56 protein-coding genes (2 of these 56 cut by a window edge) are annotated in these 55353 nt (G+C 70.2%); 14 read left to right on the top strand and 42 right to left on the bottom strand.

The window, feature by feature from the left end:
• From EFK50_RS09220 to EFK50_RS09205, 4 genes are all read right to left on the bottom strand, one after another.
• Window positions 1-584: the beginning of an outer membrane protein assembly factor BamB family protein gene (locus EFK50_RS09220; RefSeq protein WP_123227293.1), read on the bottom strand. It extends 739 nt beyond the left edge of the window; the window shows 584 of its 1323 coding nt (coding positions 1-584); the start codon lies at window positions 582-584; its stop codon lies off the left edge, out of view.
• Between the two features lie 3 nt (window positions 585-587).
• Window positions 588-2540, bottom strand: a complete 1953-nt coding sequence (locus tag EFK50_RS09215; RefSeq protein ID WP_123227292.1) for a M13 family metallopeptidase — start codon at window positions 2538-2540, stop codon at window positions 588-590.
• A gap of 67 nt (window positions 2541-2607) precedes the next feature.
• The gene (locus EFK50_RS09210; protein WP_123227291.1) at window positions 2608-3069 is read right to left on the bottom strand and encodes a hypothetical protein; all 462 of its coding nucleotides are present in this window, start codon (window positions 3067-3069) and stop codon (window positions 2608-2610) included.
• 38 nt (window positions 3070-3107) lie between these two features.
• Window positions 3108-4085 carry an NADPH:quinone oxidoreductase family protein gene (locus EFK50_RS09205; RefSeq protein WP_123227290.1) on the bottom strand — a complete coding sequence of 326 codons (978 nt, stop codon included), beginning with the start codon at window positions 4083-4085 and terminating at the stop codon, window positions 3108-3110.
• A gap of 186 nt (window positions 4086-4271) precedes the next feature.
• On the opposite strand from EFK50_RS09205, the gene EFK50_RS09200 reads away from it, so the two are divergent.
• A complete protein-coding gene (locus tag EFK50_RS09200) occupies window positions 4272-5030 on the top strand; it encodes an ABC transporter permease (protein WP_123227289.1) in 759 nt (252 codons plus the stop codon).
• Window positions 5031-5037: 7 nt separating this feature from the next.
• On the opposite strand, the gene EFK50_RS09195 is transcribed toward EFK50_RS09200, so the two are convergent.
• The 9 genes from EFK50_RS09195 to EFK50_RS09155 form a co-directional block, all read right to left on the bottom strand.
• On the bottom strand, window positions 5038-6222 hold the full coding sequence (locus EFK50_RS09195; protein WP_123227288.1) for a M15 family metallopeptidase: 1185 nt from the start codon (window positions 6220-6222) through the stop codon (window positions 5038-5040).
• 73 nt (window positions 6223-6295) lie between these two features.
• Window positions 6296-7051 (bottom strand): ABC transporter permease, encoded by a 756-nt coding sequence (locus EFK50_RS09190; RefSeq protein WP_123227287.1) that lies wholly within the window; start codon window positions 7049-7051, stop codon window positions 6296-6298.
• A complete protein-coding gene (locus EFK50_RS09185) occupies window positions 7048-8067 on the bottom strand; it encodes an ATP-binding cassette domain-containing protein (protein WP_425454380.1) in 1020 nt (339 codons plus the stop codon). Before EFK50_RS09185 ends, EFK50_RS09190 begins: the two co-directional genes overlap by 4 nt.
• A gap of 124 nt (window positions 8068-8191) precedes the next feature.
• Window positions 8192-8827 carry a TetR/AcrR family transcriptional regulator gene (locus tag EFK50_RS09180; RefSeq protein WP_123227285.1) on the bottom strand — a complete coding sequence of 212 codons (636 nt, stop codon included), beginning with the start codon at window positions 8825-8827 and terminating at the stop codon, window positions 8192-8194.
• 4 nt (window positions 8828-8831) lie between these two features.
• Entirely contained in the window at window positions 8832-9023 is a 192-nt protein-coding gene (locus EFK50_RS09175) for a ferredoxin (RefSeq protein ID WP_123228595.1), read from the bottom strand.
• A 5-nt stretch (window positions 9024-9028) separates the two neighbouring features.
• Window positions 9029-10570 (bottom strand): fatty acid desaturase, encoded by a 1542-nt coding sequence (locus EFK50_RS22915; RefSeq protein WP_123227284.1) that lies wholly within the window; start codon window positions 10568-10570, stop codon window positions 9029-9031.
• Window positions 10571-10686: 116 nt separating this feature from the next.
• Window positions 10687-11121, bottom strand: a complete 435-nt coding sequence (locus tag EFK50_RS09165) for a hypothetical protein (RefSeq protein WP_123227283.1) — start codon at window positions 11119-11121, stop codon at window positions 10687-10689.
• 4 nt (window positions 11122-11125) lie between these two features.
• Window positions 11126-11734 carry a nitroreductase family protein gene (locus EFK50_RS09160; protein ID WP_246004103.1) on the bottom strand — a complete coding sequence of 203 codons (609 nt, stop codon included), beginning with the start codon at window positions 11732-11734 and terminating at the stop codon, window positions 11126-11128.
• 35 nt (window positions 11735-11769) lie between these two features.
• Entirely contained in the window at window positions 11770-16764 is a 4995-nt protein-coding gene (locus EFK50_RS09155) for an ExeM/NucH family extracellular endonuclease (RefSeq protein WP_123227281.1), read from the bottom strand.
• A gap of 147 nt (window positions 16765-16911) precedes the next feature.
• Here EFK50_RS09155 and EFK50_RS09150 point away from each other — a divergent pair, with 147 nt between their 5' ends.
• The 3 genes from EFK50_RS09150 (at window position 16912) to EFK50_RS09140 (ending at window position 19490) form a co-directional block, all read left to right on the top strand.
• Window positions 16912-17211, top strand: a complete 300-nt coding sequence (locus tag EFK50_RS09150) for a GNAT family N-acetyltransferase (RefSeq protein ID WP_123227280.1) — start codon at window positions 16912-16914, stop codon at window positions 17209-17211.
• Complete coding sequence (locus tag EFK50_RS09145; protein ID WP_123227279.1) at window positions 17208-18104, top strand: SDR family NAD(P)-dependent oxidoreductase; 897 nt, start codon at window positions 17208-17210, stop codon at window positions 18102-18104. The genes EFK50_RS09150 and EFK50_RS09145 overlap by 4 nt, the downstream gene beginning before the upstream one ends.
• A 72-nt stretch (window positions 18105-18176) precedes the next feature.
• On the top strand, window positions 18177-19490 hold the full coding sequence (locus EFK50_RS09140) for an MFS transporter (RefSeq protein ID WP_123227278.1): 1314 nt from the start codon (window positions 18177-18179) through the stop codon (window positions 19488-19490).
• Here EFK50_RS09140 and EFK50_RS09135 read toward each other — a convergent pair.
• Entirely contained in the window at window positions 19487-20449 is a 963-nt protein-coding gene (locus EFK50_RS09135; protein WP_123227277.1) for an NAD(P)-dependent alcohol dehydrogenase, read from the bottom strand. The two genes, EFK50_RS09140 and EFK50_RS09135, sit on opposite strands and share 4 nt — an antisense overlap.
• A 73-nt stretch (window positions 20450-20522) precedes the next feature.
• Here EFK50_RS09135 and EFK50_RS09130 point away from each other — a divergent pair, with 73 nt between their 5' ends.
• Entirely contained in the window at window positions 20523-21170 is a 648-nt protein-coding gene (locus EFK50_RS09130) for a TetR/AcrR family transcriptional regulator C-terminal domain-containing protein (RefSeq protein WP_123227276.1), read from the top strand.
• Window positions 21171-21224: 54 nt separating this feature from the next.
• Here EFK50_RS09130 and EFK50_RS09125 read toward each other — a convergent pair whose 3' ends face one another.
• The 5 genes from EFK50_RS09125 to EFK50_RS09105 all read right to left on the bottom strand — a co-directional run bounded on the left by EFK50_RS09125 (window position 21225) and on the right by EFK50_RS09105 (window position 25252).
• Complete coding sequence (locus tag EFK50_RS09125; protein WP_123227275.1) at window positions 21225-21848, bottom strand: maleylpyruvate isomerase family mycothiol-dependent enzyme; 624 nt, start codon at window positions 21846-21848, stop codon at window positions 21225-21227.
• 54 nt (window positions 21849-21902) lie between these two features.
• Window positions 21903-22217 carry a type II toxin-antitoxin system PemK/MazF family toxin gene (locus EFK50_RS09120; protein WP_123227274.1) on the bottom strand — a complete coding sequence of 105 codons (315 nt, stop codon included), beginning with the start codon at window positions 22215-22217 and terminating at the stop codon, window positions 21903-21905.
• On the bottom strand, window positions 22217-22450 hold the full coding sequence (locus EFK50_RS09115; RefSeq protein ID WP_123227273.1) for a ribbon-helix-helix domain-containing protein: 234 nt from the start codon (window positions 22448-22450) through the stop codon (window positions 22217-22219). The genes EFK50_RS09120 and EFK50_RS09115 overlap by 1 nt, the downstream gene beginning before the upstream one ends.
• Before the next feature lie 151 nt (window positions 22451-22601).
• Window positions 22602-24437, bottom strand: a complete 1836-nt coding sequence (locus EFK50_RS09110) for a phosphoenolpyruvate carboxykinase (GTP) (protein WP_246004102.1) — start codon at window positions 24435-24437, stop codon at window positions 22602-22604.
• Window positions 24438-24562: 125 nt separating this feature from the next.
• The gene (locus EFK50_RS09105) at window positions 24563-25252 is read right to left on the bottom strand and encodes a helix-turn-helix transcriptional regulator (RefSeq protein WP_123227272.1); all 690 of its coding nucleotides are present in this window, start codon (window positions 25250-25252) and stop codon (window positions 24563-24565) included.
• 84 nt (window positions 25253-25336) lie between these two features.
• Between EFK50_RS09105 and EFK50_RS09100 the strand changes: the two genes are divergently transcribed.
• The 6 genes from EFK50_RS09100 to EFK50_RS09075 all read left to right on the top strand — a co-directional run bounded on the left by EFK50_RS09100 (window position 25337) and on the right by EFK50_RS09075 (window position 29721).
• Window positions 25337-25747 carry a hypothetical protein gene (locus EFK50_RS09100; RefSeq protein ID WP_123227271.1) on the top strand — a complete coding sequence of 137 codons (411 nt, stop codon included), beginning with the start codon at window positions 25337-25339 and terminating at the stop codon, window positions 25745-25747.
• Complete coding sequence (folE, locus tag EFK50_RS09095) at window positions 25744-26376, top strand: GTP cyclohydrolase I FolE (protein WP_123227270.1); 633 nt, start codon at window positions 25744-25746, stop codon at window positions 26374-26376. Before EFK50_RS09100 ends, folE begins: the two co-directional genes overlap by 4 nt.
• Window positions 26377-26422: 46 nt before the next feature.
• Window positions 26423-27736 (top strand): hypothetical protein, encoded by a 1314-nt coding sequence (locus EFK50_RS09090; protein WP_123227269.1) that lies wholly within the window; start codon window positions 26423-26425, stop codon window positions 27734-27736.
• A gap of 78 nt (window positions 27737-27814) precedes the next feature.
• On the top strand, window positions 27815-28474 hold the full coding sequence (locus tag EFK50_RS09085) for a DUF6518 family protein (protein WP_123227268.1): 660 nt from the start codon (window positions 27815-27817) through the stop codon (window positions 28472-28474).
• A gap of 72 nt (window positions 28475-28546) precedes the next feature.
• Window positions 28547-29092: an RNA polymerase sigma factor gene (locus EFK50_RS09080; protein ID WP_123227267.1), complete on the top strand. Its 546-nt coding sequence runs from the start codon at window positions 28547-28549 to the stop codon at window positions 29090-29092.
• Window positions 29089-29721: a hypothetical protein gene (locus tag EFK50_RS09075; RefSeq protein WP_123227266.1), complete on the top strand. Its 633-nt coding sequence runs from the start codon at window positions 29089-29091 to the stop codon at window positions 29719-29721. Before EFK50_RS09080 ends, EFK50_RS09075 begins: the two co-directional genes overlap by 4 nt.
• Before the next feature lies 1 nt (window position 29722).
• On the opposite strand, the gene EFK50_RS09070 is transcribed toward EFK50_RS09075, so the two are convergent.
• The 12 genes from EFK50_RS09070 to EFK50_RS09015 form a co-directional block, all read right to left on the bottom strand.
• Entirely contained in the window at window positions 29723-30490 is a 768-nt protein-coding gene (locus EFK50_RS09070) for an SDR family NAD(P)-dependent oxidoreductase (protein ID WP_123227265.1), read from the bottom strand.
• A 135-nt stretch (window positions 30491-30625) separates the two neighbouring features.
• A complete protein-coding gene (locus EFK50_RS09065; protein ID WP_123227264.1) occupies window positions 30626-31426 on the bottom strand; it encodes an enoyl-CoA hydratase/isomerase family protein in 801 nt (266 codons plus the stop codon).
• Entirely contained in the window at window positions 31423-31743 is a 321-nt protein-coding gene (locus EFK50_RS09060; protein WP_123227263.1) for a VOC family protein, read from the bottom strand. The genes EFK50_RS09065 and EFK50_RS09060 overlap by 4 nt, the downstream gene beginning before the upstream one ends.
• On the bottom strand, window positions 31740-32720 hold the full coding sequence (locus EFK50_RS09055) for an LLM class flavin-dependent oxidoreductase (RefSeq protein ID WP_183407746.1): 981 nt from the start codon (window positions 32718-32720) through the stop codon (window positions 31740-31742). The genes EFK50_RS09060 and EFK50_RS09055 overlap by 4 nt, the downstream gene beginning before the upstream one ends.
• 7 nt (window positions 32721-32727) lie before the next feature.
• Window positions 32728-33702: an enoyl-CoA hydratase/isomerase family protein gene (locus EFK50_RS09050; RefSeq protein WP_123227261.1), complete on the bottom strand. Its 975-nt coding sequence runs from the start codon at window positions 33700-33702 to the stop codon at window positions 32728-32730.
• A gap of 81 nt (window positions 33703-33783) precedes the next feature.
• Complete coding sequence (locus EFK50_RS09045) at window positions 33784-34770, bottom strand: LLM class flavin-dependent oxidoreductase (protein ID WP_123227260.1); 987 nt, start codon at window positions 34768-34770, stop codon at window positions 33784-33786.
• Entirely contained in the window at window positions 34770-36320 is a 1551-nt protein-coding gene (locus tag EFK50_RS09040; RefSeq protein ID WP_123227259.1) for a class I adenylate-forming enzyme family protein, read from the bottom strand. The genes EFK50_RS09045 and EFK50_RS09040 overlap by 1 nt, the downstream gene beginning before the upstream one ends.
• Window positions 36320-37309, bottom strand: a complete 990-nt coding sequence (locus tag EFK50_RS09035) for an LLM class flavin-dependent oxidoreductase (protein WP_183407745.1) — start codon at window positions 37307-37309, stop codon at window positions 36320-36322. Before EFK50_RS09035 ends, EFK50_RS09040 begins: the two co-directional genes overlap by 1 nt.
• The gene (locus tag EFK50_RS09030) at window positions 37306-38391 is read right to left on the bottom strand and encodes an LLM class flavin-dependent oxidoreductase (RefSeq protein ID WP_123227257.1); all 1086 of its coding nucleotides are present in this window, start codon (window positions 38389-38391) and stop codon (window positions 37306-37308) included. Before EFK50_RS09030 ends, EFK50_RS09035 begins: the two co-directional genes overlap by 4 nt.
• A gap of 77 nt (window positions 38392-38468) precedes the next feature.
• Window positions 38469-39488: an acyl-CoA dehydrogenase family protein gene (locus tag EFK50_RS09025; protein ID WP_123227256.1), complete on the bottom strand. Its 1020-nt coding sequence runs from the start codon at window positions 39486-39488 to the stop codon at window positions 38469-38471.
• A 12-nt stretch (window positions 39489-39500) separates the two neighbouring features.
• Window positions 39501-40652, bottom strand: coding sequence for an acyl-CoA dehydrogenase family protein (locus tag EFK50_RS09020; protein ID WP_123227255.1), 1152 nt, complete (start codon window positions 40650-40652; stop codon window positions 39501-39503).
• Between the two features lie 27 nt (window positions 40653-40679).
• On the bottom strand, window positions 40680-42215 hold the full coding sequence (locus tag EFK50_RS09015) for an AMP-binding protein (RefSeq protein WP_123227254.1): 1536 nt from the start codon (window positions 42213-42215) through the stop codon (window positions 40680-40682).
• Between the two features lie 67 nt (window positions 42216-42282).
• On the opposite strand from EFK50_RS09015, the gene EFK50_RS09010 reads away from it, so the two are divergent.
• Window positions 42283-43254: an MBL fold metallo-hydrolase gene (locus EFK50_RS09010; RefSeq protein ID WP_123227253.1), complete on the top strand. Its 972-nt coding sequence runs from the start codon at window positions 42283-42285 to the stop codon at window positions 43252-43254.
• A 6-nt stretch (window positions 43255-43260) separates the two neighbouring features.
• Here the strand turns inward: EFK50_RS09010 and tdh are convergent, their stop codons facing one another.
• From tdh to EFK50_RS08965, 10 genes are all read right to left on the bottom strand, one after another.
• Window positions 43261-44316 carry an L-threonine 3-dehydrogenase gene (gene tdh, locus EFK50_RS09005; RefSeq protein ID WP_183407744.1) on the bottom strand — a complete coding sequence of 352 codons (1056 nt, stop codon included), beginning with the start codon at window positions 44314-44316 and terminating at the stop codon, window positions 43261-43263.
• Between the two features lie 4 nt (window positions 44317-44320).
• Window positions 44321-45454 (bottom strand): aminotransferase class I/II-fold pyridoxal phosphate-dependent enzyme, encoded by a 1134-nt coding sequence (locus tag EFK50_RS09000; protein WP_123227251.1) that lies wholly within the window; start codon window positions 45452-45454, stop codon window positions 44321-44323.
• 35 nt (window positions 45455-45489) lie between these two features.
• Window positions 45490-46797 (bottom strand): NAD(P)/FAD-dependent oxidoreductase, encoded by a 1308-nt coding sequence (locus EFK50_RS08995; RefSeq protein WP_123227250.1) that lies wholly within the window; start codon window positions 46795-46797, stop codon window positions 45490-45492.
• An 83-nt stretch (window positions 46798-46880) separates the two neighbouring features.
• The gene (locus EFK50_RS08990; RefSeq protein ID WP_183407743.1) at window positions 46881-47735 is read right to left on the bottom strand and encodes a substrate-binding periplasmic protein; all 855 of its coding nucleotides are present in this window, start codon (window positions 47733-47735) and stop codon (window positions 46881-46883) included.
• A 14-nt stretch (window positions 47736-47749) separates the two neighbouring features.
• A complete protein-coding gene (locus EFK50_RS08985) occupies window positions 47750-48463 on the bottom strand; it encodes an amino acid ABC transporter permease (RefSeq protein WP_123227248.1) in 714 nt (237 codons plus the stop codon).
• A 1-nt stretch (window position 48464) separates the two neighbouring features.
• Window positions 48465-49112, bottom strand: coding sequence for an amino acid ABC transporter permease (locus tag EFK50_RS08980; RefSeq protein ID WP_123227247.1), 648 nt, complete (start codon window positions 49110-49112; stop codon window positions 48465-48467).
• Window positions 49113-49114: 2 nt separating this feature from the next.
• On the bottom strand, window positions 49115-49864 hold the full coding sequence (locus EFK50_RS08975; RefSeq protein WP_123228593.1) for an amino acid ABC transporter ATP-binding protein: 750 nt from the start codon (window positions 49862-49864) through the stop codon (window positions 49115-49117).
• Between the two features lie 169 nt (window positions 49865-50033).
• Window positions 50034-51278, bottom strand: a complete 1245-nt coding sequence (locus EFK50_RS08970; RefSeq protein WP_123227246.1) for a PucR family transcriptional regulator — start codon at window positions 51276-51278, stop codon at window positions 50034-50036.
• Window positions 51279-51319: 41 nt separating this feature from the next.
• Window positions 51320-51442, bottom strand: coding sequence for a hypothetical protein (locus tag EFK50_RS22805; RefSeq protein WP_281274011.1), 123 nt, complete (start codon window positions 51440-51442; stop codon window positions 51320-51322).
• Between the two features lie 64 nt (window positions 51443-51506).
• Window positions 51507-52334, bottom strand: a complete 828-nt coding sequence (locus EFK50_RS08965; RefSeq protein ID WP_123227245.1) for an SCO6745 family protein — start codon at window positions 52332-52334, stop codon at window positions 51507-51509.
• Window positions 52335-52493: 159 nt separating this feature from the next.
• On the opposite strand from EFK50_RS08965, the gene EFK50_RS08960 reads away from it, so the two are divergent.
• Together EFK50_RS08960 and EFK50_RS08955 are read left to right on the top strand one after the other, a co-directional pair.
• Entirely contained in the window at window positions 52494-53057 is a 564-nt protein-coding gene (locus EFK50_RS08960; protein ID WP_246004101.1) for an RNA polymerase sigma factor, read from the top strand.
• A complete protein-coding gene (locus EFK50_RS08955) occupies window positions 53054-53836 on the top strand; it encodes a hypothetical protein (RefSeq protein ID WP_123227243.1) in 783 nt (260 codons plus the stop codon). The genes EFK50_RS08960 and EFK50_RS08955 overlap by 4 nt, the downstream gene beginning before the upstream one ends.
• 22 nt (window positions 53837-53858) lie before the next feature.
• Here the strand turns inward: EFK50_RS08955 and EFK50_RS08950 are convergent, their stop codons facing one another.
• On the bottom strand, window positions 53859-55353 hold the 3' portion of the coding sequence (locus EFK50_RS08950) for a class I adenylate-forming enzyme family protein (protein ID WP_221177337.1). The gene runs 53 nt beyond the window's last position; 1495 of the gene's 1548 nt are visible here — the last part of the coding sequence; the start codon falls outside the window, past its right edge — the gene reads right to left on this strand; the stop codon is at window positions 53859-53861.

The following is a 55353-nucleotide window of genomic DNA, read 5'->3' as shown; positions in this document are numbered from 1 at the left end:
GTGAGCACGTCGCCGCCGTCCAGGAACGTGGTGGACACCGGGTCGCCCTCGACCTGCGCGTTCGCCAGCCGGATGCACCAGCGCTGCGCCCCGTCGTCGAGCCCGTACGACGACACCCGGGTCCTCTTGGTCTTGTCCAGGTCGAGCAGCAGGAACGAGTCGTCCGAGGCGTCCCAGGCGGTGCGCTTGCCGACCGGCCGCAACGACCAGCGGGCCCTGAGGTCGGCCTGGTCGATCATCGTCACCGGCGCGTTGTTCTTGGTCCAGGCGAGGACGCCGCCGGTGACGCCGTACAGGTGCAGGTACTGGTCGTAGTTGTAGCCGATGCCGGCCCGGACCGGCCCGAACGGCGCACCCATCGCCCCGACCGCGGCCGCGAGCTTGTCGAGGCGCGCGTCGGGCTGCTGCTTCATCCCGGCGGGGTCGAGCAGCGGGCTGTCCGCGGCGATGCGATCAGCGCCGCACTGGTCCGGCCCGTCGCCCTCCTTCGCCTGGACGACGACGAACGCGAGAACCCCCGCGATCCCGACCACCAGGAGCGCGGCGATCCAACGCGACGGCAACGTCAGCGACGGACTGGGCATGGCTCACCAGATCCTGACGCGGTCCTCCGGGTCGAGCCAGAGCCCGTCTCCGGGCTTGGTGTCGAAGGCCGCGTGGAACTCGTCGAGGTTGCGGGCGATGTTCGCGCGGAACTCCGGCGGGCTGTGCGGGTCGGTGGTGAGGTACTGCTGCTCCAGCTCGCGACGGCGCTTGGTCCGCCAGACGTAGCTCCAGTTCATGAACAACCGCTGGATCCCCGTCAGCCCGTCCCGCTCCGGCACCGGCGCGCCGCCGAGCGAGATTTCGTAGGCCTTGTGCGCGATCGTCAGGCCGCCGAGGTCGCCGATGTTCTCGCCGACCGTGAGCGCGCCGTTGACGTGCTCGCCCGGCAGGTTGCGCGGCTCGAAGGCGTCGTACTGCTCGATCAGCGCCTTGGACTTGACCTCGAACGCCTCCTTGTCGGCGGGCGTCCACCAGTCGTTGAGGTTGCCGTGACCGTCGTACTGGGCGCCCTGGTCGTCGAAGCCGTGGCCCACCTCATGGCCGATCACCGCACCGATGCCGCCGTAGTTCTCGGCCGGGTCGGCGTCCGGGTCGAAGAACGGCTTCTGCAGGATGCCGGCCGGGAAGCAGATCTCGTTGGTACCGGGGTTGTAGTAGGCGTTCACGGTCTGCGGCAGCATGAACCACTCGTCGCGGTCCACCGGAGCGCCGATCTTGCCGAGCTGGCGGTCGGTCTCGAACGCGGCGATCGCGATCATGTTGCCGACCAGGTCGCCGCCGTCGATGATCAGCTCCGAGTAGTCCCGGAACTTCTTCGGGTAGCCGATCTTCGGGACGAAGGTGTCGAGCTTCTCGAACGCCTTCTCCTTGGTCTCGGCGCTCATCCAGTCGAGCGTGGTGATGCTCTGCCGGTAGGCCTCGAGCAGGTTGCCGACGAGCTCGTCCATCAGCTCCTTCGAGCGCGGCGGGAAGTGCCGGGCGACGTACTCGCGACCGACCGCCTCGCCGAGGCCGCCCTCGACCAGGCCGACGCCGCGCTTCCAGCGGGCCCGCAGCTCGGGGGTGCCGGAGAGGGTCCGGCCGTAGAAGTCGAAGTTGACCTGCACGAAGGCGTCCGGCAGGTACGCCGCCGCGGAGCGGATCGCGCGCACCGTCAGGAACGCGCGCCAGGCCTCGATCGGGGTCTCGGTGAGCACCGTCTCCAGGTGGGTCAGGTACGACGGCTGCCGGACGATCGACTCGGCGAACGTCGCCGCGTCGCCGCCGAGGTTGCGGACGTAGACCTCCAGGTCGAACGACGGCAGCGCCGTGCGCAGGTCGGCGTACGAGGTGAGGTTGTAGGTCTTGAGGACGTCCCGGGTCTCCGAGCGCTCCCAGTGCCCCTCCGCGATCCGCTTCTCCAGCGCGAAGACGGTCTCGGCGGTCTCCCGCGGGTCCGGCCGCTCGGCGAGGGTGAGCAGCGCCTCGAGGTAGTCGACGTACTTGCCGCGGATCTCCTCGAACTTCTCCTCGCGGTAGTAGGACTCGTCGGGCAGGCCGATGCCGCCCTGGGTGATGTTCACCAGGTAGCGGTCCGAGTCCCGGTCGTCGGTGTCGACGTACGAGCCGAAGACCCCACCGCCGCCGGTGCGCTCGAACTCGCCGAGGAAGGCGGCCAGGTCCAGCAGGCTGTCCAGTCCCTCGATCGCCTTGAGCACGCCGAGGATCGGCGAGATGCCGAGCTCGTCGACGCGCTTCTCGTCCATGAAGCTGGCGAACAGGTCGCCGATCTTCTGGGCGTCGAGGCCGTCGACCTTCCCGGCCGCACAGTCCTCGATGATCACCCGGACCTGCTCCTCGGCTGCGTCCGCGAGCATCACGAACGGGCCCCACGAGGAGCGGTCGGAGGGGATCTCCGCCTCGGCCAACCAGGTCCCGTTGACGTGACCGAAGAGGTCGTCCTGCGGGCGGATGTCGCTGTCCATGCCCGAGCGGGCGTCGTCAAGAATCGTCACCCGGTCACAGTATCCGGCGAGGCAACGAGCGCGCCTCCGGATACTGCTCCGGGGTCGGACGGCGGGACTACTCGGCGCAGGTGTCCAGGCCGAGCGCCTTCGCCTTCGCGTCCGCCTCCGCGAACGGCCCGGCGCTGGTGTCGATCGAGGTCAGGTCCGCGATCGAGGAGATCTTGTCCAGCTCCTCGATGCCGGCCTCGACGCTGTCCAGCATGCTGTCGACGTCGTCAGACAGGTCGTCGGGGGCCTCGAGGTCGTCGATGGCGTCGATCAGCTCCTTGTTGCGCGCGACGGTCTTGTCGATCGCCTCCGTCACGTCCGCGTCGGACGAGGTCTCGGTGATCCCGGTGCCGAAGGACTCGGTGTCCTTCGAGGCCTCCGCGCAGAGCTTGTTGGCCTGGTCCTTGAACTCGGTCGCCGAGAGCGCCTTCGAGTCGCCCTTGTCCTTGTCGTCGCCTCCGCAGCCGACGAGGGAGAGTGCGAGTACGGCGGCGCAGGCCACGGTGCCGAGCGTGCGGGTGCGGGTCATCGGAATCTCCTCATCAGGGGTTTCGACGATCGTAGTGCTCAGCGCACCCGGATGACCGACTTTCCCAGCGCCTTCCGGTCGTCCATGTCCTGCAGCGCCTGCCCGAAGTCGGCGAAGTCGTAGGTCGCGCCGATCGGCGGCGCGATCACCCCGGAGGCCATCATCGGTTCCAGCTCGCGCCACTGCCGGGTCATGTACCCGGGCCGGCGCATCGCGTACTCGCCCCAGCCGACACCGCGGACGTCGGTGTTGTTGAGCAGCAGCCGGTTGACCTTCACCTCCGGGATGCTGCCGTCGACGAAGCCGACCACGAGCAGCCGGCCCTGCGGCGCCAGCGAACGCAGCGAGTCGGTGAAGAGACGCCCGCCGACCACGTCCATCACGATGTCGACGCCGACTCCCCCGGTCAGCTCCTTCACCGCGGCGAGGAACCCGTCGACCATCACCACGTCGTCGGCACCTGCGGCACGGGCGACGGCGGCCTTCTCCTCGGTCGAGACGACCCCGATCACCCGGGCGCCGTACCCCTTGGCGACCTGGATGGTCGCCGTCCCGACACCGCCGGCTGCGCCGTGCACCAGGACGGTCTCGCCCTCGCGGATGCCGGCGCGCTCGGCGAGCGCGAACTGGGCGGTCAGGTAGTTCATCGGCAGCGCGGCGCCCTGCTCGAAGGAGATGTTGTCCGGGAGCGGGAAGGTGTTGTCCGGCCCGGTCGCGGCGACCTCGCCGGCGCCGCCGTACGGGCCGACGCAGGCGACCCGGTCACCCGGCGCGAACCCGCTGCCGTCGGGGGCGCTGCGGACCACCCCGGCGAAGTCGACGCCGAGGGTGAACGGCGGCTCGGGCTTGAGCTGGTACTCGCCCTTGCTGAGCAGCAGGTCCGGGAACGACGCCCCGACCGCGTGCACGTCGACCAGGATCTGCGGCCCGAACGGGCCGTCCTCGGTCGGCTCGTCGATCTCGTTGATCTCGATCGCGAGCGGTCCGTCGAGCCGGGTCACCTGAGCAGCGCGCATGCAGCGCACGCTACCGCCCCCGCGAACGTCACCGGGTTTCGAGGCTCGCGCGAACGCTCGCGCCTCGACCGCCGGGCCAGGACGTCGAGCCTGTCGAGACGCGGTGACCTGGCCCCCTACGCACTCGGCAACGAGCTTTCGCTCTCTCGACCACGAGCAGGCTCGGGTGCTCGCTAACCTCAGCAGGTGAGCATCGACCCGGGTTGGCCGGTTGCCGTCGCCCTGGCGGCGTTGCTGGCGCTCGCCCTCGGCGCGCACCGGTTCGCCGGCTACGGCCTGACCGGTACGGCGGCGCTCGCCGCGGCCCGCGCGCTGGTCCAGCTCAGCGTGGTCGCGCTGCTGATCAAGGTCGTCGTCGACAGCGTCGCGCTCTCGGCACTGTTCTCGCTGGCGATGTTCGGGATGGGCGTGTTCACCACCTCCCGGCGTACCGGCGCCCGGAGGTCGTGGCCGTGGGCCGCCGCCGCGATGGCCTGCGGCGTGGTGCCGGTGCTGGCGATCGTGCTGGCCAGCCGGGCGGTCCCGTTCGAGGGCATCGCGATCATCCCGGTCGCCGGCATCGTGATCGGCAACGCGATGACGGCGAACACCCTGGTCGGCCGGCACGCGTACGCCGTCCTCGCCGACGAGCACGCCCAGTACGAGGCCTCGCTCGCGCTCGGGATGAGCCCGGCCCAGGGCATCCTCGAGATCATCCACCGGCGCTCCCCTGAGGCGCTCCTCCCCGGACTCGACCAGGTCAGCACCACCGGGCTGGTCACCCTCCCGGGTGCGTTCATCGGCGTGATGCTCGGCGGCGGCAGCCCGGTGCAGGCGGCCACCGCCCAGGTGTTGGTCCTCTTCGGGATCATGGCCGCGCAGACCATCACGGTCCTGGTGGCGGAACGGTTGATCGCCGCGCGCAGGCTGCTCCCGGCGGCGCTTCGAGCCTCGCTCCGGGACTAGCCGCGAGCTAGCAGGCGGTCAGTCGAGCCAGCTCGAAGTGCATCGGGTCGGTGTAGTTCCAGGTGCCGCCCCAGTTGAACCCGCACTCCTGCATGATCCGGACCACCCGCCGGTCGATCAGCCCGACGGTGCCGCGCTGGTTGCCGGGGACGTTCAGGTCGATCGCGGTGCCGAAGGTGTGGAAGGAGAGGCCCCGCGACGGGTCCCGGGCGATGAACCGCGGCACGTAGCAGCCGCCGTACTCGCCGCGGTGGATCTTCGAGGCCAGGCCGGACCGCTGGATCCTCCCGAGGGCGGCGCGCAGCTGCGGCAGCATCGCCTTGTTGCAGGTGACGTTGCCGAGGATCGGCACCACCTCGGAGCGGATGTACTCGCGCACCCAGCGGGCCTCCGGGTTGACGGTGCCGTCCTTGTTCGCGGTGTAGGTGAAGGAGCCGACCGCCCGGGCGATCGAACCGCCGGTGAGGACCGCCGCCAGGGCGGCGCTCGGATCGACGTTGGGCGCGAGCAGCGTCACCGAGACCTGCTTGCCGAAGGACTTCCGCAGGCTCTTCAGCACCGGCGCCGGGTCGAGCTTTCCGGTGGAGATCAGCAGGGCGTTGCCCTCCGGCATGTGCAGCCGCGCGGCCCACCGCTGGTTGAGCAGCGCCCCGATCCGGGACCGGTCGACCAGCGGCGCGTAGGCACCGATGTGCGCCCGCTGGGCGTTGTCGTCGTTGCCGAGGGTGACGTAGTCGTCGGCCTCGGCGAGCTGCTGGCGCAGGTCGGGCCGGAGCGCGATCTCACCGTCGGCCAGCCGGTCCCAGACGTCGTTGAGGGTGGCGGTCGGGCCGGGGGTGAACTGTCGGAACGTGGCCGGGTTCACCGCGGCGTAGGTGATCGCCTCCTCCTCGCGGTAGAAGGTCGCCATCGAGAACTGCTCGCTGACCTTGACGCCCTTGGTCCGCGCCGCCCCCTGGACCACCGCCGCGCTCAGCGACGTCGGGCTCTGCACGAGGATGTCCGGAGTCGCTCCGGAAGGCTTGTAGACCCCGGGCCGCGCCATCGCCACCGACTGCACCGGGGAGGGCGAACCCGTCACCGATCCGGAGGTCCCGGCCTTCGGCTTGACCGCCGCCCCGCCGCACCCGGCGACGCCCAGCACCAGGACAGAGGTCAGCAGCACCACGCGTGCGCGTACAGCAACAGACATCACGAACCCCAGGCCTCCCTCCGTCCAGCCTAGCGAGACGGAGGGAGGCTGATGCCCGGTTTGCAGGACCGCCCTACGCACTCTCCTTGCGGAACGTGCTCGTCCCCCACCAGACCGCCAGCGCGCAGAGCAGGACCGCCCACCCGCTACCCCAGACGATCGCGCTCCCGTCGAAGTCCCCGAGGAACGAGGTCCGGACGGCGTCGACGATGTGCCGGAACGGCATGAAGTCGCTGGTGTTGAGCAACCACTTGGGCCCGACGGTCATCGGCAGCAGGATCCCGGAGAGCAGCAGCACCGGCATCATCACCATGTTGATCACCGGCGCCATCACGTCCTCGCTCTTGGTGGCGAGGCCGAGCGCGTTGGAGGCGGCCGCGCAGGCTCCGCCGACCACGAGGGTCAGCGCGATGCCGAAGACGACGCCCTTGAGCGGCGCCTCCATCCCCATCGCCCAGCCGAGCAGGACCAGGATCAGCGCCTGCACGAAGAGCTGCAGCACGTCGCGGGCGAGGCGTCCGACCAGCAACGCGGTCCTGCTCGCCGGGGTGACCCGCTCGGCCTCGACCACGCCCTCGCGCCACTCGCCGATCAGGCTGAACCCGGCGAAGAAGGCACCGAAGATGCCGAGCTGGACGAGCAACCCGGGCACGAAGAACGTGTAGGCGTTGACGTAGCCGAGCTCGTTGACGAGACCCTTGAGCAGCGGGCCGAAGAGCACCAGGTAGAGCACCGGCTGGAGCATCCCGATGATCACCCAGGCGGGGTTGCGCAGGTTCATCCGCAGCTGGCGGCGGAAGACGATGAAGCTCTCACGGAGGAATCTCATCGGGCGGCTCCTTCCTCGACGGCGGCGGCGTCCACGGCATCGCTGGCCGCCTCGGCGTCGCGCAGGGACCGGCCGGTCAGGGTCAGGAAGACATCGTCGAGGGTCGGCCGGACCACCTCGATCGACTCGAGCTCGATCCCGGTCCGGTCGAGCTCGCGCAGCAGGCCGGGAACCGCACGCCCGGCGCGAGCCACCCGACCGCTGACGGTGTTGGCGGCGATCTCGACCTCGCCGGCCAGGCTCTTCAGCTGGTCTGCGGCGGCACCGATCCGGGTCGCGTCGGCGACCTCGAGCGTCACCAGGTCGCCGGAGACCTGCGCCTTGAGGTTCGCCGAGGTGTCGTTCGCGACGATCCGGCCCTGGTCGATGACGACGATCCGATCGGCGAGCGCGTCGGCCTCGTCGAGGTAGTGGGTGGTCAGCAGCACGGTGGCCCCGCGCTTGGAGCGCAGGTCGGAGATGTGCTCCCAGAGGTTGGCCCGGGCCTGCGGGTCGAGGCCGGTGGTCGGCTCGTCGAGGAAGACCAGGGTCGGCTCGTGGATCAGGCCCATCACGATGTCGAGGCGGCGCTTCTGGCCGCCGGACATGTTCCGCGGCATCCGGGTCCAGAGGCCGTCCAGCTGCAGCTGCTCGAAGAGCTCCTTGCCGCGCTTCTCGACCTCGGCCTTGGTGCGGCCGTAGAGCATCCCGTGGTCCATCACCTCGTCACCTGCGCGGGCGCCGGAGAAGACGCCGCCCGTCTGGGAGACGTAGCCGATGCTCCGGCGGACGTCCTCGGACTGGGTGACGACGTCGTACCCGGCCACCTTCGCGGTGCCCTCGTTCGGGGTCAGCAGCGTGGTCAGCATCCGCAGCGTCGTGGTCTTGCCGGCGCCGTTCGGACCCAGGAAGCCGACCACCTCGCCCTCGGCGACATCGAGGTCGACGCCGTCGACGGCGCGGACCTCGGTCTTCTCCTTGCCCTGCTTGGTGTGGAACACGTGGACCAGGCCACGAGCCTCGATCATGGAAGTCATGTCCGCGACCTTAGGCACAGGCACCGACAACGTGCGAGCGACTTAGGCGGTTGAGCGGGAGGTCAGGGCGTCTCGACAAGCTCGACGTCCGGAGTGCTCGGCGTCCGGAGCACTCGGCGCCCGGCTAGAGGGCGAGGACCCTCTCGGCGATGAACGCGATGTCGTCCGCGGTCTCCTCAGGGGTGCCGCTCGGCGTGGTGACGTGGCTCAGCACCAGCCGGATCACCATGTCCACCAGGGCATCGATCCGGGCCGACTCCAGCGGGACCTCGTAAGCATCCAGGTGCTCCCGGATCAGCACCCGGGCGGCGTCGATGATCGGGGACGCCTCGGTGGTCAGCAAGGGCAGCAGGTCGCTCTCGGCGCCGTGGCTAGCCGAGAGCACCGCGTGCATCAGCGGGTTGGTGCGCACTGCCCGGAGGACACCAGCCGCGGCCTCGCGGATAGCACCGACCAGGTCGTCGGGATGGGCCTCGAACGAGGCGTCGACTCCCCGGAGGAAGCCCTCGACCTCGTGCATCACCATCGCCTCGGCGAGCTCCTGCTTCGAGCCGATCTCGTTGTAGACCGTCTGCCGGCTGACCCCGACCCGGTCGGCCAGCTTCGCCATCGTGATGGTCTGCCAGCCGCCGGAGCGGGTCAGGTCGGCGGCCTCGGCGATCAGCCGGGCCCGCCAGGTGCTTCCGGAGCCGGCCGAGCCCGGGGCGAACCCCGGCAGCAGGGAACGCAGCCCTGCGTGCGGGGTTGCCTCGGTGCTCATGCCCTCAGTCTTGCAGGCTCAGCGCGAGGACCGGGCACGCCTGGGTGGCGGCGTGGACCTTGTCGCGCTCGGACTCGGGCGGGTTCTCGTTGAGGACGTGCATGATCTCGTCGTCGTCGACCTCGAAGTACTCGTGCGCCATCGCCTCGCACATGCCCAGGCCCTCGCACTTGTCCCGGTCCACCACGATCTTCATCGCGCTCACACCTTGGCCGGGTCGACGGGGACGAAGTCCTGCTTCTCGCGGACGCCGCAGTCGGGGCAGCACCAGTCGGCGGGGATGTCCGCCCACGACGTACCGGCGGCGAAGCCCTCGTGCTCGTTGCCGGCCGCCACCTCGTAGGTGTAGCCGCAGCCGGGGCACCGGGCGGCGAGCACCTCGGCCGCCAGCTTCGCCGCTGCCTCGGCCGCCTGCGCCGCGACGATGTCCGCCTTGCGCTCGGCCTCCTTCGCGGTCAGGCCGTACTTGGCGAGGATCTTGTCGCGCTTGCTCGGCTGGATGTTGGCCAGCGTCAGGTCGCCGTCGAAGTGCGCGATCACGCGGGGGTCCATGATCCGGCGGTAGATCGGCGGGAACAGCGAGATCACGATCATCCCGGCGTACCCGGTCGGCAGCACCGGCGACTCCTCGAAGTCGCGCAGGGTCTGGTACCGGCGGGTCGGGTTCGCGTGGTGGTCGCTGTGCCGCTGCAGGTGGTAGAGCAGCACGTTGGTCGCGATGTTGTTGGAGTTCCAGCTGTGGCTCGGGTCGACCCGCTCGTAGCGCTGCTTGGCACCGACGCCGACCTTCTGGCGGAGCATCCCGTAGTGCTCCATGTAGTTGACGACCTCGAGCAGGGAGAAGCCGATGAATGCCTGGATCAGCAGGTACGGCGTCACGCCCCAGCCGAAGACCGCGATGATGGTGCCGAAGAGCACCGCCGACATGACCCAGGCGTTGAGGACGTCGTTGCCGATTCGGAACGGGTGCTGGTTCTTGCGGGCGTAGCGCTTCTTCTCCAGGTGCCAGGCGCTCTTCAGCGAGCCGAAGACGGTGCGCGGCCAGAAGGCGTAGAAGCTCTCGCCGAAACGGCTGGACGCCGGGTCCTCAGGGGTGGCGACCCGGACGTGGTGGCCGCGGTTGTGCTCGATGTAGAAGTGGCCGTAGAAGCTCTGCGCCAGGGCGATCTTGCTCAACCAGCGCTCGTTCTCCTCGCGCTTGTGGCCGAGCTCGTGGGCGGTGTTGATGCCGATGCCGCCGATCACGCCGATCGAGATCGCCAGGCCGACCTTGTCGGCGATGCTGAGGCCGAGGTCCTCGCCCATCAGCCGGTCGGCGAACGGCAGGCCCATCCCCCAGTCGTGCAGGCCGAGGGTGTTGACCAGCCAGCCGGCCGGGTTCTCACCCGCGACGACGGCCATCGCACCGACGAAGCCGAGGTACTGGATCGGCAGGAAGAGGTAGGTGATCCAGCGGTAGTACTTGTCCTTCTCGAGCGCCTCGATGGCGTCGTCCGGCGGGTTCGCGCGGTCGAGGCCGACGATCAGGTCGATCGCCGGGACGACACCGAGCACGATGATCGGACCGATCCAGAGCCAGGCACCCCAGCCGGTCACGATGTAGGCGCCGGCGGCCACGAAGGCGAGGCTGGGGACCACGAGCCCGATCAGCCAGAGGTAGCGCTTGTTGTCCTTCCAGACCTCGGTCGACCCTTCGGGGACGGTCGAGTTCGGGATGTTCTCGCTGGCGTTCGCGTTGGCCATCGGTCTCTCCTTCGTGCCTCGGCCACGCAGGTGAGCGCATGACCACTTGACACCAAGGTAGGGAATGTAAAGCCGTTTGACAAGAGGGTGCTACTTGTAAAGTTTCGTGCCTTGGGTCACAGGCCGACCGGACGCGGGTTCGGGTCCGGCGCGTCCCCCGGGTTGCGGCGCCGGTACCAGGCGAGCACCGCGATCAGCAGCAGGACCGCGTCCCCGCTGATCGCGACGACCTTGAACAGCGAGCTCGGGACCAACCCGTCGGGCCGGTTCGACCCGGGCCGGCCCTCCAGCACCCGGACCCCGATCGCGTCCGACCGGACCGCGTGCTCGTACGTCGGCTCGTCGATGCTCGCCGAGAACTTGGTCCCGTCCGGGTCCTCGCTCTTCGGCAGCCGGTAGTCGACCAGGTAGTGGCCGTTGAGCTCGCGTGCGTCGAGCACGGTGGCGACGACGTCGTGGCCGTCCTCGGCGATCTTGCGGTCGGTCCGCGTCTCGTGGACGTAGGGCAGGTTCACCAGGAAGAGGACCAGGAGCCAGAGCAGCGCGCGCACGGGCTCAATCTAGGACGACGGGCTCCCCGAACCGCTCCCCGAACACGAACTCGGCGAACTCCTTGCGGACCCGGGGCCGCTCCTCGCGCTCGCGCAGGGACGGGTCGGCGCCGGAGATGTCGTCGAGGCGGCGGCCGATCGCGATCCCGGTGGTCACCTTCCAGGCCGGTGGCACCGCGAAGGCCTCGGTGACCGCGTCGTGGTCGAAGCCGGCGAACTGGTGCACGTGCAGCCCCATCGACTGGGCCTGCACGGTCAGGTGCGCGACCGACTGGCCGAGGTCGTAGGCCGCGTAGTCGCTGTAGGTCAGGGACGGGTCCTCGTCGTCGCCGGCCCGGTACGCCGAGACCAGCACGGCGCTCGCCGCCGGCACCCAGCTCGTGTTCCCGCGGCTCAGCGTCGCCACGAACCTCCGGTGCGCGGCGTCGCCCCGGCGGGTGACCAGGAAGGCCCACGGCTGGGAGTTGCCGGCGCTCGGCGACCACCGGGCCGCCTCCAGCAGCTGGGCGAGCGCGCCGTCGTCGAGTCGGTGGTTCGCGTCGAAGAGCCGGGTGCTCCAGCGATCCCTCAGGAACGGGTGCAGGGCCGGGGCAGGAGCGGTGTCGTCGGGCACGCCCAGGACAACACCGCCCCGCCGGAGATCCTTCCTCAGACCACCCGGAACCTGACGACCTGCGCCTTCGCCGCGACGACGTCGTTGCCGAGGAAGGTCACCGTGATCGCGTGCGATCCCTTCTTCGGGTACTTCGGCAGCCGCAGGGTGGCCTTCCCGGCACTGATCCGGACCAGGCCGATCACCTTGCCCTTCTCGCGCACCGACACGTAGCCGGTGACCGGGCCGTTGGCGGCGCTGACCCTGACGGTCAGCGTCGCGGCCTTCTTCCGCTTGACCGGCGACGGCGCGACCTTGCTGCTGAGCGACGCCGCAGCCGGGACGACGACCACCTTCAGGTTCGCTGCCTGGGACGGGTTCTCGGTCGGGGTGCCGAGGTAGCGGACCGTCAGCGTGGCGGCACCGGTGGACCGGAACGCCGGCAGGGTGACCTTGGCGACGCCCGCGGTGACGGTCGCCGTACCGAGCACGTTGCTGCCCTCGGCGACCTGCACGGTGCCGCCGGTGACCAGGCCGCCGGGGTCGGTGACGTTGACCGTCACCACCGGCTTGGTGGCCCGCACGACCGGGCGGGTGGTGCTGATCGTCGCAGTCGTCTGGGTGTCGGCCGGGCCGGGCGGCACCACCACGGTGGCGACGGCCGGGATGGTGACCGTCGTCCCGCTCGGCTGCGCCGTGACCACGTACGACGACCCCTCCGGAACCGAGGCCGGTGCGGTGAACGCGACCGTCGCGGCGCCGTTGGTGACCGGGAACGAGCCCAGCTCGCTGTCCGCTCCGGGGGTGTCCAGCGTCGCGGTGACCGTGGTGTTCAGCGGGCTGCCGATCGAGGTGAGGTCCAGCCGGCTGAGGCCGAACGAGACGTCGTCACCGGGCTCGATCTCGGCCGGGAAGCCGCTGCCCTCGACCTCGCGGCGGTCGAAGTCCGGGGACAGCGGGCTGTGCGCCTGGAGGTAGGAGATCCAGGCGTCCCGGTCCACCTTGCCGGTGTCGACGGCGTTGGTGCCGTTCTTGAACTCGAGGAAGTTGTCGCCCCCGGTGGCCAGGAACGAGAACGTCCCGATCGTGTAGGTCCGGGTCGGGTCCAGCGGCTCGCCGTTGATCCGGACCGAGGCCACCCGCTCCCCGACCGGCTTGCCCGGCTCGAGGGTGACCGAGACGTTCTTCGACAGACCGAGGTGCAGGAACGGCCGAGACGAGCCGGCCGGCTGCCACTGCTGCTCGAGCACCTTCTTGAGCTGGGCACCGGTCAGGTCGACAGTCCAGAGGTTGTTGACGAACGGCAGCACCGCGTTGGCCTCGGCGAAGGTGACGTTGCCGTCGCCCTCGGCGGCCGCGGCCTTGTAGAAGAGCTCGTCGCGCAGACCTCCCGGGTTGACCACGCCGATCTCCGCGCCGTTCTCGTCCAGGTTGTCGAGGAGCGCGTCGGCGACCTTGTTGCCGATCGTCGACTCCAGCTCCCGGGCGTCGCGGCCGGCCTTCGGGTCGGCGGGGTTCGAGCCCTGGTACTTCCCGTCGACGTACGAGCCTCCCGCGTACGCGGTGGTGATGTCGGCGGTGACCGATCCCTTGACGACGTTGCCGACGGTGGCCGCCGCGGCGAGGGCGTTGTCGACGACCGCCTTGACCGCGGCCACCCGCGGGTAGCCGGTGTCGACGGCGGTGCCCCGCTTCACGATCGCCTGGCTGTACGACGACACCGCGTGCGTGTTCTTGTCGACCAGCAACCGGATCTGGCCGACGTTGTTGCCGTACTCACCGGTCTGCATGATCGGCCGGGTCTTGCCCGCCTGGCCGGGGATCGGGGCGTCCCACGCGTACTGCTTGTGGGTGTGCCCGGTGAAGATCGCGGCCACCTTCGGCGTCAGGTCGTTGACGATGTGCGCGAACTCGCCGCCGGAGGCGAGCTCCTCCTCGAAGGTGGCGCCGTCGGGCGCGCCCTCACCAGCACCGGCGTGGAACTCCGCCACCAGGACGTCGGCCTCGCCGTTGGCCTCGTTGCCGTCGGTGAGCTGGCTGGCGACCCGGTTGACCGCGGCGACCGGGTCGCCGAAGTCGAGGGTGCTGATCCCGCCCGGGGTGACCAGTGACGGGGTCTCCTGGGTGACGGCGCCGATCACGCCGACCTTGAGGCCGCCCTTGGTGATCACCTCGTACTCGGGGAGCGCCGGGGTCTGGGTGCCCTTCTCGTAGACGTTGGCGCCGAGGTACTTCCAGTCGGCTCGGTCGGTCACGTGGCCGGTCAGGTCGGTGAAACCCTTGTCGAACTCGTGGTTGCCCACCGAGGCGGCGTCCATCCCGAGCGCGTTGAGCACGTCGATCGTCGGGTTGTCGTCGGCACTGGCCGACGCGAACAGCGAGGCGCCGATGTTGTCGCCGGCCGCCATGAACAGGGTGTTGTCCTCGCCGCCCGCCTCGCGCAGCTGCTCGACGGTGGTGGCGAAGGCGTTGGTGTTCGCGTCGATCCGGCCGTGGAAGTCGTTGATGTTGAGCAGGTTCAACGGCACCGTGTCGTCGTTCGCGGCCGGGTTGTCGAACCCGACGACCAGCGGGTCGTGGTCGGAGGAGCGGTACGGGTTCGCCACGTAGAAGTCGGTGGCGTTGTAGTTGCGGCGGCTGTACTCGTAGGCGACCGACTCGACCGAGTTGATGTTCCAGACGCTCGCGCCCTGGACGCTGGTCATCGCGTCGGCGTTGCCGAGCACGTGGTCCAGCGAGCCGACCGCGCCGTCGAAGACGTAGGTGTACTCGTTGGCCAGCGTCGAGCCGATGTCGGTGTACCCGGCGTCGTAGAGGACCTTCATCGGGTCCTCCTGGGTGTAGGAGTTGAAGTCACCGGTCAGGAACACCCGCTTGGTCGCGGTGCTCGTCCGGAGCTGGCCGACCCAGTCGACCAGGGCCTTCGCCTGGTTCACCCGGGAGGCGTTCGAGGCGCCCTGGCCGTCACCCTGGTCGGCGTCCGCGCCGGTGCCGGAGCCCTTCGACTTGAAGTGGTTCACGACCACCAGGAACTGCTGGTTGAGGGTGCCGTTCTTCGGCTTGAAGACCTGGGCGAGCGGCTCCCGGGCGTTGTTGAAGGCCGCCGCTCCGGTCAGGATCCGCGACGGTCCGACCGGCGCGACCTTGGCGTTCTTGTAGATGAACGCCGTCCGGATCACGTCCTCGTCGGCGACCGCGGGGCGCTGGGCGGCGTTCGGCGACGGCACGAAGGTCCAGACGTCCCCGCCGGCGTCCGCGTTCAGGGCGTCGACCAGGGTGCTCAGCGCGGCGTCGCGATCGGCGCCGTACTTGGCGGAGTTCTCGATCTCCTCCAGCGAGACGGTGTCCGCGCCGAGCGCGTTGATCGCCTTGACGATCTTGTCCTGCTGGCGCTGCCGGTTGGCCTGGTCCCAGGCGCCGCGCGGGCCGTCGCCGCTGCAGGTGTCGACCGCGACCGGCACGCCGGCGCGATCCTTGTACGACGTGCAGGTGTTCCCCGCAGCGGCACCGGTCCAGTCGGCGGCGGTCTCGGTGAAGTAGTTCAGGACGTTGAAGCTGGCGACCTTCAGCTGGCCCTCGACCGGGTCCGGCTTCGAGGTCCGGGTGTCGGCGAACGTCACCGGTCGGACGTCCTGGGTGTCGGCAGCGTCGAGCTGCGCGGTCGGCTGGATCTTCCAGGCGTCGTTGCGGTAGTCGACGATCACCGGCTTGGTGAAGGTGACCGGAGCGCCCACCCGGACCGAGCTGCTCGCGGTGATCCACGGCAGCGGGACGTCCTTGGCGGTGGTCAGGTAGTTGGCGGTGGAGCCGTCGTCGAGGGTCAGCGCCTTGGCGGCGTTCTGCGCGGCGACCGCGGCGGCTGCCGGCGTCTTCGGCCGGGCGACGTCGGTGGGGGTGCGCAGCGGGGCCGACCCTCGGGCGAGCTCGATCTCCCCGAACGTGTTCAGGTTGTAGACCTCGCTGACGGTCCACGGTCCGGTGGGCTCGTAGAGCATGCCCTCGAGCGACTCGCGCTGGGCTGCCCCGCCCGGCCAGGTCGCCGAGGCCGGGGTCGGCGCGGTCACCGCGTCCGGCAGGGTGCTGATGTTGGCCGCGGCACCGGGGCTGATCTCGGTCAGGCCGTTGAACTCACTGACGGTTCCGGTCACCTGGACGTAGGACCCGAGAGCCGGGTACGAGCCGGCCGGGATGCTGCCGGCGTACACGAAGACCGCGTTCGAGGTGGTGTGCTCGCCGAGGTCGAGCTCACCCCCGGTGCCGGGCGTCTGCAGGTAGAAGCCCTTGAAGCCGCCGGTCGGGTACGACGCGGTGACCACGCCCTTGGTGATCACCTTGATCCCGGCGAGCGGGCTGGCCGAGCCGCTGCCCTGGACCTCCTCGATGGTCTTCTCGACACCCGGGCCCGGGTCGACCGGCTCGGCACCGGAGTTCTGCGGGTCGGGTGCCCCGACGGTGAAGTCGGTGCTGTTGTTGTCGTTGTCGTCGCGATCGGCGTTCCGGGACGCGGCGGTGGTGTTGCTCAGCACGCCGGCCGCGGTGGTCTCGAACGTGTTGCTGGAACCGAAGCCGACCAGGTCGACGACGGCGGCGTTCGCCGTGGAGGTGCCCGGGACCAGGGTGACGGCGCTGACGGTGCTGGCCAGGAACACGGTGCCGTTGGTGGCCGACATGTTCAGCGAGCCGGTCAGGTCCGGGTTCGGCAGCGCTTCCCCGACGGCGCCGCCACCCTCGGCGACCAGGAAGTGCGAGTGCGCGGCGATCGAGCCGCTCAGCACGTGCACGCCGGTGCCGGTGTTCGTGGCCGACCGGTACTGGATCGACATCCCGGTCAGGTCGATCGCCGCGTTGGTCGGGTTGTAGAGCTCGACGAAGTCGTTCGTGTACGGCGCCCCGGCGTTGCCTCCGCCGCCGTACGCCTCGCTGATCACCAGGTGGGTGGCGGCCGCCTGGGCCGGCGCGGCTATCGCCAGCGGTGCGGCGACGACGGCGAGTACGACGGGCAGGAGGGCAGCGCGCAGGCCGCGCTTGGCCCCGAGAACCGAGATAGCCATGGGGGATGTCAACCTTCGTCCAGAGGGATGGTGGTGCTGGCTTCCATCTCCACGGGCCGAGGTGACGCCCGAGAGATGGAGAGGACTGTTCCCCGCGAACGCGATCTGAACCCTCGATGAACTCGCCGGCCTCGGTAGGTTGTGGTCATGAGCGACATCGAGGTCTCCAACAACACCGAGCTGAGCCGCTACGAGGCGCACATCGACGGCCAGCTGGCCGGATTCGCCGAGTACCACCTGCGCGGGTCGTCGATCGTCTTCACCCACACCGAGGTCGGCGAGGCCTTCGGCGGCCAGGGTGTGGCCGGGGCGATCGTGCGCTCGTCGCTGGACGAGATCCGGGCGGCCGGCGAGTCCGACGTGGTCCCGATCTGCCCGTTCTACAAGGGCTGGATCGAGAAGCACCCGGACTACGCCGACCTGGTCCACCACGCGGAGGGCCGGTGAGCTTCACGCCGGCCGACCTGCCCGACCTCACCGGCAAGGTCGCCGTCGTCACCGGCGCGAACTCCGGGATCGGCGTGCACACGGCCCGCGAGCTCTCCCGGCACGGCGCGAAGGTGGTGCTGGCGGTCCGCGACACCGCGGCCGGTGACAAGGCCGCCACCTCGATGCCCGGGGACACCGTCGTCGAGCAGCTCGACCTGGCCTCGCAAGCCTCGGTGCGGGAGTTCGCCGAGCGCTGGGACGGGCCGCTCGACCTGCTGGTCAACAACGCCGGCGTGATGCGGCCGCCGAAGTACCGGGAGACCGAGGACGGCCATGAGCTGATGTTCGGGACCAACCACCTCGGCCACTTCGCCCTCACCGGGCGGCTGCTGCCCGCCCTGCTCGCCGCCCCCGCGCCCCGGGTGGTGACGGTCGCCTCGATCGCCCACCTCGGCGGCAGCGCCCGGGTGATCGAGGGGAACCCCGAGGAGGGCTACGAGCCGGAGAAGTCCTACTGCCAGTCCAAGCTGGCGAACGTGCTCTTCGCCCGCGAGCTGCACCAGCGCGCGACCGCCGCCGGCAGCCGGCTGGTCTCGACCGGCGCGCACCCGGGCGTCTCGGCGACCGGGTTGGTCTCCGACCCGAACGGGATGGGCGCGAACCCGCTGGTCCGGTGGGTGACGCCGTTCCTGCTGCCGGTGATCCTCCAGTCCGCCGCCGCCGGCGCGAATCCGAGCCTGTACGCCGCCACCCTCGGCGAGCCCGGCTCGTACACCGGTCCGCAGCGGATGGGCGAGAGCCGCGGACCGATCGGCCCGGCCAAGCTGAACAGGCACGCACTCGACGAGGACCTGGCCGCGAAGCTCTGGGAGCTGAGCGAGCAGAAGACCGGCGTCACCTTCGCCCTGTAGCCGGACGTCGAGCCCGGACGTCCCCGGGAAAGTCGCTCGCTCCAACCCCGCCCGGACAGGGATAGTGTCCCCATGAGCGACCCCCTCACCGGCGAGGTCACCGACGCCGTCCTCGACCAGGCGTCGGGACGCAAGCTGCCGCGCGCGCTGACGCCGTTCCGGTCGCCGTCGTACCGGAAGCTGGCGCTGGCGCTGGTGCTGAGCACCTTCGCCGGCGGTGTCTGGATCGTTGCCCTGGTCTGGGAAGTGATCCGCACCGGCGGTGGTCCGGGCCAACTCTCGGTGGTCTCGACGGCCGCCTCGATCGGCGTGCTGCTGCCGGCGCTGCTCGGCGGCGTGGTCGCGGACCGGATCCCGCAGAAGTCGATCCTGCTCTGCGTCGCCGCGGTCGAGCTGGCCGGGATGAGCCTGGTAGCACTGCTCTCGATCGCGGACGTCACCCAGATCTGGCACCTGGCGGCGGTCTCGTTCGTCACCGGCGCGGGGATGGCGTTCTACTACCCGGCGTACTCGGCCTGGCTTCCGGCGATGGTCCCCGAGGAGGACCTGCTCGCGGTGAACGGCTTCGAGGGCATGGTCCGGCCGACGATCGGCCAGGCGATCGGCCCGGGCGTCGCCGGTGTGATCGTGGGCGTCGCCAATCCGGCGGCGGCGTTCACCGTCGCCGCGGCCGCCTCGCTCGCCGGGCTGCTGGCCCTCTCAGTCGTACCGAAGACTGCCGTACGGCGCGACCTGGACGCGGTCGCTGACGGTCACCCGGTGACCTCGGCGCTGCGCGACATGGCCGAGGGCTTTCGCTACATGATGCGCACCCCGTGGCTGCTCGCCACCTTGCTGTTCGCCTCGCTGATGATCCTGGTGATGATGGGCCCGCTCGAGGTGCTGGTCCCGTTCCTGATCAAGGAGAAGCTCGGTGGCGGTCCGGGAGACCACGCCCTGGTGCTGGCCGCGTTCGGGATCGGCGGGGCGATCGGGTCGCTGGTCGTGGCGTCCCGGCCGATGCCGCGCCGCTACCTGACGGTGATGAACCTGATGTGGGGGGTCGGCTGTCTGCCGTTCATCGTGATGGGGATCGCCAACCACGTCTGGGTCGTGGTGGCGTCGGCGTTCGTGCTCGGCATCCTGTTCTCGGGGCCGATGGTCATCTGGGGCACGCTGCTGCAGCGCCGGGTGCCGCCCGAGCTCCTGGGGCGGGTGGCCTCGCTGGACTTCTTCGTCTCGATCAGCCTGATGCCGATCTCGATGGCGCTCGCCGGACCGGTCGCCGACCTGATCGGGTTGCGGACGACCTTCCTGATCGCCGGCATCGCGCCCACCGTGTTCGCAGTCGCGGCAATCCTGATCTGGCGGTTGCCGCAGGACGAAGTCGCGAATCCGCTGGACTAGATCTCGATCACTGCCTTGCCGCGAACCCGACCGGCGGCGAGGTCGCCGATCGCACGAGCAGCCTCCTCGAACGGGTAGACCTCGGAGATCGCCGGGGTGACGTCGCCCCTCTCCACGTGCTCGACCATCGTGGCCATGTCCGCACCGCGCTCCCCGGCGACTACGGCCTTGAGCCGCTGACGGACGAACGGTCCGAGCAGGGCTACCGCCAGGGTGCGCTCCATCCCGCCGAGCACCCGGCCGCCCTGGTCACCACCGACGATGACCACGGCGCCGGTCCGGGTGACCATCCGGCGCAGCCTCCGGAGCGGAGTGTTGCCGGCGATGTCGATGACGGCGTCGTACGGCGCCCCGGCGGCGAGGTCGTCGACCGCGTAGTCGAGCACCTCGGTCGCGCCGAGCTTGCGGACCAGGTCGGCCTTGCCGGCGCTGCAGACTCCGGTGACGACGCCGCCTGCCGCCACGGCCAGCTGGACGACGAAGCTGCCGACCCCGCCGGAAGCACCGGTCACCAGGACCCGGTCGCCGGTGGCGATCCGGGCGGCAGCGATCGCCTTCAACGCGGTGAGGCCCGAGACCGGGATCGCGGCCGAGGCGGCGAAGTCGAGGGACGCCGGCTTCCGAGCGAGCCGCTTGACCGGGACCACGGCGTGTTCGGCGAGCGAGCCGTTCGCGGTGCCGATCACCTCGTCCCCGACCGCGAACCCGACGACGCCCGGACCGCAGGCCTCGACCACGCCGGCGAGGTCGCGCCCGGGGATCGTGAAGCGCGGCCGGCGCAGGCCGGAGTACGGGCGGACCATCAGCGGGGTGCCCGTGAGCAGGTGCAGGGTGCCGCTGTCGACAGCGGCGGCCCGGACCCCGACGAGCACCTCGCCCTTCCCGGGAACGGGCTGCGGACGGTCGCCGATGCTGAGCCGGTCGGCCCCGCCGTACTCGTGGTGGACGATGGCGCGCATGACCTCCCCTTACGTTGTAAGTCTGGAAGTTGACGGTACCCTTACGCCGTAAGTTGGTCAACCAGGAGGTGCGATGCCGCGGACGCCGCTGACCCGGGCCGCCGTGCTACGGGCGGCGATGGAGCTCGCCGATGCCGACGGGCTCCCGGCGCTCTCGATGCGCGCCGTCGCCCGCGCTCTCGGGGTCGAGGCGATGTCGCTCTACCACCACGTCGCCAACAAGGACGCGATGCTCGACGGGATGGTCGACGAGGTCTTCGCCGCGTTCCACCTCCCCGAGATCGGAGCGCCGTGGCGGGCCGAGCTGCGCACCCGGTCGGTCTCGGCGCGCGCCGTCCTGCACCGGCACCCGTGGGCCGTCGGGCTGATGGACTCGCGGCGCAACGCGGGGTACGAGACCGTCCGGCACCACGACGCCGTGCTCGGCTGCCTCCGTGAGTCCGGGTTCTCCTGGGAGCTCGCCGGCAGCGCCTTCGCCCTGCTCGACGCGCACCTCTACGGCTTCCTGGTCCAGGAGCTCGCGCTCCCGTTCGAGGGCGAGGCCGATCTCGCCGAGCTGGCCGGCGCGATGTTCGACGCCCTGCCCGCGGGAGAGCTGCCGTACTTCCGCGGCTTCGCGACCGAGCGCGCCCTCCAGCCCGGCTACTCGTTCGCCCCCGAGTTCGAGATCGGGCTCGACCTCATCCTCGACGGGTTGGAACGGCGGCACCTGGCTCAGTGAGTGGTGGCGTCGAGCAGGATGCCGAAGTCGAGTGCCGTAGCCCGGATCTTGAGATCAGTACGAGCGCTTTTCCAGCAGGGCCACTCCTGGTCCAGTCAGCTCGGCGCAGCCGGCCTTCCGGCCGGTCATCGCCATCAGCAACGGGAGCATCGGTCCGGAGACTTCCTCGCCCTCGCCGTGCGACCAGTCGGCGTCGGTGGCCCGCAGCGCCAGACCGGCGATCCGGCTCTTGGTCCCGATCAGGGTGTTCGAGCCCTTGTAGAAGTCGGCGACCTGGACCACGGCACCGGCGTCGTAGACGTGCTTGATGCCCAGCGGCCGGCGGATGTCCTCGGCATGCACGATCGCCTCACCGAGCCAGGACTCCTTCGGCCCCGGCGGTGCGCTCGTGGAGTGCTCGATCGTTCGGAAGTTGGCCAGGGTCGCGGCGTTGTCCGACCCGAGGTGCTTGTCGATCTGGGCGTTCGCGAACTTGTTGAAGTTGAACCCGGCCCGCGCGAAGCTGCCGAAGAAGCTCAGCGGGGTCAGCGACCCGGTACCGGTCATGTGCGCCAGGGTCTGCGCCACCGTCCAGTTCTGGCACAGCGACCTCGTGCCCCACTGCTCGTCGGTGAGCCCCGCGAGGTCGTCGGCCAGGGCACCGCGTTCGGCCGCGACGGCGGCCCACAGGTCGGTCATGGCTTGATGCTGCCACGCGGAGGACGCGGACGACATGGTCCGTCCGGCCTCTTCTCAGGGCAGCTCCTCGACGCAGAGGTCGAAGGCGTTGATCAGAGCTTGGGCGAGGAGGACCTCGTCGTCGTGGCGCAGGTAGCCGACGACGCGGCCGAGGTCGCTGACCGGGATAGTGGAGAGATCATCGCAATTGATGACACTCGCGGTGTCGAGCCCGTGCCGCTGTCCCACCGGCACCTCGCTGTCGAGGCCTCGGATCCTGGACGTGACCGACGCGACGGTGACGCTGGCCATCGCGCCGCGCGCCTTCTCCCGAGTCAGGACCACGACGGGCCGGGTCTTGTCCATCCGAGCGAGCTGAATGGGCCGCATCAGTCGAGCCACGGACGTGGCTGACGCGCGTTCCACTCCGCGAGCGCCAGCAGGTCCGGGTCTTCGGACGTCGACAGGTAGATCTCCGCGTCGTGCTCGGCGGAGAGCTGTCGTTGGTACTTCATCAGGGCCTTCGTCACCACCGCAGCCCGCGACGCCTCCCCGCCGGCGACACGTTCGTCGAGGAAGGCGACCAGGTGCTCGGGCAGACGTACCGCGACCTGAATGCTCATGGGAGCGATGGTACCAATTTGGGATGCAACCGTCATCGCCCCAGACTCGCCTGGTTCGGCCGGGTGCGCAATCGGGAATCCACAGGCGGAAAACGCGCGAAGCCCCGGCCGGTGGACCCGGCCGGGGCTTCTCACGACTGCGCGCGGAGAATCAGCCCTCGGGCTCGTTCTCCAGGTTCGCGGCGACGCGGCGGTGCGCCTCCCAGATCGCCTCGGGCAGGCGCTCGAACTGGCTGAGGTGCTCCTCGCGGTTCGCCATCTCCTGCTTCCAGCGCGGGACGTTGATCGTCAGGATCGTGTTGAGGTCCTCGGGCGTGATGTCGACGCCGTCGAGGTGCAGCTCGTCCTCGGTCGGGATGATGCCGACCGCGGTCTCGCGACCCTTGACCTCACCGTTCTTGAGCTGCAGCAGCCAGAGCAGCGGGCGCAGGTTGTCGCGGTAGCCCGGCCACAGGAAGCGGCCGTCCTCGCCGCGCTGGAACCAGTTCACGTGCGCGAAGATCGGCTGGTCCTTGGCGGCACCGACGACATCGAGGTAGTGCTGCGCGTAGTCGCCCTCGCCGTACGCCATGAACGGGCGGTTCGACATCGGGTCGTAGCGGAGCACGCCCTCCTTGCCCTCGGCCGCGGCGGTCGCCTCGGCACCCAGGGTCAGGCCGTCGTACACGCCCTCGGCCAGGTCGTGGATCGCCCGGATCAGCGGCTCGCGGTCGCGGGTGCGGCCGCCGAAGATGATCGCGTCGATCGGCACGCCGGCGGCGGCGTTGTAGTCGCTGGCGATGTTCGGGACGTTGTCCAGGGTGGTGGTGAACCGGCTGTTCGGGTGCGCCCACGGCTCGTCGGCCCGCTCGGCCGTCCGCTCCGAGATCGCGTTGCCCTTCCAGTCCAGCCAGCCGGTGTTGTCGGCGGGCGGCTCCGGGGTGCGGCCCTCCCACCAGACCTCGCGGGTGGTCGGGTTGTAGGCGATGTTGGTGAAGATCGCGCCGCTGCCCTCGTCGATCGAGTGCAGCGCGGTCGGGTTGGTGCCCTCGTTGGTGTCCTTGGCGACACCGAAGACGCCGTACTCCGGGTTCATCCCGTAGAGCTTGCCGGAGGCCTCGTCGACCCACAGCCAGGCGATGTCGTCACCGTAGAAGGAGACGTGGTAGCGGTCGCCCAGGACGTCCGGGGCCAGCATCATCGCGAGGTTGGTCTTGCCCGAGGCGCTCGGGAAGCCACCGCAGATGTGGTAGTCCTTCCCGGTCTCCTTGTCGTGGATCCCGATCAGCATGTACTGCTCGGCCAGGAACTTCTTCGAGGCCCAGCCGTCGTACGCCGCCTGGCGCAGACCGTGCGCGATCTTGCCGAGCAGCGCGTTGCCGCCGTACGACGAGCCGTAGTGCAGGATCGTCCGCTCGTCGGCGACGGTGACGAAGTAGCGCGAGTCCTCGGGGGTGCCCTGGCCCAGGTTCTCCAGGTCGCCGGTGACGTGCACGGCGCGGACGAACTGGTTCGGGTCGGCCAGGTCGTTGACGTACTCCACGCCGACCCGCGCCATCCGGATCATGTGCAGCACGACGGTGCGGCAGTCGGTGAGCTCGACGCCGGTCGCCCACGGCGCCAGCGCGTTGCCCGGAGGCGCCATCAGGTAGGGGATCACGTACATCGTCTTGCCGGCCGAGGCCCCGCGCATGTTCTCCTTCTGCAGCGCGGTCATCTCGGCGGCGTCGCGCCAGTTGTTGTACAGGCCCTTGTCCGTCGGCGTGCTGGTCGCCACGACGGTGCGCTCCTCGGAGCGGGCGGTGTCCTTGTGGTAGCTGCGCGAGTAGTACAGGCCGTCACCGGCGGGGTCCAGCTCGCCGGCCTCGAGGCACTCGGCGATCAGACGTGCGTCGTCGGCGGCGGAGACGACCTCGATGCGCTCGGCACCGGTCAGCTCGGCCCAGTACTTCACATAGTCACGCACCGCCGGATTGGTCAGTCCAGCAGCATCAAGAACGTTGTCCATGGGGGACATCATGGCTTCTTCCTGTTGTCAACGAGGCGCGGCTGAGACTACATGGGCCCAACCGGCCTTCATCGTCGTGTCCGAAGGGCGTACGCGCAATCGGAACGATCCAAATGCGTGCTCGGTCAATCGGACGGGTTCTTCTCCGCCGCGGTCACGCAGCAGCGGCCCTCGCCCGGAGCCAGATCGGCCCGGACCCCCGAGCAGCCGAGACCCTCGACCACGCCGCTCACGTACTCCAGGTTGAGGCCGCAGACGAGCTCGGTCTGCTCCTGCGCGACCCGGTGGAACGGGCAGTTGTGCAGCAGCAGGGTGTCGTCGTCGATCCGCGGCTCGTAGCCGCTGCCGACCAGAGCAGCCGCCAGCCGGTCGAGCTCCCGGGGCGCCTCGGACGCCTCGGCGGCGCCCGACCGCGCACCCGCGTCCCGGGCGACCCGGCTCGCGACGCCGACCACCGGCTCGCCGGTGGTCGCGGACTCGGCGACCGCGGTCGCCAGGATCCGGCTCAGCAGGTCGTAGTGCCGCTCGGGCAACGAGACCGAGATCTCCACGCCGGAGCGCCGGTAGACCTTCGCCGGTCGCCCGGCACCGGGTCCGGTGCGTCCGGACAGCCGCATGAACTCGACGTCGAGCAGGCCCTCGTCGACCAGGCGGTCCAGGTGGAACTTCGCGGTATGCGCCGGGATGCCCACGCCGTCGGCGGCCGCCTCCCGGCTGACCGGCCCCCGGGCCTCGACCACGAAGCGGTAGAGGTCGCGGCGGATCGGCTCGGCCAGCGCCGCGATCCCGGCCAGACCGCGCTCCTCCTCGAACATTTCTAAAAGATATCTGACTTGACGATAGAACACCATCGGGTGTTCTATCGGAGAACAACTTCTCTTTTGGAATGGAGCCCCCTGATGACCGCACCCGCAGCGACCTCCCCGTCGCGAGCAGCCCGTACCGGAGCCGACGAGGCCTTCCTGCTGCTTCGCACCGTCTTCACGATCGCGCCGATCCTCTTCGGCATCGACAAGTTCGCCCAGGTCCTCAGCGACTGGGACTTCTACCTCGCCCCCTGGATCAACGACCTCGTCCCCGGCACCGCCCACGACGCGATGATGATCATCGGCGTGGTGGAGATCGCCGCCGGCCTCGTCGTCGCGATCCTCCCGCGGCTCGGCGCCTACGTGGTGGCGGCCTGGCTGGCCGGCATCATCCTCGACCTGCTCACTCTCGGTGACTACTACGACGTCGCCCTGCGCGACTTCGGCCTGCTCGTCGGCGCCCTTGCACTGGCCCGGCTCGCCACCAACCGCGGACCGCGATGAGCTCCGCCGCCCACGAGGTGACCCGGCTGGCCAGTCGCAGCCGGGTCACCCACCCCGCTCCCGGGCGCGACCTGGACAACGCCGAGGCGGCCGCCGCCGAGTTCCTGCGCTCGCTCGGGATCGATCCGGACGACCCCGCGACACCGGATCTCGCCGACACCCCGCGCCGGCTCGCGCTCGCCTACGACGAGCTGCTCGACGTCCCGGAGTTCGACTTCACCACCTTCGCCAACACCGAGGCGTACGACGAGCTGGTGGTCGTCGGCGACATCGCCTTCCAGTCGATCTGCGAGCACCACCTGCTGCCGTTCGTCGGCGTCGCCCACGTCGGCTACCTGCCGGCGGACCGGATCGTCGGACTCTCCAAGCTCGCCCGCACGGTCGACCACTTCGCCCGCCGGCCGCAGACCCAGGAACGGCTGACGATGCAGATCGCCGACCTCCTCGAGGAGCAGCTGCGGCCGCGCGGGGTCGGCGTGGTGCTGCGCGCCGAGCACACCTGCATGACCCTGCGCGGCGCACGGTCGCCGGGCACCGCGACCACGACGTCGTCGATGCGCGGGCACCTGCGGGAGCACCCGGCAGCCCGGGCCGAGTTCCTCGCCCTGACCCGGCCGATCGCGCTCTGAATGAAACATAATCCGATTTTGTTTCATTCGTGCTAGCGTCGCGGCCATGGCCCGCCGCCCCTCCCGCGCGCTCCTCGGGGTCCTCGCGCTGCTCGCCCTCGTCCTCACCGCGCTCACGGTCACACCGGCGCAGGCGTCCGATCCCGCACGGGACCGGTCCTGCGGGTGGATCCTCGAGCCCAGCGCGGACCGGGAGAACATCCTGTTCCCGGACCTGGCCACCCGCTACCTCGGCGCGGCGATCCCGGTTCCTCCCGGCGGATCGATCGAGCTGACCGGGGAGTTCCCGCACGCCCGGTACATGTCGTTGCAGACCTACAGCCTCGGACTGCAGACGGCGAGCAACCTGCGCGACGACGAGATCGAGCCCGATCCCGGCTCGGTCAACCCGTTCCGCGTCGGCACCGACCGGACGGCGACCCGGCGCAGCTACACGGTGCGGGTGGTCAACGGCCGGCCGCCGGCGACGAACCGGCCGCCGAACACGCTCTACAACAACAGCGCCGACGGCACCCGGTACGGCATCGCGATCGCCTACCGGATCTACCTGCCCGACCGCGGCGCCGGCGCTTTCGGGGCGGTCGCGGCACCGGCGATCACCCTGGTGCTGGCGAACGGCACCCGGATCCCGCTGCCCACCTGCCCGGACCCGGTCCCCGACCTGATGCCGGTGACCGACCTGCTCGCCGGCCTCGGGCTCGCCCTGCCGCTGCCGCCGCTCGGCCTGCTGGCACCGCGGACGCCGCACTTCATGCGCTACGTGAACGTCGTCCAGACCTACGCCACCGACGTCACCGAGAACGGGTTCACCAGCGGCACCCTCACGCCCGCGGTCGCGCGCCTGACCAGCAGGCTGCCGGCCGGGCTCGGCGAGAACGTCGACAACAAGTACGTCTACGCCTACCTCTCCTCCGAGTGGGGCAAGGTGGTCCTGCTCAAGGGCAAGATGCCCACTACCCCGCGCACGTACGACGGCCAGGCGGTCACGACGGGGGGCGAGCAGATGCGCTACTGGTCGCTGTGCACCGCGAACCGCACCACCCAGACCTACGGCTGCGCCAACGACGAGGACGTCCAGGTCGACGAGAACGGGTACTTCACCGTCGCGATCTCGACGGCCGCCAACCGGCCCCGGAACGCCACCGCCGCCTGCGGGGTCTCCTGGCTCCCCTGGGGCATCGACCCCAAGGGGATCGCCTACCTGCGCAACATGCTGCCGCGCCCCGACTTCGGCCACGCGGTCCAGGACGCGGCGTACGGGTCCGAGCGGCAGACGCTCGGCGACTACTACCCCGTCGGCCGGTACTTCGCGACCCCGAAGGCGTTCGAGCAGGAGATCGGCTGCCACCCCGCGCCGTAGCCGGGCGTCGTACCTGAGCCCAGCACCGCGGTACCTGAGGGGGAGGACGCGGCCCGCCGGCGCGACCAGGCTGGGAGCATGACCACGCTCACCGACACCGTCCCCCGTGCCTCGCTCACCGATCTGCGGCTCCTCGCCGTGGCCGTCGCCTCCGGGATCGTGCTGGGGGTCGGCGACCTGGTGGTGATGATGAACGTCCCCTTCCCCTGGGCGAACCTCGCGAACTCCAGCGCCGTCTGGGCGCTCGGCGCGTTCGTGCTGGGCGCGGTGCTGCGGGTCGATCCGCTCCGGACCGCGATCGCCGGCAGCGTGATGCTGGTGGTCGCCGTCGAGGCGTACTACGGCTACGCGGCCCTGATCGACATGGGCGGCGTCGCAGCACTGTGGTCCGAGGTGGCCCGGACCTGGATGGTGTTCGGCGTCTTCGCCGGCGTGATCTTCGGCGTCGCCGGTGCCTGGACCAGCGGCTCGGCGTGGTGGCAGCGGGTGGTCGGCTCGGCCTTCGGCGCGGCGGTGCTGCTCGGCGAGGCGCTGCACACCTGGGCGAACCTCAACGGCCAGTACGGCCGGTTCCGGACCGAGCTGATGCAGACCTCGATCGTGATGGCGGTGCTGGGCGTCCTGGTCCTGGTGGTCAGCGCTCGCCGCCCGGCGGTGCTGACTCCGGCGGCGGTGGCTGCGGTCCCGACAGCGGTGTTCTGCGCGGCCGCGTTCTCGGCGATCGGGATCGCCTACTGACGACCTGCGCCGTACTCGGCGACCCCGGTGAAATGATCACGGCCCGGACGGACATAGGTCAGGGTGATCGCTATGGATGCGACGTCGGACGCCGGGGCGCGGCGTACGCGGTTCGAGTCGGTGGCCGCCGAGGTCGTCGAACCGGTACGGCGCTACCTCGCCCGGCGTACCGACGCCGCGACCGCTGACGACGTCCTCGGCGATGTCCTCCTGGTGCTGTGGCGGCGGTTCGACGACGTCCCGGGGACGCCGCTCCCCTGGGCGTACGGCGTCGCCCGCAACTGCCTGGCCAACGCCGAGCGCGGCGCCCGCCGGCAGCAGCGGGTCGCGGCCCGGATCACCGCCGTCGACCCGCCCCGCGAGATCGCACCGGAGGACCCCGAGGCGGACGAACGGGTCCGGCGCGCCCTGGAGCGGGTCCGTCCCACCGAGGCCGAGCTGCTCCGGCTCTGGGCCTGGGAGGAGCTGTCACCCTCCGAGATCGCCGAGGTCCTCGGGATCACCCCCAACGCGGCCGGCATCCGGCTGCACCGGGCCCGGGAGAGCTTCAAGGCCGAGTTCCGAAAGGACCGACCCGGTCCCGGACATGACCAGGTGACGGAAGGAGACCGGACATGACCGACGATGGCTTCGACGCGGACGACGAGACCCGCCGCCAGCTGCACGCCCTCGACCCTGCCCGCTCCCTCGCCCCCGCCGACGCGGACGCGTTGGCGCAGATCCTGGAGGACACCATGAGCCAGTCCACGCACGAGCCCGCCAACGGGACCGACCCGGCCCGGAACGTACGCCGCCTCGCCCTCCTCGGCGGCGCGGCCGCGGCGGTGCTCGCCCTCGCCGTGGGGGTCGGCATCAGCCTCGCGGACGACGACGACCCGGCCAAGTCCCCGGGCCCCGGGGTCGACCTCACCGTCACCAAGCTCACCGCCGGTCCCCCGGTCTCCGCGAAGTGCATGGCACCGGAGGCGTCGAGCATCGCCGCCCAGGAGATCGCGTTCGAGGGCGAGGTCACCGAGATCGCCGACGGCGTCGTCACCCTCACCGCCCTGCAGTTCTTCCAAGGCCCCGCGACCGACCTCGTCGAGGTGGCCGAGCCGGACCAGACGATGAGCGAGATGCCGGTCGACTTCCAGGTCGGCAAGGTCTACCTGGTCGGCGCGACCCGGGGCGAGGTCTCGATCTGCGGCCTCAGCGGGCTCGCCACCGACGACCTGCGGATCCTGTACGACGAGGCGTTCGCCAAGTAGGTCAGCGCGGCGCCATCCGCAGCGCCCCGTCGATCCGGATCACCTCGCCGTTGAGGTAGTCGTTGTCGACGATCGAGAGCACCAGCTTGGCGTACTCGCCCGGGTCGCCGAGCCGGCTCGGGAACGGCACCCCGGCGGCGAGGCCGGCACGGAACTCCTCGGAGACGGTCTCCATCATCGGGGTCAGCATGATCCCCGGCGCGATCGTCATCACCCGGATCCCGTGCTGCGCCAGGTCGCGGGCGGCCGGGAGGGTCAGGCCGACGACGCCGCCCTTCGAGGACGCGTAGGCGGCCTGGCCGATCTGGCCGTCGTACGCGGCGACGGAGGCGGTGTTCACCACGACGCCGCGCTGTCCTTGCGCGTCCGGCGTGGTCGCGGCGATCTGCTCGGCCGCCAGGGCCATCACGTTGAAGGTGCCGATCAGGTTGACCCCGACGACCTTCGCGTACGTATCCAGGTTGTGCACCCCGCGCCGACTCAGCACCCGCTCGGACGGCGCGATCCCGGCGCAGTTGACGACCACGCGCAGCGGCTCCGGGCCGGCCGCGACCCCGGCGATCCCGGCGCGCACCGACTCCGCATCGGTGACGTCGACCTCGACGTACTCGACCCCGGCCGGCGCGGTGGTCCCGCGGACGGCGTCGATCGAGTCCTTCAGGTCGAACGCGTAGACGCGGGCACCCTGGCGGGCGAGCGCGGCAGCCGTCTCGGCACCGAGCCCGGAGGCCCCTCCGGTGACGATCGCGGCAGTGCGGGCGAGCTCCATGATTCGTGCTCCTTCTTCGGGTGGGACGCCGGTCCCGCCGGCACGTGGGGAGAACCAGTGCAACGGGGAGATGCTGACGGGACCAGCGGTTCGGGGATACCCGCGCACGTCGCTCCGTGCCGGGGGTGGGGGGTGTCAGGCTCCGGTGAAGACCGGGGTCTTCCGGGCCAGGAAGGCGTCGACGGCGGCGGCGTGGTCGCCGGTGCGGCCGAGCACCACCTGCTCGTCCGCCTCGGCCTGGAGAGCAACCGCGAGCGGCTGGGTGGGCGACGTGGCGAGTAGGCGCTTCGAGGCGGCGATCGCCCGGGTCGGCCCGGCCGCCAGCCGGTGGGCCAGCTCGCGCGCGTGCCCGGCGACCTGGTCGGGTGCGACCACGTCCCCGGCCAGACCCCAGCCGATGCCGTGCTCCACCGAGAACGGCTCGGCGAGCAGCACCAGCTCGGAGGCCCGGGCGTGGCCGACGGACCGGCTCAGCGAGGCGGAGAGCCCGGAGTCGCAGGTCAGGCCGACGCCGGTGAACGCGGTGGAGAGCGTCGTACCGGTCGCCCAGACCTGGAGGTCGCAGGCGAGCACGAAGCCGAGACCGGCTCCGACGCAGGTGCCGTTGACCGCGGCCACCACCGGCTTCGGCATCGTCGCCAGCAGCAGCGTGATCGGGTTGTAGTGCCGCTCGACGGTCTCACCGGCGGAGGCCGGATCCTCCTTCAGCGCCTGGTCGAGCTCGCGCAGGTCCTGGCCGACGCTGAACGTCGACCCGGCCCCGGTCAGCACGACCGCGCGCACGGACTCGTCGTCGGCGACCTCGCGGAGCGCCGCCAGCAGGGCGTCCTTCGCGGCCGTGCTCAGCGCGTTGCCGGCTTGGGGGCGGTTCAGGGTGACGACCGCGACCGCGCCGTCGCGCTCCAGCAGCACCTCGCTCACCTCGGTGAGGATCATGCGAGCTTCTCGTAGACCACGACCGGGTTGCCGCTCGGGTCGGTGATCGTGGCCCGGCGCTCGTGCGGCCCGACCACCACCTCCGTGCCGGGGTAGCCCTCCAGGACCGCGTCCAGGTCGTCGACCTCGACGCTGACCAGGACCCGGCCGGCGACCGGCTGCTGGGACTCGTCGGCCAGCCCGAGGGTGACGGCGCCGTCGGTGACGGCCGCGTACCGGTCCCCGTCCCGGAACCTGGTGGTCAGCCCGAGACCCTCGTAGAACGCGAGCTGCGCGCCGAGGTCGTCGGCGGGGACGATCACGTGCCCGATCTTCATGAGCGGAACCTCGGCATGACCTCGCGGGCGAACCGCTCCACGATCTTCATCGACTGCTCGATCGGCATCCCCAGCCACTGCGAGCGGAAGACGAAGTGGTTGAAGCCGGCGTCGGCGAAGTCCTGCACCTTGGCGGCGATGTCGTCGGGCGAGCCGAAGAACAGCGCCTTCTCCTTGATGCCCTCCCACTGGGAGTCGAAGTAGTCCATCCCGTACTGGACGTACTCGCCGTAGGAGCGCTGGACGGCGGTGCCGGCGATCGCGAAGGCCTCCTCCGACGAGTCGGCGACGCAGAGGTCCCGGTGGATCGGGAAGGTGGCTCCGGTGTCGTCGAAGCCGGCCGCCGCCCGGTGCTCGCGGTAGTCCTTCAGGTTCCCGACGGCCCAGTTGCGGCGCACGTTGGACGGCGCCAGCCAGGGCAGCCCCTGCTTGGCGATCCGCTCGATCCCGATCGGGCCGTTCGCGCCCACCCAGACCGGGATCTCGTCCTGGGCCGGCAGCACGCTGCAACGGACGCCGTCGAGGTCGAAGTGCTGGCCGTGGTGGGTGACCTTCTCGCCGGACCAGAGCTGCCGCATCACGTCGAGCGACTCGTTCATCCGGGAGACCCGGGTACGGCGCTCCACCCCGAAGGAGGCGAACTCGTCCTCGCGGTAGCCCGACCCGATGCCGAGGACGAAGCGCCCTCCGGACATCTGGTCGATGGTGGCGATCTCCTCGGCCCAGTGCACCGGGTGCCCGAGCGGGAGGATCAGGATCCCGGTGCCCAGCTCCATCGACCCGGAGTGGTCGATCAACCGGGACAGCAGCGGCAGCGGCTGGTGGGTGCTCAACGACGACAGGTAGTGGTGGATGCCGAAGAGCGAGTCGTAGCCCAGGTCGCGGATGTGCTGGACGTACTCGACCAGCTCGCCGGTCCGGGCACCGATGTCGGTGCCCGGGTCGTACTGGTGATCGAGCAGGATCCCGAACTTCACCGCCGGCTCACGCCTCTTCTTGCGAGCGGCTGTCGCTGAGCCGGAAGTACGGCGCCACCATCCGGTCGCGGTCGGCGAGCGCGGCACTGACGCCCTGGTCGCGACGCTCCTTGAGGAAGTTCCAGTCGCCGGGGTCGAAGGACGCGTTGGTGGCCCAGCCGTGGCCGACCCAGCTGGTCATCGCGCCGAGACCCTTGCCGCGCGCCTCCATCATGATCTGCATCATCGACTTACCCATCATCAGCGAGTCCAGCGGCATCACCGCGATCGCCTCGGCGTAGTCCGCGACCCACTTGTCCAGCTCGTCGCGCTCGACCACCTTGGTGACCAGGCCCTTGCGCTCGCCCTCCTCGGCACCGATCGCGCGCATGGTGAGCATGACGTCCTTCATCGTGGTCAGGCCGACCTTCTCGACCCAGTGGTACATGTCCTGCGGGGCCGGGCCGAGGTAGCGGAAGGCCGGGTGCGTGAACTTGGCGTCCGGGCTGGCGATCACGATGTCGGCGGAGAGCGCGATCTGGAAGTGCCCGCCGTAGCAGTAGCCCTGCACCTGGCAGATGGTCGCCTTCAGCGACTCGATGATCGGGCGGGTGAACCCGGAGGAGAGCACGTTGCGGTCCGGGAGGATCCGCTGGCGCTGGGCCGGACGACGTCGCGACGCCTTGTCGGTGCCGGACTTGTAGCCGATGTAGTGGCCGAGCTCGGCGGCGTCGGCACCGGTGCCGAAGTGGTCGCCCTCGCCCTTGAAGATGATCACCTTGACGCGGTCGTCGGACTCGGCCTCGCGGACCAGGTCACCGACCCGCTCGAAGGCCGCGACCGGGATCGCGTTGAGCCGGTCGGCGCGGTCGAAGGTGATCGTCGCGGTCGAGCGCTCCTCGTCGACCTCGTAGCGCACGTACGACGCCAGGGTCTCGGGGTCGACCTCCATGTTCTCGACGTCCCACTGGTTCTCCAGCAGCTCGGCCTCAGTCTTCTTCACGGCAGTTCCTCACTTGTTTCGTTGGTCGATCGGCCCGAGTTCGGGCATCGGTGTCGTTGCGGTCGGTACGGCGGCGCGGCGTCAGCGGAAGGCGGGGAACACCTCGGCGGCGAAGAGCCGCAGCGATGCCCGCACTTTGTCCGCCGGCATCCCGAGCCAGCCGGGTCTGAAGATCACGTGGTTGAAGCCCTGGTCCCGCAGCGCGGAGATCCGCTCGATCAGGTATTCCGGCGAACCGAGCATCAGGGTGTTCACCACGAGCTCGTCGAACCGGTCCCGCTGCCAGCGCAGGGCCGGGTACTCCGCGTAGGTCGAGTACTCGGTGCGCGCGTGCGGCAGCGCCTCCTCGACGGCCTGCTCGTTCGTCGGCGCGCAGTAGAGCTCGACACCGACCGGGCGCTCGACGGCTCCCGAGTCCTTGCCGAACTCGACCAGCGCCTCGTCGTAGACGGCGACGTGCTCGGGCAGGAAGCGCTTGCTCGGCGAGTTGCCGGGGGCGTACCAGGCGTCGCCGAGCCGGGCTGCCCGTCGTACCGCCTTCTTGCCGCCGGCGCCCACCCAGATCGGCGGACCGCCCGGGGTCAGTGGCGTGATCCCGATGGTGGCGTCGTGCAGCGGGTAGAACTCGCCGTCGTGGTTGACCACCTCGCCGGTCCAGAGCTCGCGGATCAGCCGCAGGCTCTCGTCGAGGCGCCGGAAGCGAGAGTCCGGGTCGACCCCGAAGGCGGCGAACTCGTTCTCGCGGTAGCCCGCCCCGACACCGAGCACGACCCGTCCGCCGGAGAGGTGGTCGAGGGTGGCGAACTCCTCGGCGACGTGGACCGGGTGGAACAGCGGCAGCAGCAGGATCCCGGTGCCCAGCGTCATCTCCCCGGTCCGCGGGATCAGGCTGGCCATCATCGAGATCGGCTGCGGGGTGGCCAGGTTGGAGCCGAAGTGGTTGATCGTCCACACCGAGTCGTAGCCCAGTTCCGCGGCCGTCTCGACGGTGCCGAACAGGTCGCTCAGGTGCTTGCCGAGGTCGTCGGCGTGCGGGTACTGGTGCGAAGCCATGATCCCGAACTTCATCAGCGCACCCCGCCGTCGGCCGGGGCCAGGTCGGGCACCGAGGCCCGGCTGATCTTGCCGGTCGCACTGCGCTCGAGCTCGGCGACGAACTCGATCCGGCGCGGGGTCTTGAAGTGGGCCAGCTCCTCGCGGGCGAAGGCGACCAGCGCAGCGGCGAGGCCGTCGTCGTCCAGCGCCGTGTCCCGCTCCCGGACGACGAGCGCCACCGGGATCTCCCCGAGCCGGTCGTCCGGTACGCCGACCACCCGGATGTCACGCACCAGCGGGTGCGCGCGCAGGGCGTCCTCGATCTCCTCGGGCCAGACCTGGAAGCCGGCGCACTTGATCATGTCGCGCTTGCGGCCCGACAGCCAGAGCACGCCGTCGTCGTCGACGTAGCCCATGTCGCCGGTGTGCACCCAGCCGTCGCGGACCAGCTCCGCGGAGGCCTCGGCGTCGTCGACGTAGCCCTTCGTCATCGCCGAGCGGACCACGACCTCGCCCTCGGTGCCGACGGGTTGCGCCGCGCCGTCGTCGTCGCGGATCTCCAGCTCGACACCGGGGTAGACCCGGCCGGCGGACCCGGGCTTCCAGAGACCGGCCTTCATGTCCCGGCCGGTCCAGCCGGCGATGTGGCCGGACTCGGTCGAGCCGTAGTTGACCAGGATCGGCACCTGGTAGCGCTCCTCGAACGCGCGCCGTACCGTCCAGGAGATGGCCTGGCCGGCGACCAGCACCGACTTCACGCCCTCGAACGGGAGCACCCGCTCGGCGTGCACGATGTCGAAGACCATCGTCGGCAGGAAGAAGAAGTTGTCGAAGCGGTACTGCTCCATCAGGTCGCCGAGCAGGTCGATCGAGAACCGCTCCCAGACCACCGCCGGCCGGCCGACGAAGAACGCGAACAGCAGCGAGTGCTGTCCGCCGGAGTGGAAGAGCGGCAGCGCGATCAGGTTCGGCTTGGCGTCGAGCGCCGCGGTGCCCTCGTCCTCGGTGCCGGTGGAGACCCGGGCCAGCCGCTGCAGCGAGCCGCGGGTGCCGGCGTGGGTGACGCTGACCGCCTTCGGCCGGCCGGTGGTGCCGCCGGTGAACAGGATGCAGGCCTCGGCGTCGTCGTCCACCTCGACCGCGTCGACGCGCTGCTGGTGCTGCCAGTCGAAGACCGGCACGTCCGGCAGGCTGCCGTCGATCGAGCGGACCGGGACCTCGGAGTCGATGCCGGCGACCACGTCGGCCCGGCGCCCGTCGACCAGCAACAGCCGAGGCTGGGTCTTCGCGAGCGACTCGGTCAGCTCGGCAGCGTTGTACAGGCTGCTGATCGTCACCGGGACGGCGCCGACCTTCCAGGCGCCGAAGAGGAAGAAGACGGTTTCGGGACCGTTGGTCAGGTAGAACGCCACCCGGTCACCGGCGCCGATGCCCTCGGCCCGCAGCGCCGCGGCGACCCCGCCGGCAAGCAGGTCGATCTCGTCGAAGGTCCAGGAGCGTCCGTCGTCACCGAAGAGCGCCGGTACGGCGGCCCGGTCGGCGCAGCGCGCAGCGAGGACGGCGGCCAGGTTCGTCGTACTCATCAGGCGGCCTCGGCGGCGTCGAGGAGTTCGATCACCGCGCCGAAGCGGGCGATCTGGTCCATGGCCTCGTGCTGGCTCGCCCCGACGAACTGGAGCCGGAGCGACACCTCGGTGATGCCGAGGTCGGACTCCCAGCGGCGGAGCTTGGCGACGATCTCCTCCGGGGTGCCCACCAGGCAGTCCTCCTCGAGGTACCGGTCGATGTCCAGGCCCTGGGCGTCGTCCCAGGACTTGTAGCCGGCGTACTGGCGCTCCAGGTGCGGCCGGACACCGGCGACGGCGGCGGCGTGGGTGTCGGCGACGAACGCCTCCCGGGACATCGGGTACCCGCGGTCGTGCGAGAAGCCGTGCTCGGTCAGGGTGTCGCGGTAGATGCCGAGCAGCCGGGACAGCTCCGCGTCGTTGCCCTTCGGGCCGATCAGCCAGGGCGTGTCCAGCCGGGCCGCGCGCTTGATCGCCGGCTCGGCGAAGGCGCCGATCCACAGTGGCGGGCCGCCGGGCTGGACCGGGCGCAGCACCACCGAGGCTCCGGGGACCTCGCCCCAGCTGCCGGCGAGGTCGAGGGTCTCGCCGTTCCACAGCGCGCGCAGGATCGGGACGTACTCGGCCAGCCGGGTGAGCCGGTCGGGCCAGTCGACGCCGAAGGCCGTCGTCTCGCGCTTGCGGTAGCCCGCGCCGATGCCGACCGTGAGCCGGCCGTTCGACAGCACGTCCAGGGAGGCGAGCTCCTCGGCGAGCGCGATCGGGTTGAGCAGGGGTGCCAGCAGCACGCCGGTGCCGATCCGGACCCGGTCGGTCGCGGCGGCCAGGTAGCCGGCCAGCGGGATCGGCTGGATGAACGCCGACTGCGCCAGGTAGTGGTGCCCGAGGTAGACGGCGTGGAACCCGGCCGCCTCGGCGGCCGCCGCCTGGGTCACCACGTCGTCGACCCCGTCGACGGCGGACGCCGACGGGTCGAACTGGGCGCTCAGGAAGCAGCTGACCTTCACCCGACGACCGCCTCTTCCACCGTCGCGGTCGAGCCGGCACCTTCGCGGAAGTACGGGATCACCTCGGCGGCGAACATCTCCATCGACTTCAGCGCCGCCTTGCGGTCCAGCGACGGGATCCGCAGCCAGCCGATGTAGTGGTTGATGCCGAGCTGCTCGCGGAGCATCTCGATGGTCTCGATGACCCGCTGCGGCGACCCGAAGTTGCCGCCGTGGGTGAGGGTCTGCTCGAGGGTCAGCAGCTCGATGTTCTTGGCCACGGCCGCGTAGTAGTCGCGCTCCTTCTCCATGGCGTCCTCCGAGCCGGGGATGACCTTCCCCACCGACTTGTAGTAGTTCAGCGCCGCCTGGGCAGCCTCCTGGAGTCCAGTCTCGCCCTCACCGCACCAGACCTGCTGCATGAAGGGCAAGTCGTAGGTGCTGAGGTCGAACCCGTTCTCCACCATGGCGTTCCGGTAGAGCGCGAAGTTCTTCTGCATGATGCCGAGCGGGGTGAAGTTCGGCGAGGTGATGATCGACTCGCCGATGGCGCCGCGGTCGCGGAAGCTGTCCGGCGAGACGGTGCCCTGGAGGATCGGCGGCCCGCCGGGGGTGAAGGGCCGCGGGTAGGTGGTGATGTTGTCGTAGTGCAGGTACTCGCCGTGGAACGAGAAGTTCTCCTCCGACAGCGCCAGCCGGATCACCGCGAGGGTCTCCTCGTAGCGGCCCTTGGACTCCTCGAGCGGGATCCCGAAGCCGGCGAACTCGGAGGGCTGGTAGCCGCGGCCGACGCCGATCGAGACCCGGCCCTCGCTGAGCACGTCCAGCGCGGCGATGTCCTCGGCCAGGCGGAGCGGGTCGTGCAGCGGGAGCACCAGGACGGCGGTGCCGATGGTGATCTGCTTGGTCCGCTCGGCGATCGCCATCCCGAAGTTCATCGGGCTGCCGAGCATGCCGTACTTGGAGAAGTGGTGCTCGGCGAGCCAGACCGAGTCGAAGCCGAGCTCGTCGGCGAGCTGGATCTCCTCGAGCGTCTGGCGCAGCACCTGGTTGTCAGATCCGGCGTCGGACGCCGGGAACAGGTTCATGACTCCGAACTTCACGTGCACTCCTCGTATATTCCGACCAGTTGGTATGTTACCGAGATGCCGAGTCCCCCGCAAGGGCTCGGTGGTGATTTCTAGGTGCTGACGGTGCGGCGCGCGGCGACCCGGAGCTCGCCGGCACGACGCCGATGCCACGAGCCGCGACCGAGCACGGCGTCGAGGACGAAGGCACGGCGCAGGTAGAGGTGCGGGTCCGCCTCCATCGTGATGCCCATCCCGCCGTGCACCTGGATGCAGCGCTCGGCGGCGAAGACCGCGGCCTTGCCCGCGGCGGCCTTCGCGGCATGCACCTGTGCTGCCGCCTCGGGACGGCCGAGCTCGACGGCCCAGGCGGCGTACAGGGTCAGGTCCCAGGCGGCCTTGCGCATCGTCGCGGCCTCGGCGAGCTGGAACGCGACCGCCTGGAAGGAGCCGATCACCCGGCCGAACTGCTCGCGGGTCCGGGCGTAGCCGGCGGCCAGCTCGATCGCTCCCTGGGCAACGCCGCACAGCTCGGCGGCCGCGACCAGGGTGGCCCGCTGGACGCCGGAGCCGGCCGGGGCGACCTGCTCGGGTTGGGTCAGGGTGACGTCGGAGAGCGGCACCGACGGGTCGAAGGAGACCCGCGGCGCGATCCCGGCCGGGTCGGCGATCCAGACACCGTCCGCGCTGAGGCCGACGAGCGCGTCGGCCTGGGCGGCGTACCGGACGAGGGTGCGGATCAGCAGGTCGTTCGGCACCCGGTCGCCCCACCCGGAGTGAGCCGGTACGTCGACCGCGGGGGTCAGCACCCGGCGCCCCTCAAGCACCTCGTCGGGCAGCGTGCCGACGCCTGCGGCGAGCTGGACGGCGGCGGCGTGCGCCGGGAACCGGCTCGGTACCAGGTGCTCGCCGAGCGCCTCGACGGCGACGAGCAGGTCGATCAGCGACGACCCGACCCCGCCGGCCGACTCGGGGACGCCGAGCAGGCCGAAGTCACGGAGCAGGACGGCGTCGCACGCCGGCGCGGTCCAGGGTGCCGTGAGCGTGGCGCGGGACCCGACGTCCTCGCCCTCGGCGAGGGCCCGGACGGTCTTCTCGATGTCCAGCTGGTCCTGGGTGAAGGTGGCTCGCATGCCGCTCCTCGATCAACGCGAGCGGGGCAGGCTGAGCACCCGCTCCGCGAGAATGGACTTCTGGACTTCCTCGGTGCCGCCCTCGATGGTGTGGGCGCGGGCACGGAGGTAACGGCGCATCCGGGCGCCGGCACCGTCGCCGTCGAGGAGCACTCCGCCGGCCTCGTCGAGCTGGACCGCGAGCCGGTTGGCGTTCTGCACCACACCGGCCCACAGGCCCTTGAGCGCCGAGGTCTCCGGTCCGGGGACACCGCCCGCCTGGCTCTCACCGAGCATCCGCATCGAGCCGATCCGGACCGCCTCGGCGTCGCACTGGAGCGCGCCGACGGTGTCGAGGAAGGCGGTGTCGTCGGCCAGGCCGCGCTCGAGGGCCACGTCGATGATCCGGTCGACGGCCTCGCGGGCCCAGACCCACAGGTTCAGCGCCATGCTGCCGCGCTCGAACGCCAGGGTGGTCAGCGCGACCTTCCAGCCGTTGCCGAGACCGCCGAGGACGTCCTCGTCCGGGACGAAGACGTCGTCGAGGAACATCTCGTTGAACTCGGTGTCGCCGTTGATCATCGTCAGCGGCTGCACCGTGAACTTGTCCATCGGTGCCAGGAAGTAGGTGATCCCGGCGTGCTTGGAGGCGTCGCCGTCGGTGCGCGCGAGCAGCAGGCACTTCGAGGCGTTGTGCGCGTTCGAGGTCCAGATCTTCGACCCGTTGATCAGCCAGCCGCCGTCGACCTTGGTCGCCGAGGTGCGCAGGCTGGCCAGGTCGGAACCCGAGCCCGGTTCGCTGAAGCCCTGGCACCAGTAGGTCTCGCCGCGGAGGATGCCGGGCAGGTAGCGGGCCTGCTGCTCGGCGGTGCCGTGGGCGATGATCGTCGGCCCGGCCAGCATCATCCCGACGCCGTTGAGCGGGTACGGCGCCCCGCGGACCGCCGCCTCCTCGTTGAAGATCGCCTGGGCGAGCGAGTCCATCCCGCGGCCGCCGTGCTCGGCGGGCCAGGAGAGTCCGGCCCAGTTCGCCGCGCAGAGCCGGTCCTGCCAGATCCGGGACCAGTCCTCGCGCTGGTCCTGGGTCAGGTCCTCCTGGTCGGGGACGTCCCGCAGGGCGTCGTCGAGCCACTGGCCCGCCTCGCGGCGGAACGCCAGGTCGGCCTCGCTGTCATCGAAGTCCATGTGCGCCTTCCTCGAAGAGTGCCCTGCTCACGCCGAGACCGTCTCGGTGCCGGCGAGCCGGGCCTTGTAGAGCTTGCCGTTGGGGTCGCGCGGCAGTTCGCGGTGCACGACGTAGGTCCGCGGGAGCTTGGGCTTGGCGAGCCGCTCCGCCAGGTACGCGCGCAGCCCCTCGATCGCGAGGTCGCGCTCGGGAGCGGACTCGGTGAGCACGACGTGCGCCAGCGGCACCTCGCCGTACTCGGGGTCCGGCATCCCGACGACGCCCGCGTCGGCCACCCAGTCGTGACCGATCAGGACGCCCTCGATCTCGGAGGGGTAGACGTTGACGCCGCCGACCAGGATCAGCTCGGACGCCCGGCCGGTGATGTAGAGGAACCCGTCCTCGTCGACGTGGCCCAGGTCCCACACGGTCATCAGACCGCCGCGGCGGGAGCCCTCGGTCTTGGCGGCGTCGTTGTGGTACTCGACCTTGTCCTCGCCCATCCGCATGTAGACGATCCCGGTCTCGCCGGCCGGCACCTCGTTGCCCTCGGCGTCGAGGATCTTCAGGGTCGAGACCGAGAGCGGGAGGCCGACCGTGCCCGGCCGCGCCAGCCACTCGTGCGGGCGGGCGATGGTGGTGCCGACCTCGGTCGCGCCGTAGTACTCGTAGATGACCGGACCGAACCAGTCGAGCATCTGCTGCTTGATCTCGGTCGAGCACGGTGCCGCACCGTGGATGACGTACTTGAGGGTGGAGAGGTCGTAGGCGGTGCGCTCGGCGACCGGCAGCTGGAGCAACCGGTAGAAGTGCGTCGGCACCATGCTCGATCCGGTGACGCCGCACTCCTGCACCCGGGCGAGGAAGCCCTCCGGGTTCCACCCGTCCATCAGGACCAGGGTGCCGCCGGCGTGCAGGGCTCCGGCCGCGGGTGCGATGTTCGCCGAGTGGTAGAGCGGGGCCGAGACCAGCCAGGCGCCGAACGCCTCCCGGGTCATCCCGAACTCGCTGAAGAGCCAGACGTAGGCCTGCGCGCCGTTGTCGGCATCGAGGCCGCTGAGCGGTCGCTTCACGCCCTTGGGGCGGCCGGTGGTGCCGGAGGTGTACATCATCAAGGACCCGGCGCGGGTCTCCTCGAGGTCCGTCTCCGGCATCCCCGCGGTGAGCGCGGTGAGCGGCTGCGCCGTCGTACCGGGGCCGTCGACGTAGACCTGGACGCCGTCGCCGGCCGCGGCCGCGACGGTCGCCTCCGCGCGCGGCGAGCAGACGGCCACCTTGGCGCCGCTGTCGGCCAGGATGTAGGCGATCTCCGGCTCGGTGAGGTGGTAGTTCACCGTGACCAGATAGAGGCCGGACTGCATCGCGGCCAGGTAGAGCGCGACCATCCCGACGCTGTTGGTCATCACGCAGGCGACAGTGTCCCCCTCTACCAGTCCGCAGCGAGTGCGCAGGCCGTGGGAGATCCGGTTGACCTCGGCGAAGAGCTCGCCGTAGGTGAGCTGCTGGTTGTCGGCGGCGACGATCGCGCACAGGTCCGGATCGGACGCGGCCCAGAGCCGGAAGCCGGTCTGCTCCTCGCTCATACCACTCCTTGCATTAGATTCCGACCATTCGGTATGTTGTTGGAAACCATAGACGGGATCTCCAAACATGTCCACACCTGTCAGCGAGGATCACGCCAGCAGCTTCCGGGCACGCGAGGTCTCCGCACCGACCGCGGTCATCGACGGCGTCTGGGCTGTTCCGGTCCCCCTGCACGGCAGCCCGTTGCACTCGATCATCGTCTACCTGATCGAGACCACCGAGGGCCTGATCCTGATCGACGCAGGCTACGAGCACCCGAGCTGCTGGGAGTCCTTCCAGGCGTCGGTCACCGCGATCGGTCGCGACGTGGCGGAGATCCGGTGGGTGCTGCTCACCCACAACCACCCCGACCACGTGGGCTTCGCCGAACGGGTCCGGGAGCTGTCCGGCGCGAAGGTGGCGATGGGGCGGGCCGACGACTTCGCCTCCCAGGAGAGCCGGCGCGGCGGGTTCCTGGCCCAGCTGCGGAACGCGCTCGCGCTGACCGGGGCGCCGGCGGACGTGGTCGAGACGATGTACGCCGAGGCGATCAAGGTCGCCCACCACACGGAGTCGCTCGAGCTGGACGTCGTGCTCGACGCCGACACCGACATCACCCTGGGCGGGGTGACGGTCCGGGCGATGCACGCACCCGGGCACACCTACGGGCACACCGTGTACGTCGACTCCCGCGGCCTGGTCTTCACCGGCGACACGATGATGGCCGAGGGCCCGACCCAGCTGGCGATCCCGAGCCTCCCGGAGGACAACCCGGCCGCGGACCTGTTCGCGACCCTGGACCGGATCCGGGACCTCGCTGCCGAGATCGCCTGCCCCGCGCACCAGTTCGCCTACCGCGACGTGGCCGCTCGCGCCGAGGAGCTGAAGGCGTTCCACCTCGACGAGGTGGCCGCGGTCCGCGCCCTGATGAGCGCGGGGTCGACCGCCTGGGAGGTCGCACCGCTGCTGCCGCGGGCCAAGCCCTGGGACGAGCTCGGGAACGGCACCAAGCGGTTCGCGCTGGTGCACACCCTGGCGCTGATGCGTGGGGTGGAGTAGGCGCGGCTACCGCGAAGACACGCCCAGATCGTCGACGACGAGGACGATCTTCATCGCCTCACCCGATGCCATCAGGGCGAAGGCGTCCTCGTAGTCGTGGATCGGGATCCGGTGACTGATCACCGGGTCGAGTCGCAACCGACCGCCCAGGAGCATGTTCTCGACCTGGTACCAGGTGTCGAACATCCGGCGACCGAACACGCCGCGGATCGTCGTCCCCTTGAAGACCACCTGGTTCAACAGGTCGATCTCCACCGGCTCCGTGGGTACTCCGAGAAGAGCGGCATTGCCCCCGCTCCGGAGCGACCTCAGCCCCTGCTGGATCGCTCCCGGGTTCCCGCTCATCTCGAGCAGCACGTCGGGGCCGTCGCCGTCCGTGAGGTCGCGTGCCTGTTCCGGCCAGTCGGGGGCGTCGCCCTCGAGGGCGTGATCGGCACCCATCTCCAGCGCCAGAGCGCGACGCCGGGAGCTGATGTCGGTGGCGATGATCGTCCCTGCTCCCGCAGCCCGAGCGATGGCGATCGAGATGGCTCCGATGACCCCGGCCCCGGTCACCAGAACCGTCCGGCCGGCGACTCCCGCTGCCATCACCGTGTGCATCGCGTTGCCGATCGGGTCGAGGATCGCCGCGACGTCGTCGGAGATCTCGTCGTGCACCGGCCAGGCATTGCTCTCCGGCACGATCACGTACTCGGCGAAGCAGCCGTCCACACTCGCGCCGAGGACCTTCACGTTCCGGCACACATGGCTGTCACCGGTCCGGCACGGCTTGCAGTGCCCGCAGGTGAGGTGGCCCTCCCCGCTGACGCGCTGGCCCTCGCGCACCCGGGTGACACCAGGGCCGACGGCAGCGACCCGGCCGACGAACTCGTGCCCGACGGTGACTCCCAACGACACGTGCTCCGCGGTCCAAGGAGCCCAGTCGAAGATGCCCTTGTCCGTGCCGCAGACACCGGCACGGGTCACCGCGACCAGCACCTCCCCGGCCCCGGGCTCGGGGACTGGGGCGTCGTAGGTCGCGGTGAATCCGGTGGTCGGCGCGGTCTTCTGCAAGGCGAGCATGGGGTCAACTCCTGTGATGGGCTTCGAGGTCGGCTGCCTCGGCGAAGGCGCCGATGGCGGCATCGATGTCGGTGCCGGTGTGCGCCGCCGAGATCTGCACGCGGATGCGCGCACTACCCCGCGGGACCACCGGGAAGGCGAACGCGGCGGCGAAGACGCCGCGCTCGCGGAGAGAGGTCGCGACCCGGCGGGCGCGCTCGTCGTCGCCGAGCATGACCGGCACGATCGGACCCGAGCCGTCGAGCAGCTCCCAGCCGGTCTCCTCCATGCCTCGACGGAATCGACCGACGTTGGACCGCAGAGCCTCCAGGCGACTCAGGTCGTCGCGAACGAGCCGGATCGCGGCGAGTGCCGCACCAGCGACCGAGGCGGGCATCGGGCTGGTGAAGATGAAGAAGCGTCCCCGGCTCGTGACCTCGTCGACCACCTCCCTCGGACCCGCCAGGAATCCTCCGAGACCCGCTCCGAGCGCCTTGGAGAAGGTTCCGGTGCGGATCGTCGAGCCGGCCGACTGACGGAGCTCGACCGATCCGCGGCCGGAGTCCCCGACCACGCCCACCGCGTGGGATTCGTCCACCACCAGGTGGGCCCCGATGCTGTCAGCCAGGGGCTGCAGCTCGTCGAGGCGCGCGACCGAACCCTCCATGCTGAACACGCCGTCGGTGACGATCAGCCTGCGACCAGCCTCGGCCGCGTCCGCCGTCACGCCGCGCAGCGACTCGAGGTCGTCGTGCCGGTACACCGCGGTCCGTCCGCGGGCCAGACGACACCCATCGACGATGCTGGCGTGGTTGTACTCGTCGCTGATGATCAAGGCATCGGAGGTGTCCGCGAGGGTCTGCAGCGTTGCGCAGTTCGCGGAGGCGCACGAGTTGAAGAGGAGGACCGACTCGGAATCGAGGTAGTCGGCCAGCTCCTCGGCGAGCTCCCGGTGCACGCGTGTGAGCGCGATGCTGGGATTCAGCCCGATCCCGGCGCCGTACGCGTCGAGGGCATGGTGCGCTCCCGCCACCACCTTCTCGTCACCGGCAAGACCGAGGTAGTCGTTCGACGACAGCATGATCATCTCGCGGCCGTCCAGGTCCACGCGACCGGAGAGCCGGCCCTCGGCCGTCGGCCAGTACGGCGCACTCGTCATTCGTGCTCCTCCCTTCGATGTCGTTGGTGCACGGGTCACCCCATGACGCTGAAGCTGCTGTCCTGGTTGAACTTTCGCTTCCGGCTGTAGTGGGCCAGGTCGATCGTGTGCCCGGTCCGAGGCAGCGTCAGCTGGACCGGGTCGGTGTCGTGGTCCCGGCCTTGTCGGCTCGCGGCGATGATCGAGGCGAGCAGGTCGCCCACGATCGGCGCGTTCTTGAACTGGTTCCCGCTGGTGCCGATCGCGACGAAGTACCCGCTGAGCGAGGTCTTGTCGTAGATCGGGATCCAGTCGTCGGAGACGTCGTACACGCCGCCGATGCCACGGGGAGCATTCGGGACCGCAAGGCTCGGGAGTCGACGGGCCGTGCGAATGACCTGCGCGTCGAAGACCCCCTGGGTCGGCTTGTGGTTGTACTCATCCGGGTCGTCGAGCCACTCCATCGGATCGCAGGCGGGCTCAGTGCCGCCGATGAGCAGGTCGCCGTTGGGGGTGCCCCGGAAGTACGTGCCCAGGTCGAGATCGCCGACCAGTGGAACCAGGTGGTTCGAGCCGAACCCGGGAGGCGCCGGCACCTGGTGAACCTCCTGCCGCATCGGGCGGGTACCGACGTTGAAGTCGTCGATCACCCCGGCGAGCGCGTTGACGACCGCCGAGTGCGGACCGGCGGCGTTGACGACCACACTCACCGGGACGGTCGGCTCGTCCTTGATCTGGACGCCCGTGATGGCGCCGTCCTCACGTCGGATCGCCGTGACCGGCGCGTTGAACCGGAACTCCGCGCCGTGGCGACGCGCAGCGCTCATCAGGTTGTGGGCAGCCAGCGCAGGATCATCGACGAACCCGTTGTCGGGGACCCAGTACCCGCCGACCTCACCCTGCGGGTCGTCCCAGAACTCCGGGTCGCCGATCTGCTTCGGCGGGTAGTACCGGCTGGGGTCGAGGACCGGCAGTCGTGACCTGATGTCGGCGGCGTCCCACCTCTCGTAGGGGATTCCGGCCCGGTCGAACAGGGCGAGCACGCGCTCGGAGTCCTGGTCCGGAGAGTCCAGCACGACGCCACCGGTCTTGATGAACCGAGCCATCCCCGCCTCGTCGACGCCGCCGAGGTGATTCGTCCAGTCGTCCCACAGGACGAAGGACTCCCAGGCCGTCGCGACGCCTTCCCAGGTGGAGTAGTTGAACCGGATGTTGGCCGAGGAGGCGCTCGTGGATCCGTTGCCCGCTGCGCCTCCTCGGTCGTAGACGCAGACCCGGTAGCCGTCACGAGCCAGCGCGTAGGCGATCGAGCAGCCGATGACCCCGGCTCCAATGATGGCGGCGTCGTACCCATTTTGTTGCATGACAATTCCTCAGGGCGTTGAGTTCGGATCGGCTCAGGAGCCGAGTAGGTGATGAGCGGAGCGCGAGGCTCCGGTCGGATCGACTACGGGGTGACAGGCCCCGCCAGCGCCGGATCCATTCCGTTGTCCTCCAGCGCCTTGGCGACGGCTCCGTTGTCGACCAGCGTCTTGATGTCGTCGTTGACGACGGAGATCAACGCGGTCTTGTCCTTCGGAAGAGCCATCACCACGTTGTTCTGGCTCGCCGAGGCAGCGATTTCCGGCGAGGCCTGGAAGCCGGTCACCTTCAGGCTGGAATCCTGCGCGGCTCGATAGCCGGCCTCGGCGCTGGTGAGCACCGCTGCGTCGACCCGGCCGTTCTTGACGTCCGTGAGCAGGCTCGCGGAGTCCTGGTAGAGCTTGACGTTGCCGGACCCCAGCGCCTTCTGGAAGTCCTCGTTCCACAGGTAGCCCTGGATCACGCCTATCGTCTTCCCACGGAGCTCGTCCAGGGTCCCGCCGAGGCTGTCCTTCGACAGCAACGCCATCCCGTCGCGGTACACCGGCGCGCTCAGACCCAAGGTCTGGGCGCGGTCCTCGGTGTAGTAGATCCCGCCGATCACGATGTCGGCGCGTCCGGCCTGGATGCTCGCGAGTCCTGCCGCCGCGGCGACCGACTTCTCCTTGATCTCCAGGCACTCGAGCTTGGCGATCTCCTTCACCAGGGTTCCCTCGACTCCGCCGTAGGTCGAGCCCTCCTTGGTCGTGTACGGCGGCGTGACGTACACGAGCACGTTCAGCTCGCCCTTCTCGAGGGTCTGGACGTCCGGGTGAGCGGGCGTGCAGCCTGCGGGCGGGGACGAGCTGCTGGGGTCGTCGTCGGAGCTACCGCAGCTGCTGAGCGATGCTGCGGCGAGCGTGCCGACCACGGCAGTGACAAGGGTGCGACTCAACTTCATCGTTCTCTCCGTTCTCAAGGGGCGTGCGTGACTTCGGTGGTCCGGGCCAGTCCTTCTCCGGGTGGCTCGACGTCGGTGACGGAAGCGGTACGACCTGGCCATCGAGCGCGCATCAGCGCGACGGCGGACAGCGAGATCGCGGCGTACACCAGGCCGGCGAGCACCAGCGTCGAGGTGAACTGGTACGTGATCGACGCCTGGCTGTAGGCACGGCTCAGCAGCTCAGGCACCGAGACGGCGAAGGCGAGTGAGGTGCCCTGGTACAGGAGGATGCAGAAGCCGATCAGCGGCGGGATCACGACGCGAATCGCCTGCGGAAGCACCACCAGGCGCAGTTCCTGGCCGTGGCTGAGCCCCAGGGCCTGGCAGGCCTCACGGTGCCCGACCGGGATCGAGTTGATCCCGGCCCGGAAGATGTCCGCGGTGTAGGCGGCGGTGGTGAACCCCAGGGCTATCGCCGCGCACACGAAGCTGCTCCAGGTGAGATCCAGCTGCGGTAGTCCGTAGTAGACGAAGTAGAGGACGACCAGCGCAGGCGCCCCGCGCCCGATCTCCACGAGCAGGATCGCCGGCCAGCGGACAGTACGCCGGCGCGCCGTCATCGCCAGCGCCAGGAGCAGGCCCAGCGGCAGACCCCCGGCAAGGCTCACCCCGGTCAGCCGCAGGGTGACCTTCAACCCGTCGAGGTAGTCCGGTAGGTAGTCCTGCCACTCGTTCAACGTCGACATGTCAGGCCCCCACCAGGCGACGCGACAGCACCCGGTCAGCCCCACGGGCCACGACGGCGAACGGGATGCCGAGCGCGATGTAGAGCAAGCCTGCGACGGTGAAGTTCCCCAGGCCGTTCAGGTCCTGCTGCGTCAGCTGGACGGCCTGGAAGGTGATGTCCGTGGCACCGATCACGGAGGCGATGGCGCTGTCCTTGAGCAGCGCGATCGCGAAGGTCGCCATCGGCGGGATCACCACGATCAGCGCCTGCGGGAGGATCACGCGGACGTAGGCCTGGGTACGCGGAAGCGCAAGCGCTCGCGTCGCTTCCCACTGCCCGGCAGGCACGGCGTCCAGGCCCGCTCGGTAGGCCTCGGACAGGTGCGCCGCGTAGATGAGCCCCAAGCCGATGACGGCCGCTTGGAAGGTCGTCAGCTGGAGGTTGTCGGTGCTCCCCAGCGAGAAGTAGATGAGGAAGAGCCACACGATGGGCGGAACCGCGCGCAGCACCTCGACGACGACCACGGCCGGCAGGCGCACCAACCAGTGGCCGGATCGACGCAGGACCGCCAGCGGGAGTCCGAGGACCGCGGCAACGGCGAAGGCGGCGAGGGTGATCCCGATCGTCTGCGCGACGCCGTCCGCGAGGGTGCTGAGAATCGTGCCCACCGCTAACGGCCCCTGACCGCGTTGAGAAAGCGCTGGGTTCGCGGATGCTGCGGATCACGCATCAGCTTTCCGGCGGAGTTCTCCTCGACGACGTGGCCGTCAGCCATGAACACCACGCGATCGGCGACGTCCTCCGCGAAGTGCATCTCGTGGGTGACGACGACCATCGTCATTCCCTCTCCCGCGAGCGTGCGCATCGTGGCGAGGACCTCGGCACCGAGCTCGGGATCAAGGGCCGACGTCGGCTCGTCGAAGAGCATCACCTTGGGTTCCATAGCCAGGGCCCGGGCGATCGCGATCCGTTGCTGCTGCCCGCCCGAGCACTTGCCCGGCTTCGCGTCGGCCCGCTCGGCGAGTCCGACGTGGGTCAGCTGCCTCATCGCACGCTCGCGAGCCTGCTCCCTGGGCAGTCCCAGGGTGTGCTCCGGCGCGAGCATGACGTTCTGCAACGCGGTCAGGTGCGGGAAGAGGTTGAACGACTGGAAGACCATGCCCACGTCGCGGCGCAGGGCATCAAGCGTGCGGCGGGATCCGCCCACCTCGACCCCTTCGAGCAGGATCCGTCCCTTGCTCGGCGGCTCGAGGAAGTTGATGGCGCGCAGCAGGCTGCTCTTGCCCGCGCCGCTCGGGCCGATCAGGGCGACGACCTCGCCGGCGGCCACGTCCAGGGACACGTCGTGAACGACTTCCTGGTGCCGGTAGGCGACGCAGACGCCGTCGAGAGTGAGGAGCGGCTTCGATTCAGGGGTCATGTCGTCACTCTTCACCCGTGCCACCGGCGCAACACCCGGTTGGTTGCCTCGATGCGGTCGTTCCGACACTTCATTCGCCCTACTTCCGTGGCCTGACTGGTGACCAAGTATGGAAGCGGGCGCGGACCCATTGCTATGTACAGATACCTGTTGTTCCGTCGATCTATATCTACATTTGTCGACCGTCTGAGGCGAGCGGGACTCCTGCCCCGGTCAGCCTGGCGAGCTTGAGTGCCAGATGAAGCGTGAGCCGGTCGCCACCGTCGTCGAGGTCGAGACCGGTGACCGCTTCTATCCGGGCGAGTCGCTGGTACAGCGTTGCTCGGTGGACGTGCAGCGCCTCGGCGGATCGCTGGATGCTCCCGGCGAGGTCCAGGTACGTCTCAGCGGTCGACGCGAGCACGTCACCGTTCTTGCTCGCCGCCAACCGCCCGAGAGGAGACGACTCCGCGCCGGGCGCGATCTCCTCCGGGTCGAGCTTCGCTAACAGCGCGTAGACCCCCAGCGAGTCCCAGGTCACCAGGTCTCCCATGGCCGGCAGGAACCGCGCCGCGCGCACCGCGACCAAAGCCTCCTGGTAGGCGCGATGGGCATCCTTCAAGTGGGCCCACTGCCGTCCGATGCCGGTGATCGTGCCCACGCCCAGTCGATCTGCCACGGCGGCCGACAGTCGACGTGTCACCGCGATCGGATGGTCCGGGTCCTCGTGCGTGTGGGCGACCAGCACGACGAGCTCCTGCGGTCGGGGCAGGCACAGGACCGCGGGGTCAGTGCTCATGCTGGTGGCGCGCTGCGCGACGGTCAGGAACGCGGAGTCGCCACTCTGCTCGGACGGCGCCGCAGGACGAACGACACCCACGCTGACCTTCGCGTGCGGCGGAACGAGCTCCTCGTCGAGTGCCTCGAGCTCGGCAGCGCCCCGGGTCGGCTCGTCAGCAGAGATCAGGTCGCGCACCAGGGAGCTGCACCGAGTCTGCTTGCGCTGCAGGAACAGCTCGCGGCGGTACAGCATCATGCCGGCCTGGTCGGCGACGATCGCGGTGTCCCGCAGTTCGTCGTCGCCGACGAGGCCGTCGTCGATGAGCCAGAGGTACCCCAGCAGTACGCCGGCGCAACGCACCGGCGCGCAGATCCGGGGTTTGGCTCCCAGGTCCGCCGGCGGCGCGATGCGACCAGGACCGTCGAGGTCCGCGATGCCCAGGGACAGGACCGTCGCCTGGAGATCCGGGGCAACCCCGCGGCCGAGCACCGACTGCACGCGCACCGTGTCCTCGTCGCCGAAGTGACGGCTCGCCGCGATCAGGCTCAGCGACGGGTCGTCCAGCGCCACCGACCGCTGCAGGCGCTCAGCAAACGAATCGATGAGCTCCTGGAGGTTCTCCGATTTCGAGAGGGACTCGACACCCGACGGCATCCGCTGAGCGTACTCGCGCCGGCAGAACGGATCCTTGCTTCCTACCCGTTGCCGATGACGGCCAGGTCGAGGTCACCGATCGCGATCGTGTAGGTGCCGGCGACGGCCTTCGCCGGGGTGAAGGCGCGGATGCCTGCGGCGAAGGTGAGCCACGACGGCAGCACGGCCTCGCCGTCCTCGGTGGCCGACCCGTCCGCCGGCCCGCGCCGGTGAAGTCGGTGATGTGCGCTAGGCCGACCCGGTCTCCTGGAGCCGCCTCGAGATCGGCCCCAGCAGCTCGATCAGCCGCTCGAGCTCGTTCTCGGCAAGGCTGGCGTACGGCGCCTCGGCGAGGGCGTCGGTCAGCGTCTCGACCCGGTCCTTCGCCGCCCGGCCGGCGTCGGTGAACCGCCCGCCGGCGTCGACCAGGCCACGGTCCCGCAGCCCGCTCATCAGCGCGGCCAGGTCGGCGGCGGGCAGGTGGTGGATCCGGCCGAACGACTCCGCCGGGTGGATGCCCAGGTCCAGCGCGCTCAGCACGTGCGCTTCGAGCCCGCCGATCCCCTCGGAGACCAGCGCGACGATGTGGCCGTCACCGCGGTGCTCGCGGAGCATGTTGCCCGCGTGCCACAGGCGGGCCACCGGCTCGTCGGGCATCGGGAGGGCGCGGAGGGCGGCGTACATGACGCGTCCCTCCGTCGGCGCGCTGATCGAAGCCTGGGCGAGCAGGTCCGCCGCGGCGGCCAGTCCCGATGTCCCGACGAGGTCGCCGAGGATCCGGCGGAGCGCCGCGACGCAGCCCTGCTGGCGCGCGGCGTGCGCCGCCTCGGGTGTGGTCGTCTCCCAGACCTTGGGGACGTGGCGAGCCGCCTCCCCGTCGGCGAAGTTGTAGAACGCGGCGTGCACCACCTCGGCCGGCACCCGTCCGAGCGGAGCGGACCGGCCCGCGAAGTAGCCGTCCCAGTAGTTGGTGAAGCCGAGCGCCGCCATTTCCTCGTTGGGCTCGTCCGCGGCGAAGTTCACCATCGGGATCGGCTCGACGAGCTCGTACAGACGGCGTGCGACGGGTTGCTGCATCGTGGTGGTCTCCTGTCGTGACGGCGCCCCTCCGGGCAGCCTCTCACCGGTACGACGAACAGCAGGGTCTCGAAACGACACCCGTCGCGCGACTCCTCGATCGCGCCTCGGCCCGAAATTCGGATGACACACTTGCACCATCCCCGACAGGTACAGGGCATGGAACCCATGACATCGTCGTTGCCGGAGCGTGATCAACGCTTCCGGGACGTCTACGACGCGGCCTACGCCGACCTGCTCCGTTTCGTACGGAGACGGGTGCACCCCTCCCACGCCGAGGACGTTGTCGGCGAGGTGATGCTGGTCGCCTGGCGCCGCCTCGACGACGTACCGACGGACCTGTCGGCCGCGCGTGCCTGGCTCTTCGGCGTGGCGCGCAAGACCCTCCAGAACGCCCGGCGCCGCGAGGACCGGCACGAGGCCGTCGCGGTCAGGCTAGCCGAGGTCCGACCCGCGGATCCCGGCCACCACCCCGATCTGGTCGCAGGTCGCGTCGACCTCGCCACGGCGTGGCCGCAGCTGAGCGCGACCGACCAGGAAGCGATCGCGCTCTCCGTCCTGGACGGGCTCAGCGCGCCCGAGGCGGCGACCGTGCTGGGCATCTCCGCTACCGCCTTCCGCCTGCGGCTGTCCCGGGCCCGGCGCACCCTGCGTCGCCTGGTCGACGCCACCACCGACGAATCCCTGCTCGGCAACCCGGCCCCCGGAAGGAGCCCCCGATGAGAACCCGCACCGACGACACCGTGATCACCGCTGCCCTGCGCCAGCTCGACCCGGCACCGTCGACCGATCTGACCGCCGAGGAACGCGCTCGTGCCGACGCGACCTTCGCCCGCATCGTGGCGACGCCCGGCGACGGAGCCGCCGCGGCGGAGCAGGTTCGGCCGCGGCGGCGACGACTGCTGGTGATCGCGGGCCTGGCAGGTGCCGCCGGCATCGCCGTCCCCGGACTCCTGCTCAACGGCAGCGCGTACGGATCGTGGACGCCGAAGCCCGAACCGCTCACGAGCGAAGCGGCGGCCGCGGCCGCCACCACCTGTCGCAGCGCCCTCGAGCTCCCGGCGAACGGCGAGCGCATCGCGGTGGCCGAGCGACGCGGCGCGTGGACCTACGTCCTGCTCACGGGTGCCGGGACCGAGGCCGTCTGCCTGATGCCCGACGGCCTCACCGCCCGGGAGGCGACGACCGCGGACGGCTTCTTCGGCAGCTACGACACCGACGCAGCCGCGCCGCCGACCCTCGCCCCCGACCGCATCCAGGAGACCAGCAGCATGGAAGGCAGCACCGAGGAGGGCTGGTTCACCTGGGCCGAGGGCTACGTGGGCAGCGACGTCACCGGCGTCACCGTGCACACGTCCTCGGGTCGCGACATCGAGGCCTCGGTCTCCGGCAACCGGTTCGCTGCCTGGTGGCCGTCGCGCAAGCAGAGCTCGGACCATCCGGCTGAGACGTGGTCCTACACCGTGCACCTCGCCGACGGGAGCACCCGCAGCGCGAGCTGACCCCGGGGTGCGTGCCGGCGGCCTACTCCGAGTAGGCCCAGTCCGGCACCATCTCCGGGCGCTGCTCGCGCAGGCTCCGCTTCAGCACCTTCCCGGACGGGTTGGTCGGGAACTCCTCGACGAGGTAGATCTCCTTGGGCACCTTGAACTTGCCCAGGCGCGCACGCGCGTGCTCGACCAGGTCGTCGGCGGTCAGGCCGGGCTTGCCGATCACGAACGCCACCGGCACCTCCTGCCACTTCGGGTGCGGGGCGGCCACCACGGAGGCGGAGAGCACCAGCGGGTGGTCGGCGAGGACGTTCTCGATCTCGGCGCTGGACATGTTCTCGCCGCCGCTGCGGATCATGTCCTTGAGCCGGTCGCGGATGTAGAGGTAGCCGTCGGCGTCGAAGCAGCCGACGTCGCCGGTGTGGAACCAGCCGTTGCGGAACGCGCTGGCGGTGGCGTCGCCGTCGTCGAGGTAGCCGGGGCTGACCTTCGGACCGCGGGCGATCACCTCGCCGTTCTCGCCGACCGGGACATCCTCGTCGTTCTCGTCGACGACGCGGACGTCGACCCACGGGACCGGGATGCCGACGGAGCCCTGCTTGCTCTCCATGTGGGCTTCGTCGAGATAGGTGAGCCCGCTGCAGGTCTCGGTGAGGCCGTAGCCCTCGATGAGCCTGGCGTTCGGGAAGAGCCCGCGCGCCACCTTGAAGAGCGCCGTCGTCACCTGGGAGAAGATCAGCCAGCGCATCGAGGTCAGGTCGGCGCCGACCTCCTCGGCGTTGCGGCGGATCATGTCGAGCATCGCGGCTGCCGCCACCATCCCGGTGATCGACTCGGAGTCGATCCCGCGCAGGATGTCGTCCGGCTCGAAGCGGCGCTGGAGCACCATGCAGCCGCCCACGTGCCAGATCGCGTAGCCGGGGAGGTCGAGACCGCCCACGTGGTACAGCGGGGCGACGTTCAGGATCCGGTCCGCGGTCGTCAGCCCCAGCTCGACGATCTGGGCGTGCATGTTGGCGTTCACGTTGCCGTGCGTGATCATCACGCCCTTGGGCAGGCTGGTGGTGCCCGAGGTGTAGATGATCCGCTGCAGCGCGTGGTCGTCCAGCTCGACGTCGGCGACCCGGACGCCGCGGTGCGGCTCGGCGATCGCGGCAACGTCCTGCCAGGTCTCGTCGATCGGCTCCAGCGCGATCCGTCGTACGGCGGGAAGGCCGGTGAGCGCGTCCGCGGTCAGCTCCGCGAACTCGGGCACGGTCGCGACCGCCTCCACCTGCGCGTGCCCGATCAGGTGCGCCAGCTCGCCGGCGGTGAGCCGGTAGTTCAGCGGCACGAAGACCGCTCCGAGCCGGGTCAGCGCCAGCGACAGGATCAGGAACTCCGGCACGTTGTTCGCCACGATCGCGATCCGGGAGTCGCGTGCGACGCCCTGCTCGGCCAGACCGGCGGCCAGCGCGCTGACGTCGGCGTCGAGCTCGGCGTAGGTCCATCGCCGGCCCTCGAAGACCAGGGCGTCGGCGTCGGCGAAC

It is taken from the genome of Nocardioides marmoriginsengisoli (genome assembly GCF_003725695.1).
In the GTDB taxonomy this organism is placed as follows: Bacteria; Actinomycetota; Actinomycetes; order Propionibacteriales; family Nocardioidaceae; genus Marmoricola; species Marmoricola marmoriginsengisoli.
Note: the sequence above shows the minus strand (reverse complement) of the source record. Positions and strands in the feature narration are given on the sequence as shown.

Excerpts from the sequence above, each read along its gene's own strand:
- EFK50_RS09210 (WP_123227291.1), bottom strand. The coding sequence starts at position 3,069 with ATGACCCGCACCCGCACGCTCGGCACCGTGGCCTGCGCCGCCGTACTC.
- EFK50_RS09205 (WP_123227290.1), bottom strand. The coding sequence starts at position 4,085 with ATGCGCGCTGCTCAGGTGACCCGGCTCGACGGACCGCTCGCGATCGAG.
- EFK50_RS09195 (WP_123227288.1), bottom strand. The coding sequence starts at position 6,222 with ATGTCTGTTGCTGTACGCGCACGCGTGGTGCTGCTGACCTCTGTCCTG.
- EFK50_RS09190 (WP_123227287.1), bottom strand. The coding sequence starts at position 7,051 with ATGAGATTCCTCCGTGAGAGCTTCATCGTCTTCCGCCGCCAGCTGCGG.
- EFK50_RS09185 (WP_425454380.1), bottom strand. The coding sequence starts at position 8,067 with ATGACTTCCATGATCGAGGCTCGTGGCCTGGTCCACGTGTTCCACACC.
- EFK50_RS09180 (WP_123227285.1), bottom strand. The coding sequence starts at position 8,827 with ATGAGCACCGAGGCAACCCCGCACGCAGGGCTGCGTTCCCTGCTGCCG.
- EFK50_RS09175 (WP_123228595.1), bottom strand. The coding sequence starts at position 9,023 with ATGAAGATCGTGGTGGACCGGGACAAGTGCGAGGGCCTGGGCATGTGC.
- EFK50_RS22915 (WP_123227284.1), bottom strand. The coding sequence starts at position 10,570 with ATGGCCAACGCGAACGCCAGCGAGAACATCCCGAACTCGACCGTCCCC.
- EFK50_RS09155 (WP_123227281.1), bottom strand. The coding sequence starts at position 16,764 with ATGGCTATCTCGGTTCTCGGGGCCAAGCGCGGCCTGCGCGCTGCCCTC.
- EFK50_RS09150 (WP_123227280.1), top strand. The coding sequence starts at position 16,912 with ATGAGCGACATCGAGGTCTCCAACAACACCGAGCTGAGCCGCTACGAG.
- EFK50_RS09140 (WP_123227278.1), top strand. The coding sequence starts at position 18,177 with ATGAGCGACCCCCTCACCGGCGAGGTCACCGACGCCGTCCTCGACCAG.
- EFK50_RS09135 (WP_123227277.1), bottom strand. The coding sequence starts at position 20,449 with ATGCGCGCCATCGTCCACCACGAGTACGGCGGGGCCGACCGGCTCAGC.
- EFK50_RS09130 (WP_123227276.1), top strand. The coding sequence starts at position 20,523 with ATGCCGCGGACGCCGCTGACCCGGGCCGCCGTGCTACGGGCGGCGATG.
- EFK50_RS09125 (WP_123227275.1), bottom strand. The coding sequence starts at position 21,848 with ATGACCGACCTGTGGGCCGCCGTCGCGGCCGAACGCGGTGCCCTGGCC.
- EFK50_RS09120 (WP_123227274.1), bottom strand. The coding sequence starts at position 22,217 with ATGCGGCCCATTCAGCTCGCTCGGATGGACAAGACCCGGCCCGTCGTG.
- EFK50_RS09115 (WP_123227273.1), bottom strand. The coding sequence starts at position 22,450 with ATGAGCATTCAGGTCGCGGTACGTCTGCCCGAGCACCTGGTCGCCTTC.
- EFK50_RS09110 (WP_246004102.1), bottom strand. The coding sequence starts at position 24,437 with ATGGACAACGTTCTTGATGCTGCTGGACTGACCAATCCGGCGGTGCGT.
- EFK50_RS09105 (WP_123227272.1), bottom strand. The coding sequence starts at position 25,252 with ATGTTCGAGGAGGAGCGCGGTCTGGCCGGGATCGCGGCGCTGGCCGAG.
- EFK50_RS09100 (WP_123227271.1), top strand. The coding sequence starts at position 25,337 with ATGACCGCACCCGCAGCGACCTCCCCGTCGCGAGCAGCCCGTACCGGA.
- folE (WP_123227270.1), top strand. The coding sequence starts at position 25,744 with ATGAGCTCCGCCGCCCACGAGGTGACCCGGCTGGCCAGTCGCAGCCGG.
- EFK50_RS09090 (WP_123227269.1), top strand. The coding sequence starts at position 26,423 with ATGGCCCGCCGCCCCTCCCGCGCGCTCCTCGGGGTCCTCGCGCTGCTC.
- EFK50_RS09085 (WP_123227268.1), top strand. The coding sequence starts at position 27,815 with ATGACCACGCTCACCGACACCGTCCCCCGTGCCTCGCTCACCGATCTG.
- EFK50_RS09080 (WP_123227267.1), top strand. The coding sequence starts at position 28,547 with ATGGATGCGACGTCGGACGCCGGGGCGCGGCGTACGCGGTTCGAGTCG.
- EFK50_RS09075 (WP_123227266.1), top strand. The coding sequence starts at position 29,089 with ATGACCGACGATGGCTTCGACGCGGACGACGAGACCCGCCGCCAGCTG.
- EFK50_RS09070 (WP_123227265.1), bottom strand. The coding sequence starts at position 30,490 with ATGGAGCTCGCCCGCACTGCCGCGATCGTCACCGGAGGGGCCTCCGGG.
- EFK50_RS09065 (WP_123227264.1), bottom strand. The coding sequence starts at position 31,426 with ATGATCCTCACCGAGGTGAGCGAGGTGCTGCTGGAGCGCGACGGCGCG.
- EFK50_RS09060 (WP_123227263.1), bottom strand. The coding sequence starts at position 31,743 with ATGAAGATCGGGCACGTGATCGTCCCCGCCGACGACCTCGGCGCGCAG.
- EFK50_RS09045 (WP_123227260.1), bottom strand. The coding sequence starts at position 34,770 with ATGAAGTTCGGGATCATGGCTTCGCACCAGTACCCGCACGCCGACGAC.
- EFK50_RS09040 (WP_123227259.1), bottom strand. The coding sequence starts at position 36,320 with ATGAGTACGACGAACCTGGCCGCCGTCCTCGCTGCGCGCTGCGCCGAC.
- EFK50_RS09025 (WP_123227256.1), bottom strand. The coding sequence starts at position 39,488 with ATGCGAGCCACCTTCACCCAGGACCAGCTGGACATCGAGAAGACCGTC.
- EFK50_RS09020 (WP_123227255.1), bottom strand. The coding sequence starts at position 40,652 with ATGGACTTCGATGACAGCGAGGCCGACCTGGCGTTCCGCCGCGAGGCG.
- EFK50_RS09015 (WP_123227254.1), bottom strand. The coding sequence starts at position 42,215 with ATGAGCGAGGAGCAGACCGGCTTCCGGCTCTGGGCCGCGTCCGATCCG.
- EFK50_RS09010 (WP_123227253.1), top strand. The coding sequence starts at position 42,283 with ATGTCCACACCTGTCAGCGAGGATCACGCCAGCAGCTTCCGGGCACGC.
- tdh (WP_183407744.1), bottom strand. The coding sequence starts at position 44,316 with ATGCTCGCCTTGCAGAAGACCGCGCCGACCACCGGATTCACCGCGACC.
- EFK50_RS09000 (WP_123227251.1), bottom strand. The coding sequence starts at position 45,454 with ATGACGAGTGCGCCGTACTGGCCGACGGCCGAGGGCCGGCTCTCCGGT.
- EFK50_RS08995 (WP_123227250.1), bottom strand. The coding sequence starts at position 46,797 with ATGCAACAAAATGGGTACGACGCCGCCATCATTGGAGCCGGGGTCATC.
- EFK50_RS08990 (WP_183407743.1), bottom strand. The coding sequence starts at position 47,735 with ATGAAGTTGAGTCGCACCCTTGTCACTGCCGTGGTCGGCACGCTCGCC.
- EFK50_RS08985 (WP_123227248.1), bottom strand. The coding sequence starts at position 48,463 with ATGTCGACGTTGAACGAGTGGCAGGACTACCTACCGGACTACCTCGAC.
- EFK50_RS08975 (WP_123228593.1), bottom strand. The coding sequence starts at position 49,864 with ATGACCCCTGAATCGAAGCCGCTCCTCACTCTCGACGGCGTCTGCGTC.
- EFK50_RS08970 (WP_123227246.1), bottom strand. The coding sequence starts at position 51,278 with ATGCCGTCGGGTGTCGAGTCCCTCTCGAAATCGGAGAACCTCCAGGAG.
- EFK50_RS08965 (WP_123227245.1), bottom strand. The coding sequence starts at position 52,334 with ATGCAGCAACCCGTCGCACGCCGTCTGTACGAGCTCGTCGAGCCGATC.
- EFK50_RS08960 (WP_246004101.1), top strand. The coding sequence starts at position 52,494 with ATGGAACCCATGACATCGTCGTTGCCGGAGCGTGATCAACGCTTCCGG.
- EFK50_RS08955 (WP_123227243.1), top strand. The coding sequence starts at position 53,054 with ATGAGAACCCGCACCGACGACACCGTGATCACCGCTGCCCTGCGCCAG.